This window comes from Ralstonia sp. VS2407, assembly GCF_052950655.1.
Genome location: NZ_JBRFVG010000001.1, coordinates 567,348 through 624,355 on the forward strand (window position 1 = coordinate 567,348; position 57,008 = coordinate 624,355).

50 protein-coding genes and 1 tRNA gene (1 of these 51 only partly in view) are annotated in these 57,008 nt (G+C 63.0%); 42 read left to right on the forward strand and 9 right to left on the reverse strand.

The window, feature by feature from the left end:
• From bamB to ACU8YE_RS02745, 10 genes are all read left to right on the forward strand, one after another.
• Positions 1-630 carry the 3' portion of an outer membrane protein assembly factor BamB gene (bamB, locus tag ACU8YE_RS02700; protein WP_446928042.1) on the forward strand. It extends 549 nt beyond the left edge of the window, so only the last 630 of its 1,179 coding nucleotides appear in the window; the start codon falls outside the window, past its left edge; the stop codon is at positions 628-630.
• A gap of 195 nt (positions 631-825) precedes the next feature.
• The gene (der, locus tag ACU8YE_RS02705) at positions 826-2,169 is read left to right on the forward strand and encodes a ribosome biogenesis GTPase Der (RefSeq protein ID WP_232042513.1); all 1,344 of its coding nucleotides are present in this window, start codon (positions 826-828) and stop codon (positions 2,167-2,169) included.
• A 301-nt stretch (positions 2,170-2,470) separates the two neighbouring features.
• Positions 2,471-2,710 carry an RNA chaperone Hfq gene (gene hfq / locus ACU8YE_RS02710; RefSeq protein ID WP_004626316.1) on the forward strand — a complete coding sequence of 80 codons (240 nt, stop codon included), beginning with the start codon at positions 2,471-2,473 and terminating at the stop codon, positions 2,708-2,710.
• Positions 2,711-2,783: 73 nt separating this feature from the next.
• Positions 2,784-4,037, forward strand: coding sequence for a GTPase HflX (gene hflX / locus ACU8YE_RS02715; protein ID WP_260802645.1), 1,254 nt, complete (start codon positions 2,784-2,786; stop codon positions 4,035-4,037).
• 55 nt (positions 4,038-4,092) lie between these two features.
• Positions 4,093-5,469, forward strand: a complete 1,377-nt coding sequence (gene hflK, locus ACU8YE_RS02720; RefSeq protein WP_260802644.1) for an FtsH protease activity modulator HflK — start codon at positions 4,093-4,095, stop codon at positions 5,467-5,469.
• A gap of 12 nt (positions 5,470-5,481) precedes the next feature.
• Entirely contained in the window at positions 5,482-6,396 is a 915-nt protein-coding gene (hflC, locus tag ACU8YE_RS02725) for a protease modulator HflC (RefSeq protein WP_446928043.1), read from the forward strand.
• Between the two features lie 76 nt (positions 6,397-6,472).
• A complete protein-coding gene (locus ACU8YE_RS02730; protein WP_232042517.1) occupies positions 6,473-6,673 on the forward strand; it encodes a DUF2065 domain-containing protein in 201 nt (66 codons plus the stop codon).
• Positions 6,674-6,731: 58 nt separating this feature from the next.
• On the forward strand, positions 6,732-7,895 hold the full coding sequence (locus tag ACU8YE_RS02735; RefSeq protein WP_260802642.1) for an ATP phosphoribosyltransferase regulatory subunit: 1,164 nt from the start codon (positions 6,732-6,734) through the stop codon (positions 7,893-7,895).
• A 95-nt stretch (positions 7,896-7,990) separates the two neighbouring features.
• A complete protein-coding gene (locus ACU8YE_RS02740; protein WP_446928044.1) occupies positions 7,991-9,331 on the forward strand; it encodes an adenylosuccinate synthase in 1,341 nt (446 codons plus the stop codon).
• A 116-nt stretch (positions 9,332-9,447) separates the two neighbouring features.
• Positions 9,448-10,020 (forward strand): phosphoribosyltransferase, encoded by a 573-nt coding sequence (locus ACU8YE_RS02745; protein WP_045204246.1) that lies wholly within the window; start codon positions 9,448-9,450, stop codon positions 10,018-10,020.
• Between the two features lie 373 nt (positions 10,021-10,393).
• On the opposite strand, the gene ACU8YE_RS02750 is transcribed toward ACU8YE_RS02745, so the two are convergent.
• Positions 10,394-10,478 (reverse strand) — tRNA-Leu (locus ACU8YE_RS02750).
• A 70-nt stretch (positions 10,479-10,548) separates the two neighbouring features.
• On the opposite strand from ACU8YE_RS02750, the gene rnr reads away from it, so the two are divergent.
• Genes rnr through ACU8YE_RS02765 form a run of 3 tightly spaced genes read left to right on the forward strand, consistent with a single transcriptional unit; the run spans position 10,549 to position 14,678 of the window.
• On the forward strand, positions 10,549-13,143 hold the full coding sequence (gene rnr / locus ACU8YE_RS02755; RefSeq protein ID WP_446928045.1) for a ribonuclease R: 2,595 nt from the start codon (positions 10,549-10,551) through the stop codon (positions 13,141-13,143).
• 48 nt (positions 13,144-13,191) lie between these two features.
• On the forward strand, positions 13,192-13,944 hold the full coding sequence (gene rlmB, locus ACU8YE_RS02760; protein ID WP_322016535.1) for a 23S rRNA (guanosine(2251)-2'-O)-methyltransferase RlmB: 753 nt from the start codon (positions 13,192-13,194) through the stop codon (positions 13,942-13,944).
• Positions 13,944-14,678 (forward strand): SIR2 family NAD-dependent protein deacylase, encoded by a 735-nt coding sequence (locus tag ACU8YE_RS02765; RefSeq protein ID WP_446928046.1) that lies wholly within the window; start codon positions 13,944-13,946, stop codon positions 14,676-14,678. The genes rlmB and ACU8YE_RS02765 overlap by 1 nt, the downstream gene beginning before the upstream one ends.
• A gap of 15 nt (positions 14,679-14,693) precedes the next feature.
• Here the strand turns inward: ACU8YE_RS02765 and tal are convergent, their stop codons facing one another.
• Positions 14,694-15,653, reverse strand: a complete 960-nt coding sequence (gene tal, locus ACU8YE_RS02770) for a transaldolase (RefSeq protein ID WP_232042522.1) — start codon at positions 15,651-15,653, stop codon at positions 14,694-14,696.
• A gap of 150 nt (positions 15,654-15,803) precedes the next feature.
• Here tal and rpiA point away from each other — a divergent pair, with 150 nt between their 5' ends.
• On the forward strand, positions 15,804-16,490 hold the full coding sequence (gene rpiA / locus ACU8YE_RS02775) for a ribose-5-phosphate isomerase RpiA (RefSeq protein ID WP_316868821.1): 687 nt from the start codon (positions 15,804-15,806) through the stop codon (positions 16,488-16,490).
• 141 nt (positions 16,491-16,631) lie between these two features.
• Here rpiA and ACU8YE_RS02780 read toward each other — a convergent pair whose 3' ends face one another.
• Positions 16,632-16,907 (reverse strand): oxidative damage protection protein, encoded by a 276-nt coding sequence (locus ACU8YE_RS02780; RefSeq protein WP_004626344.1) that lies wholly within the window; start codon positions 16,905-16,907, stop codon positions 16,632-16,634.
• A 107-nt stretch (positions 16,908-17,014) separates the two neighbouring features.
• Complete coding sequence (gene argA, locus ACU8YE_RS02785) at positions 17,015-18,412, reverse strand: amino-acid N-acetyltransferase (RefSeq protein WP_446928047.1); 1,398 nt, start codon at positions 18,410-18,412, stop codon at positions 17,015-17,017.
• A 71-nt stretch (positions 18,413-18,483) separates the two neighbouring features.
• Here argA and hrpA point away from each other — a divergent pair, with 71 nt between their 5' ends.
• From hrpA to ACU8YE_RS02815, 6 genes are all read left to right on the forward strand, one after another.
• Positions 18,484-22,476 carry an ATP-dependent RNA helicase HrpA gene (gene hrpA, locus ACU8YE_RS02790; protein ID WP_446928048.1) on the forward strand — a complete coding sequence of 1,331 codons (3,993 nt, stop codon included), beginning with the start codon at positions 18,484-18,486 and terminating at the stop codon, positions 22,474-22,476.
• A gap of 115 nt (positions 22,477-22,591) precedes the next feature.
• Positions 22,592-23,587, forward strand: a complete 996-nt coding sequence (locus tag ACU8YE_RS02795) for a YVTN family beta-propeller repeat protein (RefSeq protein WP_446928049.1) — start codon at positions 22,592-22,594, stop codon at positions 23,585-23,587.
• 11 nt (positions 23,588-23,598) lie between these two features.
• On the forward strand, positions 23,599-24,429 hold the full coding sequence (locus tag ACU8YE_RS02800; protein WP_414560537.1) for a polysaccharide deacetylase family protein: 831 nt from the start codon (positions 23,599-23,601) through the stop codon (positions 24,427-24,429).
• Between the two features lies 1 nt (position 24,430).
• On the forward strand, positions 24,431-25,405 hold the full coding sequence (locus ACU8YE_RS02805) for a sterol desaturase family protein (RefSeq protein ID WP_414560538.1): 975 nt from the start codon (positions 24,431-24,433) through the stop codon (positions 25,403-25,405).
• A gap of 77 nt (positions 25,406-25,482) precedes the next feature.
• Positions 25,483-26,340 (forward strand): EI24 domain-containing protein, encoded by an 858-nt coding sequence (locus tag ACU8YE_RS02810; RefSeq protein ID WP_446928050.1) that lies wholly within the window; start codon positions 25,483-25,485, stop codon positions 26,338-26,340.
• A 21-nt stretch (positions 26,341-26,361) separates the two neighbouring features.
• A complete protein-coding gene (locus tag ACU8YE_RS02815) occupies positions 26,362-27,180 on the forward strand; it encodes a competence/damage-inducible protein A (protein ID WP_440475853.1) in 819 nt (272 codons plus the stop codon).
• 16 nt (positions 27,181-27,196) lie between these two features.
• On the opposite strand, the gene ACU8YE_RS02820 is transcribed toward ACU8YE_RS02815, so the two are convergent.
• Positions 27,197-27,673, reverse strand: coding sequence for a rhodanese-like domain-containing protein (locus tag ACU8YE_RS02820; protein WP_232042530.1), 477 nt, complete (start codon positions 27,671-27,673; stop codon positions 27,197-27,199).
• Positions 27,674-28,145: 472 nt separating this feature from the next.
• Between ACU8YE_RS02820 and ACU8YE_RS02825 the strand changes: the two genes are divergently transcribed.
• The 4 genes from ACU8YE_RS02825 (at position 28,146) to ntrC (ending at position 33,032) form a co-directional block, all read left to right on the forward strand.
• Positions 28,146-29,561: a 3-hydroxylaminophenol mutase gene (locus tag ACU8YE_RS02825; RefSeq protein WP_232042531.1), complete on the forward strand. Its 1,416-nt coding sequence runs from the start codon at positions 28,146-28,148 to the stop codon at positions 29,559-29,561.
• A 157-nt stretch (positions 29,562-29,718) separates the two neighbouring features.
• On the forward strand, positions 29,719-30,243 hold the full coding sequence (locus tag ACU8YE_RS02830) for a DUF4124 domain-containing protein (protein WP_260802631.1): 525 nt from the start codon (positions 29,719-29,721) through the stop codon (positions 30,241-30,243).
• A 7-nt stretch (positions 30,244-30,250) separates the two neighbouring features.
• Entirely contained in the window at positions 30,251-31,453 is a 1,203-nt protein-coding gene (glnL, locus tag ACU8YE_RS02835) for a nitrogen regulation protein NR(II) (RefSeq protein WP_446928051.1), read from the forward strand.
• A gap of 70 nt (positions 31,454-31,523) precedes the next feature.
• Positions 31,524-33,032, forward strand: a complete 1,509-nt coding sequence (gene ntrC, locus ACU8YE_RS02840; RefSeq protein WP_322016543.1) for a nitrogen regulation protein NR(I) — start codon at positions 31,524-31,526, stop codon at positions 33,030-33,032.
• 113 nt (positions 33,033-33,145) lie between these two features.
• Here the strand turns inward: ntrC and ACU8YE_RS02845 are convergent, their stop codons facing one another.
• Together ACU8YE_RS02845 and ACU8YE_RS02850 are read right to left on the reverse strand one after the other, a co-directional pair.
• On the reverse strand, positions 33,146-33,475 hold the full coding sequence (locus ACU8YE_RS02845) for a hypothetical protein (RefSeq protein ID WP_024975937.1): 330 nt from the start codon (positions 33,473-33,475) through the stop codon (positions 33,146-33,148).
• 168 nt (positions 33,476-33,643) lie between these two features.
• Complete coding sequence (locus tag ACU8YE_RS02850; RefSeq protein ID WP_232042535.1) at positions 33,644-34,537, reverse strand: HAD family hydrolase; 894 nt, start codon at positions 34,535-34,537, stop codon at positions 33,644-33,646.
• A 197-nt stretch (positions 34,538-34,734) separates the two neighbouring features.
• Between ACU8YE_RS02850 and ugpB the strand changes: the two genes are divergently transcribed.
• From ugpB to zapE, 9 genes are all read left to right on the forward strand, one after another.
• Complete coding sequence (gene ugpB, locus ACU8YE_RS02855; RefSeq protein ID WP_232042536.1) at positions 34,735-36,051, forward strand: sn-glycerol-3-phosphate ABC transporter substrate-binding protein UgpB; 1,317 nt, start codon at positions 34,735-34,737, stop codon at positions 36,049-36,051.
• 76 nt (positions 36,052-36,127) lie between these two features.
• The gene (gene ugpA, locus ACU8YE_RS02860) at positions 36,128-37,009 is read left to right on the forward strand and encodes a sn-glycerol-3-phosphate ABC transporter permease UgpA (RefSeq protein WP_232042537.1); all 882 of its coding nucleotides are present in this window, start codon (positions 36,128-36,130) and stop codon (positions 37,007-37,009) included.
• 18 nt (positions 37,010-37,027) lie between these two features.
• On the forward strand, positions 37,028-37,876 hold the full coding sequence (gene ugpE, locus ACU8YE_RS02865; RefSeq protein ID WP_045204226.1) for a sn-glycerol-3-phosphate ABC transporter permease UgpE: 849 nt from the start codon (positions 37,028-37,030) through the stop codon (positions 37,874-37,876).
• Positions 37,877-37,886: 10 nt separating this feature from the next.
• Positions 37,887-38,984: a sn-glycerol-3-phosphate import ATP-binding protein UgpC gene (locus ACU8YE_RS02870; protein WP_316868831.1), complete on the forward strand. Its 1,098-nt coding sequence runs from the start codon at positions 37,887-37,889 to the stop codon at positions 38,982-38,984.
• Positions 38,981-39,733, forward strand: a complete 753-nt coding sequence (gene ugpQ, locus ACU8YE_RS02875; protein WP_440076988.1) for a glycerophosphodiester phosphodiesterase — start codon at positions 38,981-38,983, stop codon at positions 39,731-39,733. Before ACU8YE_RS02870 ends, ugpQ begins: the two co-directional genes overlap by 4 nt.
• Positions 39,734-40,024: 291 nt before the next feature.
• Complete coding sequence (locus tag ACU8YE_RS02880) at positions 40,025-42,889, forward strand: 2-oxoglutarate dehydrogenase E1 component (protein WP_232042540.1); 2,865 nt, start codon at positions 40,025-40,027, stop codon at positions 42,887-42,889.
• 134 nt (positions 42,890-43,023) lie between these two features.
• On the forward strand, positions 43,024-44,277 hold the full coding sequence (odhB, locus tag ACU8YE_RS02885; protein ID WP_024975929.1) for a 2-oxoglutarate dehydrogenase complex dihydrolipoyllysine-residue succinyltransferase: 1,254 nt from the start codon (positions 43,024-43,026) through the stop codon (positions 44,275-44,277).
• Between the two features lie 175 nt (positions 44,278-44,452).
• Positions 44,453-45,889: a dihydrolipoyl dehydrogenase gene (gene lpdA / locus ACU8YE_RS02890; RefSeq protein WP_092971425.1), complete on the forward strand. Its 1,437-nt coding sequence runs from the start codon at positions 44,453-44,455 to the stop codon at positions 45,887-45,889.
• Between the two features lie 101 nt (positions 45,890-45,990).
• Positions 45,991-47,088 carry a cell division protein ZapE gene (gene zapE, locus ACU8YE_RS02895; protein WP_232042995.1) on the forward strand — a complete coding sequence of 366 codons (1,098 nt, stop codon included), beginning with the start codon at positions 45,991-45,993 and terminating at the stop codon, positions 47,086-47,088.
• 17 nt (positions 47,089-47,105) lie between these two features.
• On the opposite strand, the gene ACU8YE_RS02900 is transcribed toward zapE, so the two are convergent.
• Entirely contained in the window at positions 47,106-47,948 is an 843-nt protein-coding gene (locus ACU8YE_RS02900; RefSeq protein ID WP_232042542.1) for a 2-phosphosulfolactate phosphatase, read from the reverse strand.
• 177 nt (positions 47,949-48,125) lie between these two features.
• Here ACU8YE_RS02900 and ACU8YE_RS02905 point away from each other — a divergent pair, with 177 nt between their 5' ends.
• From ACU8YE_RS02905 to ACU8YE_RS02945, 9 genes are all read left to right on the forward strand, one after another.
• Complete coding sequence (locus ACU8YE_RS02905; RefSeq protein ID WP_446928052.1) at positions 48,126-50,669, forward strand: heavy metal translocating P-type ATPase; 2,544 nt, start codon at positions 48,126-48,128, stop codon at positions 50,667-50,669.
• 9 nt (positions 50,670-50,678) lie between these two features.
• The gene (ccoS, locus tag ACU8YE_RS02910; RefSeq protein WP_232042544.1) at positions 50,679-50,858 is read left to right on the forward strand and encodes a cbb3-type cytochrome oxidase assembly protein CcoS; all 180 of its coding nucleotides are present in this window, start codon (positions 50,679-50,681) and stop codon (positions 50,856-50,858) included.
• Between the two features lie 95 nt (positions 50,859-50,953).
• On the forward strand, positions 50,954-52,411 hold the full coding sequence (ccoN, locus tag ACU8YE_RS02915) for a cytochrome-c oxidase, cbb3-type subunit I (protein WP_232042545.1): 1,458 nt from the start codon (positions 50,954-50,956) through the stop codon (positions 52,409-52,411).
• Positions 52,412-52,421: 10 nt separating this feature from the next.
• Positions 52,422-53,105, forward strand: coding sequence for a cytochrome-c oxidase, cbb3-type subunit II (ccoO, locus tag ACU8YE_RS02920; protein WP_012435344.1), 684 nt, complete (start codon positions 52,422-52,424; stop codon positions 53,103-53,105).
• 3 nt (positions 53,106-53,108) lie between these two features.
• Positions 53,109-53,291 (forward strand): cbb3-type cytochrome oxidase subunit 3, encoded by a 183-nt coding sequence (locus ACU8YE_RS02925; RefSeq protein ID WP_232042546.1) that lies wholly within the window; start codon positions 53,109-53,111, stop codon positions 53,289-53,291.
• Between the two features lie 12 nt (positions 53,292-53,303).
• Positions 53,304-54,227 carry a cytochrome-c oxidase, cbb3-type subunit III gene (gene ccoP, locus ACU8YE_RS02930; protein ID WP_232042547.1) on the forward strand — a complete coding sequence of 308 codons (924 nt, stop codon included), beginning with the start codon at positions 53,304-53,306 and terminating at the stop codon, positions 54,225-54,227.
• Positions 54,224-55,687: a cytochrome c oxidase accessory protein CcoG gene (gene ccoG, locus ACU8YE_RS02935; protein ID WP_446928053.1), complete on the forward strand. Its 1,464-nt coding sequence runs from the start codon at positions 54,224-54,226 to the stop codon at positions 55,685-55,687. Before ccoP ends, ccoG begins: the two co-directional genes overlap by 4 nt.
• Before the next feature lie 26 nt (positions 55,688-55,713).
• Positions 55,714-55,941: a FixH family protein gene (locus tag ACU8YE_RS02940; RefSeq protein ID WP_446928054.1), complete on the forward strand. Its 228-nt coding sequence runs from the start codon at positions 55,714-55,716 to the stop codon at positions 55,939-55,941.
• Complete coding sequence (locus ACU8YE_RS02945) at positions 55,938-56,192, forward strand: hypothetical protein (protein WP_004626404.1); 255 nt, start codon at positions 55,938-55,940, stop codon at positions 56,190-56,192. The genes ACU8YE_RS02940 and ACU8YE_RS02945 overlap by 4 nt, the downstream gene beginning before the upstream one ends.
• Before the next feature lie 21 nt (positions 56,193-56,213).
• Here the strand turns inward: ACU8YE_RS02945 and fnr are convergent, their stop codons facing one another.
• A complete protein-coding gene (fnr, locus tag ACU8YE_RS02950; protein WP_080633364.1) occupies positions 56,214-56,942 on the reverse strand; it encodes a fumarate/nitrate reduction transcriptional regulator Fnr in 729 nt (242 codons plus the stop codon).
• Between the last annotated feature and the right edge of the window lie 66 nt (positions 56,943-57,008).

A 57,008-nucleotide genomic window follows, 5' to 3' on the forward strand; every position in this document is an offset into this window, starting at 1 on the left:
TACCAGCGTTCTCCGTCGGCGCTGAACCTGCGCAGCAGTCTCCCGATGATTTTCTCCGGCGATAACATCATCCTCGGATTTGCAGGCGGCAAGCTCGGCGCACTGTCGGCCAGCAACGGCGCCTTGCGCTGGGAGGCTGCCGTGTCGTATCCGCGTGGGGTATCGGAAATCGAGCGCCTCAACGATGTGACGGGGGCACCGTCGGTCAACGGTTCGCAAGTCTGTGCAGCCAGCTTCCAAGGGCGCGTGGCATGTTTCGATACGAGCACCGGCGCACCGCGCTGGGGTCGTGATTTCTCGTCGCCGACCGGTGTAACGCAAGAGGATGACGGGCTGTTTGCCGCTGACGAGAAGTCGGTGGTCTACGGTTTTAACGCACAAAACGGCGCTGACCTCTGGAAGAACGACGCGCTGCTGTGGCGCGACCTCGGTACGCCGCTGGCGTTTGGCCGTGCGGTCATCGTGGGCGATTCCGAAGGTTGGCTGCACTTCCTGTCCCGTGATGACGGCAAGTTCGTCGCCCGCGTGAAGACCGACAGCAGCGCCATTGGAGCAGCACCCGTGGTAGTTGGCCAGACGCTGGTCGTGCAAACCCGCGGTGGCGGTGTCTACGGCTATTTGCCTAAGTAACATCGGCCGCCTTGGCCCGGATGGGCTGCGGCGGCACACGCATCACATCGGGGCGGTATCGCCGCCTTGAACTTGCGCCCGCGTATTCCGCGGGCGTCTTGCATCTGTGTCGTCAGGCATTCAGCCGTACAGATGCCAACCGCAGTTGCAACAACCAGAATTTGCCGTTGCGCCATTCGCGTGCGGCACACAAGCATGAAACCAGTCATTGCCCTCGTAGGGCGGCCGAATGTCGGCAAATCGACCCTCTTCAACCGTCTGACGCGCTCGCGTGACGCGTTGGTGGCGGACATCCCGGGCTTGACGCGCGATCGCCACTACGGTGAGGGCCGCGTGGGCGATCGTCCGTTCATCGCTATCGATACCGGCGGCTTCGAACCTGTCGCCAAGGACGGCATCGTTGCAGAGATGGCCAAGCAGACGCGTCAGGCCGTGGTCGAAGCCGATGTCGTGATCTTTATCGTCGATGGTCGTCTGGGGCTTGCGCCGCAGGATCGCGTGATCGCCGACTACCTGCGCAAAACCGGGCGCCGCATCCTTTTGGCCGTCAACAAGGCTGAGGGCATGCGCTACACCGCCGTCGCCAGCGACTTCTACGAGCTTGGCCTGGGCGATCCGGCTGCCATCTCGGCCGCGCACGGTGACGGGGTCAATGATTTGGTGGCCGAGGCGCTCGACCTGGCGTTTGCCGAGCGCCCTGAACTTGCCGAGGCAGCCGACGCGCACGACCATGGCACCCGCATTGCCATCGTTGGTCGTCCGAACGTGGGCAAGTCGACGCTGGTGAACGCGTTGATCGGCGAAGAGCGTGTGATCGCGTTCGATATGCCGGGCACCACGCGCGACGCCATCTATGTGGATTTCGAGCGTAACGGCAAGCCTTACACACTCATCGATACGGCCGGCTTGCGCAAGCGTGGCAAGGTGTTCGAGGCAATTGAGAAGTTCTCGGTGGTGAAGACGCTGCAGTCGATTGCCGACGCCAACGTGGTTGTGCTGATCCTCGACGCGCAGCAGGACATTTCCGACCAGGATGCGCATATCGCCGGATTCATCGTAGAGTCCGGGCGGGCGCTGGTGATTGGCGTCAACAAGTGGGATGGTCTGACCGGCCATGCACGTGATCGCATCAAGCACGATATGGAGCGCAAGCTGCAGTTCTTGTCGTTTGCCAACGTGCATTACATCTCGGCCAAGGAGGGCACGGGCATTGGCGCGCTGATGAAGTCCGTGGACGCCGCGTACGCTGCAGCCATGGTCAAGCTGCCGACACCCAAGCTCACGCGCGTGCTGATGGAGGCAGTCGAGTATCAGCAGCCGCGTCGCGCAGGCGTCTCGCGCCCGAAGCTGCGCTACGCGCACCAGGGCGGTTCCAACCCGCCAATCGTGGTGATTCACGGCAATGCGCTGTCGAATATTCCCGAGACCTACCGCCGCTACCTGGAAGGGCGTTTCCGGGAGGCCTTCCAACTGAAGGGCACACCGCTGCGGATCGAATTTCGTACGAACAAAAACCCGTACGCCCAATCGAACGACTGAGCATCGCACGGGCGGTGCTCCACGGCGGGGGCGTGTGACGCGGGGGCATTTGAACGGGGGATCACCAAAAAGGCCGAGCCATTTCATATGGCGGGGTCATCGGTTTTCCGTTTGCTTTCCCTGATTTCTAAGGCTAAATTCTCGAGACATGGCGCTTGGTGTCTGCAAATCCCAGGCGCCATTGGCGTCATTTGGACGCGTCTGGCCGACTCTTTTGACGAACTTTTTTTGCGTCGCCTGCTTGAACCCGGGCTTCCTAGCCCCATAACCCATCACTAAACCTATAAATCTGGAGTGTGCCATGAGCAACAAAGGGCAATTGCTACAAGACCCGTTTCTGAATGCGCTGCGTAAGGAGCATGTGCCGGTGTCGATCTATCTCGTCAACGGTATCAAGCTGCAAGGCAACATCGAGTCGTTCGACCAGTACGTCGTGCTCCTGCGTAATACCGTGACGCAGATGGTGTACAAGCACGCAATCTCCACCGTGGTGCCGGCCCGTGCCGTGAACTTCCGCGTGGACGAAGCGCCTGACGCCTGATTCTGCCTCGCTCCCGCCGCCGTCCGCGCGGCGGGACGCACCCACCCCGTTTCTCCCTTCTCTATTTCCCCGTTTGGCATCCCATCCCACCTCCAGCTCGGAGCCGACGCGCGCCATTTTGGTCGCCGTCGATTTCGGCAAGCATGATTTCCAAGAAAGTCTGAGTGAGCTGGCCCTGTTGGCCTCCACAGCCGGCTCTGAACCGGTGCGCGCGGTTACGGGTAAGCGTTCCCGGCCTGATGCAGCGCTGTTCATCGGCGCAGGCAAGGCGGAGGAAGTAAAGATCGCCGCAGACGAGGAGGACGCGGAAATCGTCATCTTCAACCACGCGCTGAGCCCAGCTCAGCAGCGCAACCTCGAGCGCTTTTTCGGGCGCCACGTGGTGGACCGGACCGGCCTCATTCTCGATATTTTCAGCCAGCGCGCGCAAAGCCACGTCGGCAAGGTGCAGGTTGAGCTCGCTCGCGTGCGATATCAGGCGGCACGTCTGGTGCGTGCGTGGAGCCACTTGGAGCGCCAGAAAGGCGGTGTCGGTCTGCGCGGTGGCCCGGGCGAGCGTCAGCTCGAATTGGACCGGCGGATGTTGGACGAACGCGCCAAGCGGCTATCGTCCGAGTTGGACAAACTACAGCGTCAGCATGATACGCAGCGCCGTTCGCGCAGCCGCAACGACGCGTTTTCCGTCTCCCTGGTCGGCTATACCAACGCCGGCAAATCGACGCTTTTCAATGCGCTGACCAAGGCGCGCGCGTACGCGGCCAACCAGTTGTTCGCCACGCTGGATACGACATCCCGCCGGCTGTACCTCGAAGGGCTGGGCAACGTGGTGCTGTCGGACACGGTCGGGTTCATCCGCGATTTGCCCACGCAACTGGTGGCGGCTTTCCGCGCCACACTGGAAGAGACCGTCCACGCAGACGTGCTGCTGCACGTGGTGGATGCAGCCAGCACCGTCAAGCATGAGCAGATGGAGCAGGTGGATCGCGTGCTGGATGAAATCAATGCCAGCGGCATCCCCCAGATTCTGGTGATGAACAAGATTGACGCGGCGGAGGAGCTGCGTGCGGCTGGCCCGCGCATCGAGCGTGACGAAACCGGCGCCGTGCGGCGGGTGTTCGTTTCTGCCATCGAAGGTACCGGGCTCGATTTATTGCGCGAGGCGCTGGTCGAGACCGCGATCCGCTTGCGTGAGCACCCCGCGCCGCATGGCGGCGATTTCGATCCGCGCTTCGATACCCGCCGTGATTCGCTGCCGGCGCACCGTGACGAACTGTCGCAAAGCTTGCCGAACAGCGGTTCTTCAGCCAAAGGTGACGAAGAGGGCTGATAGAATGCCCCGTCACTCCTTCGCAGTCAGACAATCAGGACAAGCCCGACCGCTCATGCCCGAGATTTCGACCCAGTCTTCCTCCATGGCCTCGCCGCGTCCGGCGCGAGGTTTGTGGCACCGCTTGCGTGTGCTGCTTTCGCTGAACGATCCCCGCTGGGGTCGCGGCGATGACAACAACGCCGAGCGCGAAGGCAAAGACGAGCCAAAGCGTCAAAGCAAGCCGCCTCAGGACGGCCCCCCCGACCTCGACGAGTTGTGGCGCGACTTCAATCGCCGCCTGAATAACCTGTTCGGTCGCAAGGATAGCGGTAACGGTAACGACGGCCCCACGCCGCTGCGTCCGGGTAACGGCCGAAGTGGTTCAGGCCTGGGCGTCGGTGTGCTGCTGGCGGTGCTTGTTGGCCTGTGGCTGGCCAGCGGTTTCTTTATCGTGCAGGAGGGCCAGACGGGCGTGATCCTGCAGTTCGGCCGCTTCAAGTATCTGGCAACGCCAGGTATCAACTGGCGCTTGCCGTATCCGATCGAATCGCACGAGATCGTGAACCTGTCGGGTGTACGCACGCTGGAAATCGGTCGGACTACCCAGATCAAAGATACAAACCTGAAAGACTCGTCGATGCTCACGCAAGACGAGAACATCGTCGACGTGCGGTTCTCAGTTCAGTACAACATTGCCAACCCGGTCGATTACCTCTTTTACAACCGAACGGACCGCGGCGGCGATGAAGAACTGGTGACGCAGGCGGCAGAGACGTCGGTGCGCGAGATCGTCGGCCGCAACAAGATGGACGCGGTGCTGTACGAAGGTCGCGATGCCGTTGGCCGCAACCTGGCCGAGTCGATTCAACGCATCTTGTCGGCGTACAAGACCGGGATCCGAATCCTTAGCGTCAACGTGCAGAGCGTGCAGCCGCCCGAGCAGGTGCAGGCCGCGTTCGATGACGTGACCAAGGCGGGGCAGGACCGCGAGCGTGCGATCTCCGAAGGTCAGGCTTATGCCAACGACGTGGTGCCGCGCGCCAAGGGTACGGCCGCACGTTTGGGTGAAGAGGCGCAAGGCTACAAGGCACGGGTCATTGCACGTGCGGAAGGTGATGCGGCTCGCTTTGCGTCGGTGCAACGCGAATACGCGAAGGCGCCGCAGGTCACGCGCGACCGTATCTATCTGGAAACCATGCAGGACATTTACGCCAACTCGACCAAGGTGCTCGTCGATCAGAGTAGTGGCAGCCTGTTGTATCTGCCGCTGGACAAGCTGATCGCGCAAACGCAGGGCGATACATCGCGTCCGGCTGCCGCGCCTGGTGCGTCGCCCCAGGACAGTGGTTCTGCGCAGGGCGTGCCGACTCCCTCTAATCCGTCGCCGGCCAATGACGCAGATTCGCGCTCGCGCGAAGCACTGCGCAACCGTGACCGCGATTCGCGCTAACAGGAGGGCACTATGAATCGTCTGATTTCTGCCTTCGTGGCGCTGGTCATTGCCCTGGCGGTGTTCTCGTCGGTGGTGTTTGTGGTGGATCAGCGGCAGTACGCCGTGGTGTTCGCCTTTGGTGAGATCAAGCAGGTCATCAAGGAGCCGGGCCTGCACTTCAAGCTTCCGCCGCCGCTGCAGAACGTGGTGTTCATGGACAAACGCCTGCAGACCATCGATGTGGCCGGCGCCGACCGTTTCATTACGGCTGAAAAGAAGAACCTGCTGGTCGACTGGTTTGTGAAGTGGCGCGTGTCTGATCCGCGTCTGTTCTACGTGAGCTTCAAGGGCGATACTCGCCTTGCGCAGGACAGCATGACGCAGAAGATCAACTCCATCGCTCGCGATGAGTTTGCGCGCCGCACCGTGTCTGACGTGGTATCGACGGATCGTGAAGCGGTGATGCAGAGCATCCTCAAGGGCGTGCAGGAGTACGGCAAGTCGGTCGGCGTAGACATCATCGACGTGCGCCTGAAGCGGGTGGACCTGCTGGCCAGCGTGACCGAATCGGTCTATCGTCGCATGGAAGCCGAGCGTAAGCGTGTGGCCAATGAGCTGCGTTCGACGGGGGCTGCCGAGGGCGAAAAGATTCGCGCCGATGCCGATCGTCAGCGCGAAGTCGTCTTGGCCGACGCCTACCGTGATGCCCAGAAGATCAAGGGTGAAGGCGATGCCCGCGCCGCCGACATTTACGCCGATGCGTTTGGCCGCGATCCGCAGTTCGCCGCATTCTGGCGCTCCATGGAGGCGTATCGCGCGTCATTCCGTGACCGGAAGGACGTGATGGTGCTGCAGCCGAACAGCGATTTCTTCAAGTACATGCGCAGCCCGAACGGCGGCGGCTCGGCCGCAGCGCCAGCTGCCCAGGCGGGGCGCCATCGCTAGTACAATGCGTCGCTGATCATTTGAGGCGGACAGACCCCGGCTTGCCGGGGTTTTGTTCGTTCGCCAACCGCACCCCATGGAAGAGTCACTGCCCACCGTTTTGCTGGCAGCGTGCGCGCTGGTGCTCGTAGTCGAGGGCATCCTGCCGTTTGTAGCGCCGCAGGCTTGGCGACGCGCTTTCCAGACGCTGACCGAACTGCCGGACGAAAAGCTTCGCGTGATCGGTCTGGTGTCGATGGCGATTGGCCTCATCCTCCTGCGGTTGCTGCATCGCTAGCCCACTTCCTGCGTTTTTACGAATTTCTGCTGTACCAAGACTCCCGAGCGAGACCGCCATGCCGACCAATTGGCTGCTGCCTGAATCCATTGCTGATGTGCTGCCTTCCGAGGCGCGCAAGATTGAAGAGTTGCGCCGCCGCATGCTCGACCTGTTCCGCACTTACGGCTACGAACTGGTCATGCCCCCGATGCTGGAGTACATCGAGTCGCTGCTTTCGGGCACCGGACACGATCTGGACCTGAAAACGTTCAAGCTGGTCGACCAACTTTCGGGGCGCACCATCGGTCTGCGCGCCGACATCACGCCGCAAGTCGCCCGTATCGATGCACACTTGCTGAACCGTGCTGGCGTGACGCGTCTTTGCTATGCGGGATCGGTATTGCATACGCGCCCAAGTGGATTCCACGTCACGCGTGAGCCGCTGCAGATCGGTGCCGAAATCTATGGTCATGCCGGTCTGGAAGCGGACCTCGAAATTCAAGAGCTGATGCTTGCCGCGCTGTCGGCCGCCGGTCTGGCGGATGTACGCTTGGACCTCTGTCACGTTGGGGTGGTGGCGGCATTGCTAGACCAGTCGCCGGTTGCCGCTCGTATTCAGGACGACCTCTTCACGGCGCTCGCCGCCAAGGACGTCCCCGCTTTGCGTGCTATCACGGCCGACTTGCCGCCGACACAGCGCGACGCCATCAACTTGTTGCCAGCACTGTACGGCGGTGTCGATGTGCTGGACCGTGCGCGTAAGCAGTTGCCCGCGCTGCCCGCCATCGGCCGTGCGCTGGACGACTTGGCTACACTGGCCGAGCGCGCAGGCGGGGCAACCGTCAACATCGACTTGGCCGATCTGCGCGGCTACCACTACCACAGCGGTGTGATGTTCACTGCCTACGTGGCCGGTGTGCCGAATGCCGTGGCGCGTGGCGGTCGGTACGACAAGGTCGGAGAGGCTTTCGGCCGTGCCCGCCCGGCGACCGGCTTTTCGTTGGACTTGCGTGAGGTCGCAGGCATTTCGCCGGTGGAGGCGCGCGCCGCTGCCATCCACGCGCCCTGGTCGGGCGATGCCAAGCTTCGTGAGGCGATCGCTGCGCTGCGCGCGGCGGGCGAGATTGTCATCCAGTCGCTGCCGGGCCACCCGGAAGATCTGGAGGAGTTCGCTTACGATCGGCAACTCGTCGAAGAGGGCGGTCGCTGGATCGTCAAGCCCCGCAACGCTTCGGTCTGAAGTTGTTGCATAACGTTGTGTAAATACCCGGTAATTCCAGGGAAGGCCCTGGCAACAAGGGTAGAATACGTTTTTAACCCATCTGCAAATTCAACATGTCCGCACCAGCAGTGAGCCAAGGACGCAATGTCGTCGTCATCGGCACCCAATGGGGTGACGAAGGTAAAGGGAAAATCGTCGATTGGCTGACCGATCATGCGCAAGGCGTGGTTCGTTTCCAGGGCGGACATAACGCAGGCCATACCCTCATCATCGGCGGCAAGAAGACGATTCTGCGTCTGATTCCGTCGGGCATCATGCGCGATGGTGTCGCGTGCTACATCGGCAACGGTGTTGTGCTCTCGCCTGAAGCGCTGTTCAAAGAAATCGACGAGCTCGAGTCGGCCGGCGTGCAGGTGCAGAACCGCCTGCGCATTTCGGAAGCAACCAACCTGATCCTGCCGTACCACGTGGCCATCGACAAGGCGCGCGAAGCCAAGCGTGGCGCCGCCAAGATCGGTACCACCGGCCGCGGCATCGGCCCGGCATACGAAGACAAGGTGGCCCGCCGCGCGCTGCGTGTGCAGGACCTGTTCGATCCGGCTTACTTTGCCGAGCGTCTGCGTGAGAACCTGGACTTCCACAACTTTGTTCTGACGCAGTACCTGAATCACCCGGCGCTGGATTTCCAGCAGACCCTGGACGAGATGCTGTCGTACGCAGGCCGCCTCGCCCCGATGGTGACGGATGTGTCGGCCGAACTGTTTGCCGCCAACGCCGCCGGCAAGAACCTGATGTTCGAAGGCGCGCAAGGCACGCTGCTCGATATCGACCACGGTACGTATCCGTTCGTTACGTCGAGCAACTGCGTGGCAGGCAATGCCGCGGCGGGTGCAGGCGTTGGTCCGGGCCAGCTGCATTACATCCTTGGCATCACCAAGGCGTATTGCACGCGCGTGGGTTCCGGCCCGTTCCCGAGCGAGCTGTATGACGCGGACAACCCGGCGCGCCAGGATTCGATCGGCGTGCGTCTGGCCAATGTCGGCAAGGAATTCGGCTCGGTCACTGGCCGGCCCCGCCGCACGGGCTGGCTGGATGCTGCCGCCCTGCGTCGGGCGATCCAGATCAACGGCGTGTCGGGTCTCTGCATGACCAAGCTCGATGTGCTGGATGGCCTGGAAACGCTCAAGCTGTGCGTCGGCTACATGCTCGATGGCAAGGAAATTGACATCCTGCCGCGTGGCTCCGATGCTGTGGCGCGTTGCCAGCCGATCTACGAAGAATTCCCGGGCTGGAACACCTCGACCTTCGGCTTGAAGGAGTGGGATGCGCTGCCCGAGACTGCGCAGGCTTACCTGAAGCGCGTCGAAGAAGTGGCTGGCATTCCGATCGCCATGATCTCCACCGGCCCTGACCGCGACGAGACCATCCTGCTGCGTCATCCCTACAAGGACTGACGCGCTGCTCTCAGATTCGCCCGGTGATTCGCCGGGCGAATTTGCATGGAGCGCCGTTTTTCATAGAACACGATAGCGGCAACTCACGCCGCATTCACGATACGAAGAGGTACACCATGAACCAGCCGATCAACGACGACTCGCACCTGTGGGTGTCTTGGGATGACTACCACGGCCTGATCGAGCGCCTGGCACTCGTCGTGCACGAGTCGGGCTGGAAGTTTGACAAGATCCTGTGCCTGGCGCGCGGCGGCTTGCGTGTTGGCGATCAGCTTTCGCGCATTTACGACCTGCCGTTGGCCATCCTGGCGACGAGCAGCTATCGCGAAGCCGCTGGCACGCAGCAGGGCGATCTCGACATCGCGCAATACATCACGATGACCCGTGGCGAGCTGTCGGGCCGCGTGCTGTTGGTGGATGATCTGGTGGATTCGGGCATCACGCTGGAGCGCGTTGGGCGTCACCTCAAGGAGCGCTACCCGGCCGTGACCGACGTGCGTACTGCTGTGTTGTGGCACAAGGCGTGCTCGAAGATCAAGCCTGATTATGCCGTGCAGTTTCTTGCGACCAATCCGTGGATCCATCAGCCGTTCGAGGAGTACGACACGCTGCGCCCGCATAACTTGGCGGCGTGGATCAAGCGCGGCAAGTCACGTTCAGCCGGCAACGGCGAGGCGCCGGCAGTTTGAGGCGTTGGTCGATAGCGTCGAGGAGCGAATGGAGTGGCGTGTGCGGCTTGCGTCGTGCGTGCCACTTCGGTAACCTGCTGTCACGGGCTGCAATATTGGCCCGAAACCCGCGTACGGATTGGCTTTGCAGGAGTTGGCCAATCGGAGGTGCGCGGTTGATCGAGGCGAGGTGTGTCTTTGTGGATGCACTGGGCTTCGAGCCCACCCAGCGTTTGGGGCAGGTGAGGCCGGTGATCCTGGCTCGGCCCTGGCGCGATAGCCAAGACACAATGCACGTCGCACTTCGCGGAATGTCGCATCAGCAACTGAACAACGGCAATCCGGCCGCGGAAAAGAAAAACGGCGCAACTTGCGTTGCGCCGTTCCTAAACTCTGGTGCCCAGGAGAGGACTCGAACCTCCACGGAGTTACCCGCTAGTACCTGAAACTAGTGCGTCTACCAATTCCGCCACCTGGGCAGGTGTGCGTGTACCGAAGCTGTAATTATTACGGGATCCAGCGATCCTGTCAACACTCTAGAAGAAAAAATTGAATCAACCGACTTATCCGATCCCGAGCCGCGAGGAAATCCTCGGTGTGCTACGCACGTCGGGTTCTCCGCTGTCTGCCACCGACATTGCCAAGACGTTGTCTGTCACGCGCAAGGAGCATGACGGCTTTATCAAGCGTCTGACCGCCATGGAGCGGGATGGTCAGATCGAACTCAACCGCAAGGGGCGCTACGAACTGGCGCACCAGCCCAATTTCATCGAGGGCCGCGTGATCGGCCATCGCGACGGCTTCGGCTTCTTCGTGCGCGATGATGGCGAGCCCGATATCTTCTTGCCCGAGCGCGAGATGCAGAAGGCCATGCACGGCGACCGCGCCCTGGTGCGTGCCGTCGGCTACGACCGCCGCGGGCGTTCGGAAGGGCAGATCGTCGAGATCCTGCAGCGGGCCAACAAGCGCGTCATCGGACGGTTGCTGTCGGAGAGCGGCACGCTTGTCGTGGCGCCCGAAGACAAGCGCCTGGGCCGCGACATCCTGATCGCGCCGAAGGGACAGGGCAAGGCCAAGGTCGGCCAAGTGGTGAGCGTCGAGATCCTGGAATATCCGGATCGCTACGTACAACCGATCGGCCGCGTGGTCGAAGTGCTGGGTGAGATTGACGACCCGGGCATGGAGATCGAAATCGCGGTGCGCAAGTACGGCGTGCCGCACGAGTTTTCCGAGCCGACGCAACGCGAGGCGGAAGCGCTGCCCGACGTGGTCCGCGACGCCGACCTGGCTGGCCGCATCGACTTGCGCGATGTGCCGTTGGTCACCATCGATGGTGAAGACGCACGCGATTTCGATGACGCTGTCTACGCAGAGCAGGTCAAGATCGGCCGCACCAAGGGCTGGCGTCTGATCGTGGCGATTGCCGACGTGTCGCATTACGTGCGGCCCGGACATCCGCTGGATGCAGACGCCATTGATCGCGCGACCTCGGTCTATTTCCCGCGCCGCGTGATCCCGATGCTGCCGGAGAAGCTCTCGAACGGCTTGTGTTCATTGAACCCGGAAGTGGACCGTCTGTGCATGGTCTGCGATGCGGTGATCACGGCCAAGGGCGAGATCAAGGCTTATCAGTTCTACCCGGCAGTGATGCACTCGAAGGCGCGCCTGACCTACAACGAGGTCTGGGCGATCCTGTCGAACGTGAAGGGTCCGGAGGCTGCCAAGCGTGCGCCGCTGGTGCCGCATCTGCAGGACCTGTACGAGCTGTATCAGACGCTGCTCAAGGCGCGCCGCGAGCGTGGCGCGATCGACTTCGACACCACCGAGACGTACATCGTGTGCAACGCGCAGGGCAAGATCGAGCAGATCCTGCCGCGCACCCGCAACGACGCGCACAGGCTGATCGAGGAGTGCATGCTGACGGCCAACGTCTGCGCGGCCGAGATGCTGGAGAAGTACAAACATCCGGCGCTGTACCGCGTCCACGCTGGCCCGACGGAAGAAAAGCTGCAGGCGCTGCGGGCCTTCCTGAAAACGAGCGGCTTGACCCTGGGCGGCGGCGACAAGCCGCAGGCGGCCGATTACGCCGAACTGATGGAAAAAGTGGCTGCGCGTCCTGACGCACCGATGCTGCAGACCATGCTGCTGCGCTCGATGCAGCAAGCGGTTTACAGCCCGGACAACATCGGCCACTTTGGCTTGGCGTATCAGGCATATGCGCACTTCACCAGCCCGATTCGCCGCTATCCGGACTTGCTGGTGCATCGTTCCATCAAGTCGATCCTGCATCGCACGCGCTATGTTCCGGCGCTGGCACCGGGCGTGCAATTGAATAGCGCGCTGTCGCCCAAAGCGCGCCGTTTGCAAGCCGAAGCCGAGAAAGGCGTGCCGGCAGCGGTCGTCAACAAGGCCAAGACAGAAGCGATCTGGAATGAACTGGGCGTGCACTGTTCGGCCAACGAGCGTCGCGCCGACGAAGCCTCGCGCGATGTCGAAGCCTGGCTCAAGTGCTATTTCATGCGCGACAAGCTCGGCAACGAGTTCTCGGGCACCGTCAGCGCGGTCACATCGTTCGGCATCTTTGTGCAACTGGATGAGCTGTACGTGGAAGGCTTGGTACACGTGACCGAGCTGGGCAGCGATTACTTCCAATACGACGAAGCCCGCAACGAACTGCGCGGCGAACGCACGGGTATCCGTTATCGCCTGACCGACCGCGTGCGCGTGCAGTTGCTGCGCGTGGATCTGGATGCCCGGAAGATGGATTTCCGCCTGATCCAGGAGCCTTCAACCAAGGCGCTGCGCCCGGCCAAGGTGACCGGCGCCCCAGAAGCCGCGACCGCGCGTCAGCCTGCAGGGCCAACGCCGGCACCGCCGGTTGGCCGCAAGAAGCCGCGCCAGTTGGCCGCATTGCTGGGCGGTACGGCCAAACCGGAGGAGTCTTTTGACGAGACGCTTGATCGCGTCATCGAAGAGCAGCCGGTGTTTGAGCCGGGAGGCCGTGCCGTGCCCCCGGGCCATGCCCACGCCAAGCCAGCGCGTAAGAAGCAGCCGGCGCGAGGCCCGAAGCCCAAGGGCAGCGCCAAGACTGCTGCGCCGCGCAAGACAGCAGGCAAGGCTCCGCGCAAGACCAAGGGACGTTAAACCGGTTAAAGCGGCCGGTGAGCGAGGGCAGACGGGTACAATCGCGCCATGTCTAAGTCCAAGCTCCTCATCGGCTTTCATGCCGTTACCGCCCGACTGCGCCACGGCGCCAAGTCGATCGACGAAATCTACTTCGAGGCCAACCGCCGCGACCGCCGCATGCAGGATTTCCTGAAAGCGGCGGAAGCAGCGGGCGTGCGTCTCATCCCCGCTGATGCCGACCGTCTGCGCGGCATTGCCGGGACCGACCGCCACCAGGGCGTGGTTGCCAAGGCAGAGTCGCTGTCGCTGGCGCTCAATCTTGATGAACTGCTCGACGGCATCGAAGGCACGCCGCTGCTGCTGGTGCTCGACGGTGTGACGGATCCGCATAACCTCGGTGCGTGCCTGCGCGTGGCAGATGCTGCCGGTGCGCATGCCGTGATTGCACCGAAGGACCGCAGCGTTGGGATCAACACGACGGTCGCCAAGGTGGCCAGCGGCGCGGCCGAAACCGTCCCGTACATCACGGTGACCAACCTGGCGCGCACGCTGCGCGAGTTGCAGGAGCGCGGCGTATGGGTGATTGGCACGGCTGACGAGGCCGAACAGGATCTCTACCAGGCGGACTTCAAGGGCCCCATCGCCATCGTGATGGGCGCCGAAGGTGAGGGCATGCGTCGTCTCACGCGCGAGACGTGCGACGCGCTGGTCAGCATTCCGATGGCCGGCAGCGTGGAAAGCCTGAACGTGTCGGTGGCCAGCGGCGTTTGCCTGTTTGAAGCTGTGCGCCAGCGTGCAGCGGCACCTGCCAGGAAGTAATGAGTATCGAACCCTCGGCCGCATTGGCCCAGGCCCGTGCCTGGGTCGAGGCCGCCCAGCGCGTTATGGTGCTGACGGGCGCTGGCGTCTCAGCAGAATCCGGCGTGCCTACCTTCCGTGATGCGCTGACTGGCCTGTGGTCGCGGTTCAACCCCGAAGACATGGCCACCGAGGCCGCGTACCGCAAGCACCCGCGCACGGTGTGGGACTGGTATCAGGAGCGCCGCGAGCGCGTGCTGCAGGCGCAGCCGAATCCCGCCCATCTGGCGATTGCCGCACTGGCCAAGCGCAAGAGGGTGACGCTCGTCACGCAGAACGTCGATGGTTTGCACCAGCGCGCCGGCAGCGAAGGGGTAATCGAACTGCACGGCAACCTGTTTGCCAACAAGTGGTTGGGTGGCTGCGGCAAATGCGATATCGCCACCGCCGAGCCGGGCAGGCCGCCGCGTTGTGCGACGTGCGGCGCGATGTTGCGCCCCGGTGTCGTTTGGTTTGGCGAGCAGTTGCCGCTCGTGGCGAACTACCGCGCTGAAGAGGCAGCCAACGCGTGTGACGTATGCCTGGTGGTTGGCACGTCCGGCATGGTGTATCCGGCGGCCGGGCTGCCGGGGTTGGCAAAGGACCACGGCGCCAAGGTGATCGTCGTGAATCCGGAGCCGAGCGCGCTGGATGCAACGGCCGACCTGGTGATCCACCAGCCGGCGGGCGTCTGCTTGCCCGCCATGCTGGAATAAGGCGCGGCGTTCTTCTTACGCTGCCACGCGCAGCGGCTCAATCAACGCTTCCAACTTGACCGCGTCCGCCGCAAACAGGCGGATGCCTTCGGCCAACTTTTCGGTGGCCATGGCATCGGCGTTCATGTGCCAGCGGAACGATTGCTCGTCAGCCGGCAGCCGCACGATGTTGGCGGCGTTGGCATTGTCCGGAGAGAGCTTGCGTTCGACGGGCGCGTCGGACTGCTGCAGCTGGGCGAGCAAATCGGGGCTGATGGTCAGGAGGTCGCAGCCGGCCAGTTCAACGATCTGCGAGATGTTGCGGAAGCTCGCGCCCATCACTTCGGTCGGGTAGTCGAACTTCTTGTAGTAGTTGTAGATGCGCAGGACGGACTGCACGCCGGGGTCGTTCGCGCCGCCTTGTGCGATCGGATCCCAGTTTGCGCCGGCGTCCTTCTTGTACCAGTCGTAGATACGGCCGACGAACGGCGAGATGAGCTGCACGCCCGCTTCCGCGCACGCCACCGCCTGGGCCAGCGAGAACAGCAGCGTCATGTTGCAGCGGATGCCTTCGGCGCGGAGTTGATCCGCCGCGCGGATGCCTTCCCACGTCGACGCAATCTTGATCAGCACGCGCTCGCGCGCCACGCCTCGCGCTTCGTACAGCGCAATCAAATGCTTGGCCTTGGCGACCGTCGCTTCGGTATCGAACGACAGGCGGGCATCGACCTCGGTCGACACACGGCCCGGGATGATCGACAGGATCTCGCAGCCGAATGCCACGAGCACGGCATCGATGATGTCCTCCACGCTGTCGCTGCGGGCGTCACGCACGGCTTGTTCCAGCAGCGGACGGTACTCGGCCTTCTGCACGGCCTTGAGAATCAGCGACGGATTGGTCGTCGCATCGTGCGGCGCGAAGGCGCGCATGGCCTGGAAATCGCCCGTGTCGGCGACGACGGTGGTGAACTGCTTGAGTTGATCGAGCTGAGTCATGAAGCGAGTCCGAAGTGCGTTCCAGCGTTGCGCTGGAGGTGGAAAGGTGAATCGATTGTACTCCGCAGGTTTGCCTCCGCCAGCCGGTCGAGAGCCATCGAATTGATCCGGTACACTACTGGGTTTTCCGATCCCGACCGAGTTTTTGCGATGACGCAGGATGAACTGAAGGCGCTGGTGGCGCAGGCCGCAGCAGATTACGTATTGGCCAACGTGCCCGAGGGCGCCGTGCTGGGTGTCGGCACCGGCTCGACCGCCAACCTGTTCATCGACGCCATGGCGCCGCACAAGGCGCGCTTTGCCGGCGCGGTGTCCAGTTCCGAAGCTTCGACGCGCCGCCTGCAGGGGCACGGCTTCACGGTGCTCGATCTGAATGAGGTCGATGCCATTCCCGTGTACGTGGACGGCGCTGACGAGATCGACGCCTCGGGCGCCATGATCAAGGGCGGCGGCGGTGCGCTCACACGCGAAAAGATCGTCGCGTCGGTCGCCAGCGTGTTTGTCTGCATCGCCGATGGCAGCAAGCTGGTTGAGACGATGGGTGCGTTCCCGTTGCCGGTGGAAGTGGTGCCGATGGCACGTGCGGCCGTGGCCCGCCAACTTGCTGGGCTGGGCGGTCAGCCGCGTTTGCGCATGACGAAGGAAGGCCAGATCTACAAGACCGATAACGGCAACGTGATCATCGACGTGGTGGGCCTGCGCATTGCCGATCCGAAGGGCCTGGAATCGATCGTCAACGATATTCCGGGCGTGGTGACAGTCGGCCTGTTTGCCAAGCGCGGCGCCAATGTGCTGCTGCTGGGGACCGAAGCGGGTGTGCAGCGTCGCGATTTCTGATCGCTGTTCGCGCATTGTCGAAAGGCTGCCCATGCAAATGGGCGGCTTTTTTTGTGGTCGTTGCGGCGCGTTGAGCCGGCATTGCCCAAACAAAAAGCCGTTCAGTTTTGCGCTGAACGGCTTTTTATTGGTAACGACAGATCAGGCCGAGGGCGGCGGCACGTAGCCGGCGGCCTCGTCTGCACCATCGCCAAAGAAGTACTTCTCGGTCTGCTTGAGCAGGTACTGGCGTGCGCGCGAGTCCGCCATGTTCAGGCGGTTTTCGTTGATCAGCATGGTCTGGTGCTTGAGCCAGCCGGCCCAGGCTTCCTTCGAGACGCTTTGCCAGAGTTTCTTGCCCAGTTCGCCGGGCAGGGGCGGGAAGTCGAGACCTTCGGCTTCCTTGTTGAGCTTGACGCAGTGGACCATGCGGGCCATGGGGATTCCTCTTGTGTGGCGGGAGCGCCGCTCGAGCGCGACGCAGGTGCCGCTATTGTAAAGGCCGCGCGCCGCCGGGCTAGGATTCCACGACGCGCGCCAAGGGTTTAGAGCTTCTTCATCAGCACCATCGATCGCCGCTGCCAGTTGTACAGCTTGCGGCGGTCTTCCGGCAGATCGTCCACGCTCGCGCGCACGAAGCCACGCTTGAGGAACCAGTGTTCCGTCCGAGTCGTGAGGACGAACAACCGCCTGAGGCCCAGCGCACGGGCGCGCACTTCTGTGTGCTTGAGCAGGCGCTCGCCGTCGCCGGTGCCCTGGCTGTCTGGGGAGACGATCAGGCAGGCCATTTCGGCCATGCCGTCCTTCGGGTACGGATACAGCGCGACACAGCCAAAGATGATGCCGTCGTGCTCGATGACCGAGAAGTTGGCGATGTCGCGCTCCAGCAGCCGGCGTTCGCGCGGCACCAGCGTGCCGTCTGCCTCGAGCGGTTCGATGAGCGAGACGATGCCTCCGACGTCGTCCAGCGTGGCCTCGCGCAGGTATTCCAGATCGGTGTGCGACACCATGGTGCCCACGCCGTCGTGCAGGAACAGCTCCAGCAGGATGCTGCCGTCCAGCGCAAACGGAATCACGTGTGCCCGGCGCACGCCGCCGCGCATCGCCTTGACGATGTGCTGCAGGTAATACGCCGTGTCGTGCGACAGGCTGCCGTCGCGCAGGCGTTCGATGGCGGTTTCCATCGACAGGTCTTGCTGCAGCTTGCCCACGCGGTCCATGATGCCGGGCAGCTCTGTGATGAAGATGAGCTTGTCGGCCTTGAGCGCGGTGGCGGTGTTGGCGGCCACGTCTTCCATCGACAGGTTGAACGCCTGGCCCGTGGGCGAAAAGCCTAGCGGCGAGAGCAGCACGATCTTGCGGTTGGACAGCGAGTGCTGGATCGACTCCGCATCGATCTTGCGCACCAGCCCCGTGTGCTGGAAGTCCACGCCGTTGACAATGCCCACCGGCCGCGCCGTCACGAAGTTGCCCGATACGACGGACATGCGTGCGCCAGCCATCGGCGTGTTCGGCAAACCTTGGCTGAAGGCGGCTTCGATATCCAGGCGCAGTTCGCCGGAAGCCTCCTTGGCGGATTCCAGCGCGGCTGCGTCCGTTACGCGTACGCCATCCACGAACTGGGTTTTCACGTTGCGCAGGGCAAGCTGTTCTTCCACCTGCGGGCGCGAGCCGTGCACGAGCACGATGCGCATGCCCATCGCATGCAACAGCGCGACGTCGTTGACGAGTGCGCCCAGCATGCCGGCCTGGACCAGCTCGCCGCCAAAGCCGATCACGAACGTCTTGTCGCGGAAGGAATGAATGTAAGGCGCCACCTCGCGCAGCCAGTCCACAAACTGCTGCTGTTCGGGCGTGGGCGGAATCGGCGCGACGTCGACTGGGGCGGGCGTGTGCGCCGCCAGCGAAACGCCGGAGGCGGGGGCGGAGGAGCGAGCGGTCACGGACGGAGGAGGAAAAGCGGCACGGGGCGCGGGCCGGCGTAGGAAAGATGCGCGGATTATAATCCCGCCCGATGTCAGATTCCCACGCCCAGCCGCCCCGGCCACGCCCGGCGGCGCCTTCCCCGAAATCGCCGAAAGACACGCCGCCGCCCGAGCGCAAGCCCGGCGGCAATGGTCGCTCGCAGCGCCGCCAAAAGCCCACGCCGGAAGAACTGGCCGCGGCGCTGGAGGCTCGCCGCGCACGTGCCAACCGCGTCGCCCCGATTACGTTTCCTGAAGCGCTGCCCGTGTCGGCCCGGCGCGACGAGATCGCCCAGGCCATCGCCGCCAACCAGGTGGTGATCGTCTCGGGCGAGACCGGCTCAGGCAAGACCACGCAGTTGCCGAAGATCTGCCTGTCGATCGGGCGAGGCATTGGCGCGGGCGGTACCGGCCTGATCGGCCATACGCAGCCGCGCCGGATTGCCGCAACGTCTACCGCCAAGCGCATCGCGCAGGAAATCGGCACGCCGGTGGGCGAGCACGTGGGCTTCCAGGTGCGCTTCAACGACACGCTGTCGGCGGGTGCATCGGTCAAGCTGATGACTGACGGCATCTTGCTGGCGGAGACGCAGAACGATCCGCTGCTGCGCGCCTACGACACGATCATCATTGACGAGGCGCATGAACGCAGCCTCAACATCGACTTCTTGATCGGCTATCTCAAGCAGCTTCTGCCGCGCCGCCCTGACCTGAAGGTGATCATCACCTCGGCGACCATCGACGCGCAGCGCTTTGCCGAGCACTTTGCGGGCCCCAAGGGGCCGGCGCCCGTCATTGAAGTCAGCGGCCGGTTGTATCCGGTCGAAGTGCGATACCGGCCGATTCAGCGCGACGAGAAAGACAAGGAGCGCGATCTTTACGAAGCCCTTGTCGATGCGGTGGACGAACTGGCCCGCGAAGGGTCGGGCGATGTGCTGATCTTCCTGCCGGGCGAGCGCGAGATTCGCGAGGCGGCCGAGGCGCTGCGCAAGCACCATCCGGCGCATACCGAGATCCTGCCGCTGTTTGCGCGCTTGTCCGTGCAGGAGCAGGAGCGTGTCTTCAAGCCATCCAATGCGCGCCGCATCGTGCTGGCAACCAACGTGGCCGAGACCTCGCTGACGGTGCCGGGCATTCGCTACGTGGTCGATACGGGGCTGGCGCGCGTCAAGCGCTATTCGTATCGCAACAAGGTCGAGCAACTGCAGATTGAGCCGGTATCGCAGGCTGCGGCCAACCAGCGCGCCGGTCGTTGCGGCCGGGTGGCCGATGGCGTGTGCATCCGCCTGTATGACGAGGCGGATTTCATCGCGCGGCCGCGTTTTACCGATCCGGAAATCCTGCGTTCGTCGCTGGCCGCGGTCATCCTGCGCATGAAAGCTCTGCGGCTGACGGAGGTCGAGCAGTTCCCCTTCATCGAGCCGCCGCTGGGTCGTGCGATTGCCGATGGCTATCAACTCTTGCAGGAACTCGGTGCTGTCGACGAGGAAAACGCGCTGACGCCGCTGGGCAAGCAGGTTGCCCGCCTGCCGCTGGACCCGCGCGTGGCGCGGATGATCCTGGCTGGCCGCGACCACCAGTGCCTGCGCGAGATGCTGATCATCGCGAGCGCCTTGTCTGTGCAAGACCCGCGCGAGCGTCCGCAAGAACTGCAACAGCAGGCTGATCAGGCGCATCGCCAGTTTGCCGATGAGAAATCGGAGTTCCTCGGCTGGGTGAAGCTGTGGAAGTGGTTTGAAGAGGCTGTCGCACACAAGAAGTCGAACAAGCAGCTGCAGGATCAGTGCCGCTCGCACTTCCTGTCGCACGTGCGGTTGCGAGAGTGGCGCGACGTGCATTCGCAGTTGCACACCACGGTGGCGGAGCAGGGCTGGAAACTCAATGACTCTGATCCGACGTATGAGCAGTTGCACCTGGCGCTGCTGACGGGGCTGCTCGGCAATATCGGTGTGCGTATTGAAGAGGCGGATGGGAAAGGCCGCGAATACCTCGGCGCGCGCGGTATCAAGTTCTTCCTCTGGCCGGGGTCGGTCATTGCGCGCAAGGCGGGCAAGTGGGTCGTGGGTGGCGAACTGATCGAGACCAGCCGCCTGTTCGGCCGCACGCTGGCACGCATCGAACCGGAATGGGTGGAGAAGGTCGGCGCGCACCTGTTGAAGGTGTCGTGGAGCGATCCGCACTGGGAAAAGAAGGCCGGGCAGGTGATGGCCTTTGAGCGCGGCACGTTGTACGGCCTGCCGGTCTATCAGCAGCGCCGTGTGCACTTCGGGCCGATGCAGCCGAAGGAAGCGCGCGAGATGTTCATCCGCCGCGCGCTGGTCGATGGCGAGTTCGAAACGCGTCTGCCGTTCTTCACGCACAACCAGCGCCTGGTGCGCGAGATCGAAAACCTCGAACACAAGTCACGCCGACAAGACGTGCTGGTGGACGACGAACTGATCTACGCGTTCTACGACAGCCAGATTCCGGCGGACATCTACAACACCGTATCGTTCGAGCGCTGGTATGCCGAAGCCGCCAGCGCGGGCGGCAAAAGCGGCCAGAAGCTGCTGTACCTGAATCGCGATGACCTGATGCGGCACGAAGCGGCCGGCATCACGACTGACCTGTTCCCGAAGGTGCTGCCCATTGCCGGTATCGACATGGGGCTGACGTACCACTTCGAGCCCGGCAGTCCGCGCGACGGCGTAACGCTTACCGTGCCGCTGTATGCGCTCAACCAGGTGCCCGTGCAGCGCACCGAATGGCTGGTGCCGGGCATGCTCAAGGAGAAGGTGCATCTGCTCCTGAAGAGCCTGCCGCAGAAGCTGCGTCGCCATTGCGTGCCGCTGCCGGACTACGCCGCCGGATTCGTCTCGCGCGTGCGGTTGGGCGATGGCGACCTGCTCGACCGCTTGATCGCCGACGTGCGCGAGCAGACCGGCATCGCGCTCAAGCGTGCCGATTTCAAGCTCGAAACGCTGCCCGCGCATCACTTCATGAATTTCAAGGTGATCGACGAGCACGGCCGCCAGCTCGACATGGGCCGCAATCTGGCCCAGTTGCGCGCGGAGCTGGGCGGACGCGCGCAGCAGACATTCCAGTCGATCGCCGCGCAGGACGCTTCCGTGGCCGGAATTCAGAGCGACAGTGCGAGGCCCGGCAAGGCGGCCAAGTCGGAAGCGCCGTCAAACGCCGCGCTTTACTCGGGCCTGACGACATGGAGCTTTGGCCAGTTGCCGGAACTGCTGGAGGTCCGCAAAGGCAACCAGACGCTGTTCGGGTATCCGGCACTCGTTGATGCCGGTGATCACTGCGATGTAGAAGTCTTCGATGATCCGGCGGAAGCCACGCGCATCCATCGCCTGGGCTTGCGGCGGTTGTTTGCAATTCAGCTGCGCGAGCCGTTGAAGTATCTGGAAAAGAACATCCCGGGCCTGTCGCAGATGGCGATCCAGTTCATGAACCTCGGCACGCAGGACGATTTGCGCGACCAGATCCTGGATGCCACGCTGGAGCGTGCCTGCCTGCAAGACCCGCTGCCCACCGATGACGCCAGCTTCGGTGCCCGCAAGGACGAAAGCCGCGCGCGCCTGACGTTGCTGGCACAGGAGATTGCGCGGCTGGTCGGCGCCATCCTTGCCGAATATGCGCAACTGCCGCGCAAGCTGCAGATCGCCAAGCCGTTTGCCGCCGCCACCGCCGATATCGACGCGCAGCTCAAGACGCTGATGCACAAGCGCTTTATCGAGGCGACGCCGTATGCGCAATTAACGCATTTCCCGCGTTACCTGAAGGGCATCGCCCTGCGCATCGACAAGCTCAAGGCTGACCCCGCCCGCGACACGCAGCGCATGCAGGAGATGGCGCCGCTCATCCAGCAATACCAACGCGCGGAAAAGGCCTTGCGTGTGCAAGGGCAGGGCGGTAACGACCCACGCATGGAGGAATTCCGCTGGATGCTGGAGGAGTTGCGCATCGCCCTGTTTGCACAGGAGCTGCGCACGCCGGTGCCGATGTCGGTCAAGCGGCTGCAGAAGGTGTGGGAATCAATGCAGCGATAGCTGGAATGCGTTGTCGGGAGCGGGGAAAGTTCCCGCTTTCTTTTTTTGATTTGTGTCAGCGATGGCGTAAATGCGAGCGTTAAAATGGCTGGCTAAGTTGCTGAATCTTCTCGATATGTCTGCCTTGCGCGCCTCGTTTGCCTCCCGTTGGTTTTCCACGCTTATCCTTTCGGCCGCTGCTTTGATGGCAGCGCATGCGGCGCGTGCTGAAGTCGTCACCGTGCTCAATTCGGGCGACGCAAGCGTCTCTTTGATCGATAAAGACACCCGCAAGGTGCTGGAGACGTTTCCGATCGGCAAGGAGCCGCACCACCTGATCGCCACGCCGGACGAAAAATCGTTGATCGTCGCCAACGCCGTCGGCAACGAGCTGGTATTCCTCGATCCCGTGACCGGCAAGATTCAGCAGCGTGTTCCGCACATCGACGACCCATACCAGATCGGCTTCTCGCCGGACCAGAAGTGGTTTCTGACGACCGGCAACCGTCTGGATCGCGTTGATATTTACCGTTGGGACGGCCACGCGCTGACCATCGCCAAGCAAATTCCGGCAGCCAAGACGCCCAGCCACATTGCCTTCACTGCCGACAGCAAGATCGCGTTCGTCACCCTGCAGGATTCCAACGAGGTGATGGCCATCGATTTGCCTACGCAGAACGTGATGTGGCGCATGACCATTGGCTCCGCGCCGGCCGGTGTGTGGGTCACGACCGATCAGAAATACCTGCTGGTGGGCATGACCGGCGCGGATTACGTCGAGGTGATCGACTGGCACAACCGCACCAGCGTCAAGCGCATCCCGACCGGCAAGGGCGCGCACAACTTCCGCGCGCTGGGCGACAAGCGTCACCTGTTCCTGTCGAACCGCGTGTCGGGCACGATCAGCATCATTGATCAGCAAACGCTGACCAAGGTGGGCGACATTACCGGCCTGCCGCCTGGCCCCGATGACATGGAATTGACCGCCGACGGCAAACAGCTGTGGGTGACCTGCCGCTGGGCCAAGCGCGTGGCGATCGTCGACGTGGCAAGCCGCAAGGTGGTGGAAGAGATCAAGGTGGGGCGCTCGCCCCATGGCATTTACTTCCGCACACGCGCTCCCCTGATTTGAGTATTGCGACGATGAAATCCGGCCTGTCGATGTTGCGCACGGTCGCTGCTGCGGCGGCGCTGGGTTTGTGCGCGTTGGCCACGGCTGCGCCCGGTGGGGTGAATGCCGGCGCGTGCAAAGGCACCGTCTATTTGACGTTCGACACAGGCAGCATGAGCCAGGCGCAGTTGATTGCCGACACGCTGCGCCGCCATCGCATCCACGCCACGTTCTTCCTTGCCAACGAGAAGACCATCCACGGCGACAGCACGCTGGATGACGGCTGGGCGCCGTATTGGAAATCGCTTGCTGCCGATGGTCACGCCTTCGGTACGCACACCTTCGACCACGTCTACTACAAGGGCGAGGCGGGCGTGGGCAAGGTCCGCTTCCGCCCGCAGTTTGGCGAGCAGGGCGGCCGTAATGTCGTGTGGGGCGAGCCTGAATTCTGTGCGGAACTGAAACACAGCGCCGAGCGCTTCAAGGCCATGACCGGTCAGCCGATGGACCCGCTGTGGCGCGCGCCGGGTGGGCATCTTTCGGCAACGACCGAGGCCTGGGCCAAGCAATGCGGGTTTGCCCACGTGGCATGGGCGTCCGCCGGTTTTCTGGGCGATGAGTTGCCGTCCGAGCGTTACCCGAACGATGCGCTGTTGCAGAAGGCACTGTCCAGTCTGCGCGACGGCGACATCACCATGGCGCATCTGGGCATCTGGTCGCGTAAGGATGCGTGGGCGCCAGCGGATCTGGAGCCGCTGATCACCGGTCTGGAGCGCAAGGGTTTCTGCTTTGCCACGCTGCGCGATCATCCGCAGTACAAAGCCTGGTTTGCTGCTCACTCGGCACACACGGCGGCCCGCTGACATGTTTGACTGGATTGCCGACACCTTCACGCTAGCCCAGGATGTGCTCTTCCAGCACGTCGTGATGCCGATCACCTATGCCATCGGCCTGGGTGGTTACGTTGAAGATGCGTACCCCGGCACCGAATGGCTGCTGATGGGGTTGGTGCAGATTGCTGTGCTGCTGTTGATCTTCCGCCCGCTGGAGCGCTGGCGCCCGGTGGAGCCGATGCACGACCGCAAGGCCGTGCGCGCCGACATCTTCTACACGCTGTTTCACCGCCTGGGATTCTTTCCGCTGCTGTTGTTCTTCACGCTGCAGCCGCTGATCGACCACCTCGACGGCAAGCTGCGCTTCTGGGGCTGGGCGCATTTGAACGTTGAAGACTGGTGGCCAGGCGTCACGTCGGTTTCCATCGTCAGCTTTCTGATCTATCTGGTGATGTTCGACTTGCTCGACTACTGGTACCACCGCCTCTCACACAAATTTCACTGGTGGTGGAACCTGCATTCGCTGCATCACAGCCAGCAACAGATGACGCTGTGGTCTGATGACCGCAACCACATCCTCGACGATGTGCTGCGCGGCGCGGTGTTTGCCGTTGCGGCACTGGTCATTGGGGTAGAGCCCTCGCAGTACGTGCTGCTGGTCGCCATTTCGCAGTTGCTGCAAAGCCTGCAGCACGCCAACGTGCGGTTGCATTTTGGCTGGCTGGGCGACCGGCTGCTGATCTCGCCGCGCTTTCATCGGATGCATCACGCCATCGGGCTGGGGCATGAGGTGCCGGGGAAGCCCGGCGTGCTGGGTGGCTGCAATTTTGGCGTGCTGTTCCCGTGGTGGGACATGCTGTTCGGCACCGCCATCTTCTCGCCGGAGTACCACGCCACCGGTATCCGCGATCAACTTCCCGCACCGCAAGGGCGCTCGCGAGACTACGGACGCGGCGTGCTGCGTCAGCAGTGGCTCGGCCTCAAGCGCTTGCTCGGCCGAGCGTAAAGCGCACGTGCGGCGGCGCCAGCGTCGTTTCTGCGCGCTGTGCTAGGCTGTTCGCTCCCTGAATTCCCGATTTCTGCATGAACGACCTGATTCGCTCATTTGGCCGGGCGCTGCTCTCGCAACTGCATCCGCGCATGCTGTTCCTGACCGTCATGCCGTTCGTCGTGGCTGTCGTTGTCTGGGGCGGGGTGCTGTATTTCGGCTGGGATGCCATGAACGGCATGGCCCGCAACGCCGTGGAAGGCTGGGCCTTCATGGGCTGGATCAAGAGCGGCCTCAACGCCATCGGCATGGCCGGGTTGTGGTCGGCCATCGCGCCGCTGCTGGTGATCACCTTGCTGGTGCCGGTGATTGTCGTGTCGATCCTGGTGCTGGTGAGCGTGGCGTCCGTGCCGGTGGTCATGCGTTTTCTTGATCGCAGCTATCCACAGTTGGAGCGTCGCAAGGGCGGCTCGGTGTTGGGCAGCCTGACGCATGCGCTGCTATGCACGCTTGTGGTCATCCTGGTGGCCGTCGTCACGCTGCCGCTGTGGCTGATTCCCCCGTTTTTTGCACTGATTCCACCCTTGTTGTGGGGGTGGCTCACGTACCGGTTGATGACGTACGACGCGTTGGCTGACCACGCGACGGTCGAAGAGCGTCGTGCGATCATGCAGCGCTACCGGCTGCCGCTTCTGGGTATCGGCGTGGCCGTTGGCATGTTGGGCTCGGCGCCCACGCTGCTGTGGGTATCGTCGGTGGTGACGATTGTGCTGTTCCCGATCATCGCCATCGCCGTCATCTGGCTGTACGTGCTGATCTTCATTTTCTCGGCGCTGTGGTTCGGCCATTTCTGCTTGCGCGCACTCACGCGCCTTCGTGCTGAAGCGCCGCCTGCGCGCATGGTCGAGGCCATCGAGATCGAGGTCACTACGATTGAATTGCCTCGCGAATAATTAGAAACCATCGGAACTGACATGGCTTTCGGCATGATCATCATCGGCGACGAGATTCTCTCCGGCCGCCGCGAAGACAAGCACCTGCGCAAGCTGATCGAAGTGCTCGGCGAGCGTGGCCTGGCGTTGGAGTGGGCCGAGTATGTCGGCGATCAGCCCGCGCGCATCACCAGCGTACTCAAGCGGACCTTCGCCAGCGACGACGTGGTGTTCTGCACTGGCGGCATCGGCGCAACACCCGATGACCATACGCGCCAATGCGCCGCTGCTGCGCTGGGCGTGCCATTGGAGCTGCATCCGGAAGCGCGCGAGCAGATCACGTTGCGCATTTCAGAGTCGGCCAACGGTGACCCGGTCAAGGCCGATGTCTCCACGCCTGAAAACCAGCACCGCTTCAAGATGGGTGAATTTCCGCGGGGCGCGCGCATCATCCCGAACAGCTACAACCGTATCCCCGGATTCTCGGTGGCGCATCACCATTTCATGCCGGGTTTTCCGGTGATGGCGTGGCCGATGATGGAGTGGGTGCTTGACACCTATTACGCCGATCAATTCCACCGCGCGCCGCGTGAGGAGCGCTCGTTCCTGGTGTTCGGCTTGCCGGAGTCGCGGCTCACGCCGCTGATGGAGCGCATCGAAGCTGAGTTCGATGGGGTGAAAGTCTTCAGTCTGCCCAGTGTGGGCGATGCAGCGCGCGGCGAGCGCTATGCCCGCTCGCACATCGACCTGGGCGTTAAGGGCTCACCGGACGCTGTGGCGCGCGCCTATCTGTTGTTGCGAGAGGGCGCGTTGGCGCTGGGTGGCGAGATTTTCGAGGCGGACGCCCCTGCGGCGTCCTGACGCCCAGCAGCGTGCCTCAGGCGCCGTGCCAGGGCAGGCCCCGGAAGCACCAGCCTTCCACGGTCTTGCGATGGCCTTCGGTGTCTTTGGCGCCCTCAAAGCCTTCCAGCACATCCATCGCTGCCGCATAGCCTGCTTGCGCAGCCGCTGCCGCCGCGTGCTTGGAGCGCGCAGCGCTGCGGCACAGGAAGAGCACCGGCGCATCTTTTGGAACGGCAGCTTCCAGCGCGCTCAGAAAGTTGGTGTTGCGTACGCCGCCCGGATACTGATTCCATTCCACATGCACGAACTGGCTTGGCGAGATGTCCGGTGTGCCGACCCAGTCGAGCTCGGCGCGCGTGCGCACGTCCACTAGACGAGCCTGCGGGTCGGCGGCCAATAGGGCGGCAGCCTCTTGCGGCGACAGTGCGCCGAAGTACGGCAGTTGGTCTGCCTCGCGGCGGGCGGCAGCAGCCTCGAGCAGGGACTCGCGGGTCAGCGTGGTGGCAGTCATGGTGGGCAGGAGCGAGTGAAAGGGTAAATGACCATTTTAGCGCCGCCGTCACATGGCGCGGGTGAAAATCCCCGAGATGGTGCGCGCACAGTCTTTGTGCACACAAATAGTGCTGCTTGGGGTGATATGCACTGTTTGTGTGCGTTGACTATGCTGCTTGGACAGCCTTAGCTCCTTCAGCGGGGCAGCGCGAACATGGGGCCGGCCGGATTGGCGGGACGCGCGCACCGTGTCAGGCATGGGCTGGCGCGGCGCTGCACTGTTTGCGGGAGTGCATGCCCGATGTCGGACCGGAATTGGCATAGTTTCTGCTAAGATTCCCGCGGTCTTTTTCGGGGGCGTCCGTTCATGTCGGACGACCTTGCTGGAAAGAAGATGTTTCGGAGTGAGGACGAATTGCGGCCGATGTGCAGCGATCCGTCACACAACCGGCTCACAATACTTTGCGTTATTGCGCTACCAGGAGAATGGCATGTCCCAAAGCATTGCAGACGTGATGAAGCTCGTGAAGGAAAACGACGTCAAGTTCGTCGATTTCCGCTTCACCGATACCAAGGGTAAGGAGCAGCACGTCTCGGTCCCCGTTTCGCACTTCGACGAAGACAAGTTCGAAAGCGGCCACGCTTTCGACGGCTCGTCGATCGCCGGCTGGAAGGGCATCGAAGCGTCGGACATGCTGCTCGTGCCGGATGCAAACACCGCGCACGTCGACCCGTTCTACGAAGAGCCGACCCTGGTCCTGACCTGCGACGTGGTCGAGCCGTCGGACGGCAAGGGCTACGACCGCGACCCGCGCTCGATCGCCAAGCGTGCTGAGGCCTACCTGAAGAGCACCGGCCTGGGTGACACCGCCTACTTTGGCCCGGAACCCGAATTCTTCATCTTCGACGGCGTGACCTGGAACATCGACATGCAGGGTTGCTTCGTGAAGATCGATTCCGAAGAAGCTCCGTGGTCGTCGGGCAAGGAGTTCGAGCACGGCAATTCGGGTCACCGTCCGGGCAAGAAGGGCGGCTACTTCCCGGTTGCTCCGATCGACACGTTCCAAGACATGCGCTCGGAAATGTGCCTGATCCTGGAATCGCTGGGCATTCCGGTTGAAGTGCATCACCACGAAGTGGCAGGCCAAGGCCAGAACGAAATCGGCACGAAGTTCAGCACGCTGGTGCAACGCGCCGACTGGACCCAACTGCAAAAGTACGTGATCCAGAACGTCGCACACACCTACGGCAAGACCGCAACGTTCATGCCGAAGCCGGTCGTGGGCGACAACGGTTCGGGCATGCACGTTCACCAGTCGATCTGGAAGGACGGCCAGAACCTGTTCGCAGGCAACGGCTACGCCGGTCTGTCGGAATTCGCGCTGTACTACATCGGCGGCATCATCAAGCACGCTCGCGCGCTGAACGCCATCACTAACCCGGGTACGAACTCGTACAAGCGTCTGGTGCCGGGCTTCGAAGCTCCGGTCAAGCTGGCTTACTCGGCACGCAACCGCTCGGCTTCGATCCGTATTCCGTACGTTGCGAACCCGAAGGGTCGTCGTATCGAAACGCGCTTCCCGGATCCGCTGATGAACCCGTACCTGGGCTTCTCGGCACTGATGATGGCCGGTCTGGATGGCGTGCAGAACAAGATCCACCCGGGCGAAGCCGCAGACAAGAACCTGTACGACCTGCCGCCGGAAGAAGACGCAAAGATCCCGACCGTGTGCTCGAGCCTGGATCAGGCCCTCGAGTACCTGGACAAGGATCGCGAGTTCCTGACCCGCGGTGGTGTGTTCTCCAACGCCATGCTGGACGCCTACATCGAACTGAAGATGGAAGAAGTCACGCGCTTCCGCATGACGACGCACCCGCTCGAGTTCGAGATGTACTACTCGCTGTAATCTGTGAGCGCCCCGGGCAATGTGTCGGGGCGAAGAGACGGTTGTGAGAGGAAGGGCGGCGCAGGTCGCCCTTCCTTTTTATGAGCGGAGTTTTGTGGCTAGAATGAGCGTCCGCCGGACTCCGGCGCCCGATCGACGTATCCGCCAGGTTCCATTCATGTTCCGTCCTTCCCCACGCATCGCATCCGGACTGTTTGCCGCGGCTGCGGCGGTGTTTGCCACGCTGTCCGTGCAGGCGCCCGCGTACGCCGATGATGTCTATCTGTGCACCGGCCCGAACGGCGTGCCGGAGTACCGCAACAGCGGCAACGTGAAAGGCTGCAAGAAGTTGACGCTGCCCGATGTGGTGACCGTCCCCGGTACACGCAGCCCGCGCAGTGCAGGAGCCGCGCCCGCACCGGCTCAAAACAATGCAGGCGGCGGTTTCCCCCGCGTGGACAACGCCACGCAGAAGGCACGTGATGGCGAACGCCGCCAGGTGCTGGAGGCCGAGCTGGCAGACGAGGAGCGCAAGCTCCAGGCGTTGAAGACCGAATACAACAACGGTCAGCCCGAGCGCCAGGGCAACGAACGTAACTATCAGAAGTATCTGGACCGCACCGCGCAGTTGAAGGGCGACATCGAGCGCAGCCAGGCCAATGTCGATTCCATCCGCCGGGAGCTGGGCAACCTCAAGGACTAGATGAACCATGCGTCGACTGATCCGCAAAGCGGCACGCCGCGATGAACAGGAACAGACGACGCCATCCGCGCCGTCAGCCTCCGCCGCCGGGCTGGAAGTCTCCGTAGGCGAGCCCATCGACGGGCCGCCGCTGATTCCGTTCTCACATGGTGCACCGCCGTCGTTCCCTGGGCTCGATGCGGTGCCCAATCCCATCCTCTTCGTCCGCCATCCGGCGCTGACGGTTTTCTACGCCAATCCTGCCGCTGAAGCCGCACTGGCCGTGTCCCGCCGCCAGTTGGTGGAGATGTCGCTGTACGAGCTGTTTGCCGATCCGTCGGAGCTGGCCGAGATGATCGCCACCGTGGCAGCGCGTCAGTTCGACGCCAAGCGGCGCGACGTGTCGCTCGACCGTGTGGGTCATGAGCCGCTGCACGCGCACGCCGTGGTGGGGGCGCTCGACTTTGCGCCCGGTTCGGTGCTGCTTGAGCTGCTGCCCAACGAGCAGAAGATCCGCAGCGAGCGAGAAGAGCGTCTGCTCGACCTGACCTCCGCCAACAAAGAACTGATCCGCAACCTTGCGCATGAGATCAAGAACCCGTTGGGCGGCATTCGCGGCGCGGCCCAGTTGCTGGAGTTCGAGCTGCCCGAGCGCTCGCTGCGCGAGTACACACAGGTGATCATCAAGGAATCCGACCGGTTGCAGACGCTGGTCGACCGCCTGCTGGAGCCGCACCGGCATCCGCATATCGTGGGCGATGTGAACATCCACGAGGTGCTGGAGCGTGTGCGCTCGGTGGTGCTGGCGGAATTTCCGCAGGGCTTGCGGATCGTGCGCGACTACGACGCGAGCCTGCCGGAATTCCGAGGCGACAAGGAGCAGCTCATCCAGGCCGTGCTCAACATCGTTCACAACGCGGCGCATGCGCTGGGCCCTCGCATTGCGCAGGGCGACGGCGAAATCATTCTGCGCACCCGTGTGGCACGCAAAGTTACGATTGCAAAACGTCTTTACAAGCTGGCATTGGACTTGCATGTAGTGGACAACGGTCCTGGTATCCCGGACGACATCCGCGAGCGAATCTTCTTCCCGCTGGTGTCCGGAAGGGAGGGGGGAAGTGGGCTGGGCCTGACACTCGCGCAGACGTTCGTGCAGCAGCACGATGGTCTGATCGAATGCGAGAGCAGGCCGGGTCAAACGGATTTCCGCATTCTCGTGCCGCTGCACTGAAGCGTCGCAGCTTCAACAACGCAGCACGAGTCGGCCCAGGCGAGACGAAGTCAAGCAGACGAACCAACACATGAAGCCAATCTGGATAGTCGACGACGATCAATCCATCCGCTGGGTCCTTGAGAAGGCGCTGGCGCGTGAGAGCCTGCTCTCGCGCAGCTTTACCAACGTGCGCGATGCGCTCAACGCGCTCGACGAAGAAACGCCGCAAGTCCTGATTTCCGACGTCCGCATGCCGGGCGGCTCGGGGCTGGATCTTCTGCAGGCCATCAAGGCCAAGCACCCTGGGCTGCCGGTCATCATCATGACCGCGTATTCGGATCTGGACAGCGCCGTGGCGGCGTTCCAGGGTGGCGCGTTTGAATACCTCGCCAAGCCGTTCGACGTGGATCGCGCGGTCGAGCTGATCCGCCGCGCGCTGGAAGAGAGCCTGCGCGAAGAGGAAATCGACGATCGCCTGAGCGATGCGCCTGAGATTCTCGGTCAGGCGCCGGCCATGCAGGACGTGTTCCGCGCGATTGGGCGGCTGTCGCAGTCCAACGTGACGGTGCTGATCACCGGCGAATCGGGCACGGGTAAGGAACTGGTGGCGCGGGCGCTCCATAAGCACAGCCCGCGCGCGAGCGGCCCCTTCATCGCGCTGAATACGGCGGCGATTCCGAAAGACCTGCTCGAATCCGAGCTGTTCGGCCATGAGCGTGGCGCCTTCACTGGCGCACAGACCATGCGCCGCGGTCGCTTCGAACAAGCCGAGGGAGGCACGCTGTTCCTCGACGAAATCGGCGACATGCCGTTCGATCTGCAAACGCGGTTGCTGCGCGTGCTGTCGGATGGGCATTTCTATCGTGTGGGGGGTCACAACCCGCTCAAGGCCAACGTTCGCGTCATCGCGGCCACGCACCAGAATCTTGAAACGCGCGTCAAGGACGGTCTGTTCCGTGAGGACTTGTTTCACCGCCTGAACGTGATCCGTCTGCGCTTGCCGGCGCTGCGTGAACGCCCGGAAGACATCACGCTGCTGGCACGCCATTTCCTGCAGAAGAGCGCCAAGGAGCTGGGTGTGGAGCCCAAGCGTATGTCGGATGATGCGCTGGCGCATATCGCTACGCTGCCGTTCCCGGGCAACGTGCGACAACTGGAAAACCTCTGCAACTGGCTGACCGTGATGGCGCCGGCGCAGACCATCGAAGCCAAGGACTTGCCCGCCGACCTGGTGCGGGGCAATGCGCAGATGCTGCCGGCCATGGGCGACGCCCCGGCGCGCCAGGCATTCATTGGCGAGCCGTCGCATGGTGCCGAACCGTACGGTGTTACGCCGTCGGTCGATACGTTGCTCTCAACCGCTTCAGTGGGCGCATCCATCGCCGCAGGGTGGGAGCGTGCGCTCGCGGGTGAGGCCAAGGCCATGCTTGAAGCGGGCCAGCCTGACGTGATGGACGCGCTTACGCGTCGCTTCGAAAAGGCGATTCTGGAGGCTGCGCTTGGTGTCACGCGCGGGCGCCGCGTCGAGGCGGCAACGCGCCTGGGCATCGGCCGCAACACCATCACACGCAAATTGCAGGAGCTTGGCTTCGACTGACGCGCTGTCAGCAGGGCCAGTCCACCGAATATCGTCGAGCTTGGCGATTGGGATTGGGCGGATTTCCGATACGGGAGTCCGCCCTTTTTTTGTGCCGCGAATGCGTGCCGCGCTTAGTGCAGCTTGTGCTTCAGCTGCGACAGTTCTTCATGCGCGCGCATCACGGCGGATTCCACGGAGTGGTCGACCTTGCCGGTGGCGTTTTGGCAGGCCATCTTCGCGCGGTCGGAGCAGGCTTCGAGCTTGTCGATGGCCTCAACGAAGGTCTGCTGATCTTCAGCGCCTTCCAGGCGCGAGTGGCATTGGCGAGCTTGGTCGTCCAGTTGCTGGATCGATTGCTTCAACGAGTCGGGCACGTCCTTGTGCGAGGCACAGGTCCGGGCCAGTTCGGCGATGGTGCTTTCCGCATGTTCAAAACGCTGGCGCAGTTTCTCTGTTTGCATGGAGGGCTCCTGTCGATTGCGTGAAAAGGGCGTTGCCGCCGTATGCACCGTTATGAGGCCGTCACATGGTGCAAAGCGGTGCAACGCCCAATTTCGGCGCAAGCGGCGTGCCGTGTGCGGCAAGCGACGCCGCACCTCCGGATTGTGTTGCGGTGCAAGGATGCTGTGTCAGTCGCGTGGCGCGGGCAGGGCCAGAGAACGCGCCTCCAGGATGCGCTCGGCAACTTCGGCAAAGCCGCCGCCGCCCTCCGCCTCGGTGAGGTAAGTAGGCGGCACGGGCAGCGTATCGATCACGTCCAGCACATTGGCCACACCCACCGAGAGCGGGAAGAACTCGAACATTGCAGCATCGTTGGCAGAGTCGCCCACGAACACCCAGCGGTCGCGCTCGGCATGTAAGTCCAGGCCGAATGCGCGGCGCGCGAGTGACACGCTGGCGCTCAGCTTGTCGTGCTTGCCGAACCAGCCGTTGACGTGAATCGAACTGACCGTGGCATGCATGCCGTGCGTGCGCATGATGTCGACGATATGTTGCACGGCGTGTTGCGGCAGCGGCGGGACTTGCTCCGCATGATCGACAGCGAGATCCGCCGCGTGCCAAGCCTGGTCCGTTGCCAGCGCAGAACCCGGCACGGCGCGCCTGATCTCCGCACCGACTTCACGGATGCGCTCCAGATTGCGCGCGCGCGTTTGCGCGTCGTCAACAAAGTCAGTGGCGAGATGCCCGCGCGAATCGACGCGCATCGCAAACGCGCCGTTCTCGCCGATCACGGCATCCACGGGCCACAGTCGCGCGATGACTTCGCACCAGGCAATCGAGCGGCCCGTGACCGGCACAACCTTGATGCCGGCGCGATGCAGGCGCTCGAGCGCCGAGTACGTCTGCGCGGGAAGCTTCCCCCTCGTGGTGAGGGTGCCGTCCACATCGGTGAAGACGCCAGTGATATTGCGCAGCGCATCATCCGAGAGCTGGTGCAAGGCCAGAGGAACACGTCGCTCGGCGATGAGGGGCGTGGCTTCAGGCGAGTCCGGAGCGGCAGGAGTGGTGGGGGAGGCGAGCATGCTGCGGGTGCAAAAGAGAGTGTCTTGAACCCATTCTAACGGCCGTTGCAAGCCTAACCTTGGAGGGATTTCCCGATTTCTTTGTGACAGAAAGCCAAGTAACATCCCGCTGTCATAAAAATGACCGACCGTGCATATACAGTCGGCGCGCCGTGGGCGGAGCGAGGGAGCCCGCCGGGTCGAAACCAGGAGAAATCATGTCGATCAAGAAGATTGCGGGGGCCGCAGCAGTGCTGGCCGCGTGTACGTTTGCGCAAGGCGCGTACGCGGTGACGGAAATCCAATGGTGGCATTCGATGGAAGGCGCCTTGAACGACAAGGTGAACGAGATCGCCACCAAGTTCAACGCGAGCCAGTCCGACTACAAGATCGTGCCGGTCTACAAGGGCCAGTACGATGAATCGCTGGCTGCGGGCATCGCGGCATTCCGCGCCGGCAACGCACCGGCCATCCTGCAGGTGTTCGAAGTGGGTACCGCGACGATGATGAACGCCAAGGGCGCCATCGTGCCGGTGGCCAAGGTCATGAAGGACGCCGGCGAGAAATTTGATCCGAAGGCCTACGTGCCTGCTGTGGCTGGCTACTACACGTCGAACAAGGGCGAGATGCTGTCGTTCCCGTTCAACAGCTCGACGACGATCATGTATTACAACAAGGACGCCTTCAAGAAGGCCGGCCTTGACCCGAACAAGCCGCCCGCAACGTGGCAGGAAGTGGCCATCGATGCAGCCAAGCTCAAAGCCGCAGGCGTGCCCTGCGGCTACACGACCGACTGGCAGTCGTGGGTGCATCTGGAGAGCTTCTCGGCCTGGCACAACGTTTCGTTTGCGACCGAGAACAATGGTTTTGGTGGCGCAAAGGCTCGCCTGAACTTCAATGGCCCGGTGCAGATCAAGCACATCCAGAACCTGCTCGACATGGAGAAGAAGGGCTACTTCACCTACGCCGGCCGCAAGGACGAGCCGAAGGCGAAGTTCATTGCGGGTGAGTGCGCCATGCACACGGGTTCGTCGGCAGCGCTGGCGAACATCCGCAAGAACGCCAAGTTCAACTTCAGCCCGGCGCCCCTGCCGTACGAAGCCGGCGTGCCCGGAGCCCCGCAGAACACGATCATCGGCGGCGCTTCGCTGTGGGTGATGGGCGGCCACAAGGCTGAAGAGTACAAGGGCGTCGCGAAGTTCTTCTCGTTCCTGTCGCGTCCGGAAGTGCAGGCCGACTGGCACCAGTCGACCGGCTATCTGCCTGTGACCCTGGAAGCGTATGAGCTGACCAAGAAGTCCGGCTACTACGACAAGAACCCCGGCGCTGACGTGGCTGTCAAGCAGATGATCGTCAAGACGACCGACAAGTCGCGCGGCATTCGTCTGGGCAACTTCCCGCAGATCCGGCAGGTGATCGACGAAGAGCTGGAAGCCGTCTGGGCCGGCAAGAAGACGCCGAAGGAAGCGCTGGACACGGCTGTGGCACGCGGCAACGAGCTGCTCGCCCGTTTCGAGAAGACCGTCAAGGAATAAGCGCCGATTCGGTGCTCGTCTAAACCGCCGGCCTCGTGCGTTCGCACCGGCCGGCGGTGCGTTTTTGGAATGTCGCATGGAAAAACGCGTCGTTTTTCGGTCGCGCTGGCTGCCGTATGTGCTGGTGGCCCCGCAGATCGTCATTACTCTGGTGTTCTTCTTCTGGCCCGCGGGGCAGGCGCTGTATCAGTCGCTGCTGCGCCAGGATGCCTTCGGCATCAACCTCGAATTCGTGGGGCTGGAGAACTTTCGTGATCTCTTCAACGATCCGACCTACCTCGGGTCGTTCCAGACCACGGCGGTGTTCGCCATTGGCGTTGCGCTGGTGGGTCTGGGCACCTCGCTGGCGCTGGCGTACTTTGCTGACCGCGCGCTGCGTGGCGCCACGTTCTACAAGACCCTGCTGATCTGGCCGTACGCCGTTGCGCCGGCCGTGGCTGGCGTGCTGTGGAGCTTCCTCTTCAACCCGACGCTGGGCATCGTGTCGTTCGTGATCCGCAAGATGGGCGTGGACTGGAACTTCGTGCTCAACGGCGGGCAGGCGCTGACGCTGGTGGTCATCATCGCGGCATGGAAGCAGATCAGCTACAACTTCCTCTTCTTCCTGGCGGGGCTGCAGAGCATTCCGAAGTCGCTGATCGAAGCGGCGGCCATTGACGGTGCGGGGCCGTGGAAGCGCTTCTGGTCGATCGTTTTTCCGCTGCTGTCGCCCACCACGTTCTTCCTGATGGTGGTGAACGTCGTGTACGCGTTTTTCGACACCTTCGCCATCATCGATTCGGTCACGCAGGGCGGGCCGTTCAAAGCGACGGAGACGCTGGTGTTCAAGGTCTATCAAGACGGCGTGCGCGGTCTCGATATCGGTGGATCGGCGGCCCAGTCGGTGATCCTCATGGCCTTGGTGATCGTGCTGACGATCGTCCAGTTCCGCTACGTCGAACGCAAAGTCCAATACTGAAAGGAGGGCAACCGCACCATGATTGAACGCCGTCCGTTCCTGGACTTCCTCACCCACGTCGTGCTGATCCTTGGCGTGATCGTCGTGGCGTTTCCGGTGTACGTCGTATTCGTCGCATCGTCATTGACGGCCGAAGACGTGCTGCAAGCACCGATGACGCTGATTCCTGGTCCGCACCTCATCGAGAACTACCGCACGGTGCTCACGTCGGGCATGGGCAACTCGGCCACGCCGGTCGGCACCATGCTGATGAACAGCCTGATCATGGCGTTGGGCATCTCGCTCGGGAAGATCGCGATCTCCATCATCTCGGCCTTCGCGATCGTCTATTTCAAGTTCCCGCTGCGCAAGACGTTCTTCTGGCTCATCTTCGTTACGCTGATGCTGCCGGTGGAAGTTCGCATCCTGCCCACGTACAAGGTGGTGTCGGATCTCGGCATGCTGAACACCTACGCTGGCATGACGATTCCGATCATCGCGTCGGCCACGGCCACGTTCCTGTTCCGGCAGTTCTTCCTGACCATTCCCGATGAACTGGCGGAAGCTGCGCGCATCGATGGCGCCGGCCCGCTCAAGTTCTTCTGGGATGTGGTGCTGCCGCTGTCGCGCACCAGCATCGCGGCGCTGTTCGTGATCCAGTTCATCTACGGCTGGAACCAGTACCTCTGGCCGCTCCTGATCACGACCGAAAAGAGCATGACGCCGATCGTGCTGGGCGTGACGCAGATGATCTCCCGCTCCGGCGATTCCGCCACCGACTGGAACCTGCTGATGGCCACCGTGATGCTGGCCATGTTGCCGCCCGCGGCAATCGTGATCGGCATGCAGCGGTGGTTTGTGAAGGGCCTCGTCGAAACCGAAAAGTAAAAGAAGCAAGATGGCAAAACTTTCGCTACGCAACGTGCAGAAGCATTACGCCAACCTCCAGGTCGTGCACGGCATCGACATGGAAATCGGCGACGGGGAGTTCATCGTCATCGTCGGCCCGTCGGGCTGCGGCAAGTCCACGCTGCTGCGCATGGTGGCGGGGCTGGAGCCCATCACCGGTGGTGAAGTGTGGATTGGCGACCGCGTCGTCAACGAACTGGAGCCGGCCGAGCGCGATATCGCGATGGTGTTCCAGAACTACGCGCTGTATCCGCACATGAGCGTGTTCGACAACATGGCCTACGGCCTGAAGATCCGCGGCTTGCCCAAGAGCGATATTCAGGCCCGTGTGGAACAGGCCGCAGGCATTCTCGAACTCGGCAAGCTGCTCGATCGCAAGCCGCGCCAGCTCTCGGGCGGCCAACGCCAGCGTGTGGCCATGGGCCGCGCGATCGTGCGTGAGCCGGCCGTGTTCCTGTTCGACGAGCCGCTCTCCAACCTGGATGCCAAGCTGCGCGTGCAGATGCGCCTGGAGCTGAAGGATCTACATCGCCGTCTGCGCACGACGAGTCTTTACGTCACGCACGATCAAGTTGAAGCGATGACGTTGGCCGATCGCATGATGGTGCTCAACGGCGGGCGGGTCGAGCAGATCGGCACGCCGCTTGAGGTGTACTCGCGTCCGGCCAGCACGTTCGTGGCGGGTTTCATCGGTTCGCCGCCGATGAACCTCGTGCCCGTGTCGCGCCATGCCGGCGGCGGTACGCAGATCCGGGTGGATGGTGCGAAGGAGGGTGAGGCTGCCGCCACGCTGGGCCACCTGCCGATGGGCCTTCACCTGCCCGAGCGCGCGCTGATGGGTTTGCGCCCCGAGCACATCGAGCCGTGCTCTGCTGATGAGGCCATCGCCCTGATCGACGTGCGCGTGGTCGAAGCCCTCGGTGCAGATGCGTTCGCGTACGGCACGCTGGCGGGTCACCCTGTCGTGGTCCGCCTGGAACCGCACGCCAGCGTAAAGGCCGGTGACAAGCTGCCGATCACCGCCTCGGCCGAGCATCTGCACTGGTTCGACCCGCAAACCACGCGCCGCATCGAGGCCCTGGCATGACCGGTGCACGCGTCTTGCCGGCCTGGCCGTATCCGCGTGCCATTGCACACCGTGGCGCGGGCAAGCTGGCGCCCGAGAACACGCTCGCGGCCTTCCGCCATGGCGCATCGTTCGGCTACCGCATGTTCGAGTTTGATGTGAAGCTCTCCGGCGACGGCGTGTCAGTCCTGTTGCACGATGCCACGCTGGATCGCACCACGAACGGCGCAGGCCGCCTCGATGCGCTCACGCGCGGTCAGATTGCGCAACTCGACGCAGGCAGTTGGCACAGCCCCGCCTATGCCGGCGAGCCGGTGCCGACGCTGGCAGCCATCACGCGCTACCTGCGCGCCAACAACTTCCTCGCCAATATCGAGATCAAGCCGGTGCCGGGCGCCGAGTGGCGCACGGGCGCTGCTGTCGCGCTCGACGCCCGCACGTTGTGGGCCGGCGCCGACGTGCCGCCGCTGCTGTCGTCGTTCTCCGAAGAAGCGCTGGCCGCCGCGCGCGAAGCTGCGCCGGAGTTGCCTCGCGCTTTGCTGCTCGACAAACTGCCCGCTGATTGGCTCGATCGCCTGCGTGCATTGGATTGTGTTGCGCTCGACGCCAACCATCGCGAACTGACGCCCGAAATCATTGACGAGGCACACGCCGCAGGGTTTCGCGTCTGCTGCTACACGGTCAATGACCTGGACCGTGCGCAGTTGCTCTGGGGCGCTGGGCTGGATGGGTTGATCACCGATTGGGTCGACCGTATTTCTCCCGCCTGAATGTGATCAAGGCATGGCTTTGACGTGGCATAACAACGGTCCTTTGTCACGTCAAAGAATCAGAATATTGCTTATAAACATGCTATGCTTCCCCTCCGTGAAGACTTAGGTCCTTCCCGCACAACTTGTCTGTAAAAGCTGTCTCGGTACCTCCTTTCTGCATTGCGCGATCCGGTCCGACCAGGTGATTTCAGGCGATTTAGTTTGCGATCCGCTAACCGGTCAAGCCGTGTCGCGGAAGGTTGATGAACCCGCTGAACTCCGGCAGACCCGGAGAAAAGTGAGCGCCCCATGACAGAGCTGTATAAGCAGTACCAGGACACTTCGTACCTGTCCGGCGGTAACGCCGCCTACGTTGAAGATCAGTACGAAGCGTATCTTCAAGATCCCACGTCCGTTAGCGAGGCCCTGCGCGCGTACTTCGATGCGCTGCAGAACGTCCCCGCCGTCGACGGTTCCAACGCCCGGGATATCCCCCACGCCCCCATCGTCACGTCGTTTGCTGAGCGCGCCAAGTCCGGCCCGATCAAGACGATTGTCGCGTCTGCTGATTCCGATATGGGTCGCAAGCGCGTGTCGGCCACGCAGCTGATCGCTGCGTACCGCAATGTGGGCCTGCGTTGGGCCGATCTTGATCCGCTCAAGCGTCAGGAGCGCCCGCCGGTGCCGGATCTCGACCCGGCTTTCTACGGTTTCACCGAAGCCGATCAGGACATCATCTTCAATGCCAGCAACACGTATTTCGGCAAGGAGTCGATGAGCCTGCGCGAGCTGGTCAACAACCTGCGCGAAACGTACTGCGGCTCGATCGGTGCCGAATTCATGTACATCAGCGACCAGGCCCAAAAGCGCTGGTGGCAGGAGCGTCTGGAAACCATTCGCTCTAAGCCGACGTTCTCGGCTGAAAAGAAGAAGCACATCCTGGAACGCCTGACGGCCGCTGAGGGCCTCGAGCGCTTCCTGCATACCAAGTACGTCGGTCAGAAGCGCTTCTCGCTGGAAGGCGGCGAGAGCTTCATCGCGGCGATGGACGAACTGATCCAGCACGCCGGCGCCAAGGGCGTGCAGGAAATCGTGATCGGCATGGCCCACCGCGGCCGCCTGAACGTGCTGGTCAACACGCTGGGCAAGATGCCCGCCGACCTGTTTGCCGAATTCGAAGGCAAGCACGTGGACGACCTGCCGGCCGGCGACGTGAAGTACCACAAGGGTTTCTCGAGCGACGTCACCACCCCGGGCGGCCCCGTCCACCTGTCGCTGGCGTTCAACCCGTCGCACCTGGAAATCGTCAACCCGGTCGTGGAAGGCTCGGTCAAGGCACGTCAGGAACGCCGCGGTGACAAGCACGGCGCGCAAGTGCTGGCAGTGCAGGTGCACGGCGACGCGGCCTTCGCTGGCCAGGGCGTCGTGATGGAAACGCTGAACCTCGCACAAACGCGTGGTTACGGCACGGGCGGCACGATCCACATCGTCATCAACAACCAGATCGGTTTCACGACGTCGGACCCGCGCGACTCGCGCTCGACGCTGTACTGTACCGACGTGGTCAAGATGATCGAAGCGCCGGTCCTCCACGTGAACGGCGACGATCCGGAAGCCGTCGTGCTGGCCATGCAACTGGCCGTGGATTACCGTACCGAGTTCCAGAAGGACATCGCCGTCGACATCATCTGCTTCCGCAAGCTCGGCCACAACGAGCAAGATACGCCGGCGATGACGCAGCCGCTGATGTACAAGAAGATCGGCACGCATCCCGGTACGCGCAAGCTCTACGCAGACAAGCTCGTCACGCAGAACACGCTGAAGACCGAAGAGCCGGACGGCCTCGTGCAGGAATTCCGCGCCGCCATGGACGCGGGCAAGCACACGGTCGACCCGGTGCTGTCGAACTTCAAGAACAAGTTCGCTGTGGACTGGATGCCGTTCCTGAACCGCAAGTGGACGGATGCTGCCGATACTGCTGTGCCGATGGCCGAACTCAAGCGTCTGGCCGAACGCATCACCGCCATCCCCGATCACTTCAAGCTGCACCCGCTGGTTGAGAACGTCGTCAACAACCGCGCCAAGATGGGCAAGGGCGAGCTGTCGCTGGACTGGGGCATGGGCGAGCACCTGGCCTTCGCATCGCTGGTGGCGTCGGGCTACCCGGTGCGTATCACCGGTCAGGACGCTGGTCGCGGTACGTTCACGCACCGCCACGCCGTGCTGCACGATCAGAACCGCGAGCGTTGGGACGCCGGCAGCTACATCCCGCTGCAGAACGTGTCGGAGAGCCAAGCTCCCTTTACGGTGATCGACTCGGTGTTGTCGGAAGAAGCCGTGATGGGCTTCGAATACGGCTATTCGTCGGCTGAGCCGAACACCCTGGTGATCTGGGAAGCCCAGTTCGGCGACTTCGCCAACGGCGCACAGGTGGTGATTGACCAGTTCATCTCGTCGGGCGAAGTGAAGTGGGGCCGCGCCTCAGGCTTGACGCTGATGCTGCCGCACGGCTACGAAGGCCAAGGTCCGGAGCACAGCTCGGCACGCCTGGAGCGCTACCTGCAGCTCTGCGCAGACCACAACATGCAAGTGGTGCAGCCGACCACGCCGGCACAGATCTTCCACCTGCTGCGTCGCCAGATGATCCGGATGTTCCGCAAGCCGCTGATCATCCTGACGCCGAAGTCGCTGCTGCGCAGCAAGGATGCGGTGTCGCCGCTGTCGGATCTGGCCAAGGGCCATTTCGAAACGGTGATCGCCGATACGGCCGAAGATCTGAACGCCGCCAAGGTCAAGCGCGTCGTGGCCTGCTCGGGCAAGGTCTACTACGACCTGGTCAACGCCCGTAAGGAACGTGGCCTGACCGACACGGCCATCATCCGCGTGGAACAGCTCTACCCGTTCCCGCACAAGGCGTTCGCAGCCGAGCTGAAGAAGTATCCGAACCTCGCTGAAGTGGTGTGGTGCCAGGACGAGCCGCAGAACCAGGGTGCCTGGTTCTTCGTGCAGCACTACATCCTCGAGAACATGACCGAGGGTCAGAAGCTGGGCTACGCAGGCCGCCCGGCATCGGCATCGCCGGCCGTGGGCTACTACGCGAAGCACAACGAGCAGCAGAAGGCGCTGATCGATGCCGCGTTCGGCAAGCTCAAGGGCTTCGTGCTGAACAAGTAAGCGACCTCTGCACCAGGGCGGCAGCTTCGGCTGTCGCCTTGGTGCATCTTCGCTCCCGAATTCCACCGTATATCGAATTAGCGCGGCTCCCGCACAAGAGGAGTACGTGCACATGAATCCAAGGAAGCACCGAAATGGCTATCGTTGAAGTCAAGGTCCCGCAGTTTTCCGAGTCCGTTGAAGAGGGCACGCTGATCTCCTGGAAGAAGAAGCCGGGCGAAGCCGTGGCCCAGGACGAAATCCTGATCGAAGTCGAGACCGACAAGGTCGTGCTGGAAGTGCCGGCCCCGTCGGCTGGCGTGCTGGCTGAAGTGCTGGTGGCGGACGGCGCAACCGTGACGTCGGAACAACTGCTGGCCAAGATCGACACCGAAGGCAAGGCAGGCGCTGCCGCCCCGGCTGCTGCTGCACCGGCTCCCGCAGCCGCTGCACCGGCTCCGGCTGCCGCCGCTCCGGCCGCTGCTGCTGCGGGTGGCGTGGCCATGCCGTCGGCTGCCAAGCTGATGGCTGAGAACAACCTGTCGGCTGGCCAAGTGGCCGGCACGGGCCGCGATGGTCGCATCACCAAGGGCGACGTGCTGGGTGCCGTGGCCGGTGGCGCCAAGCCGGCTGCCGCTGCCGCTCCGCAAGCCGCTCGTCCGGCGCTGCAGCAAGTGGCTGCACCGGTAGATTTCGCCGCCCTGGGCGACCGTCCGGAAGAGCGCGTGCCGATGAGCCGCCTGCGTGCCCGTATCGCCGAGCGCCTGGTGCAATCGCAATCGACCAACGCCATCCTCACCACCTTCAACGAAGTCAACATGAAGCCGGTGATGGACTTGCGCGCCAAGTTCAAGGACCAGTTCGAGAAGACCCATGGCGTGAAGCTGGGCTTCATGTCGTTCTTCGTGAAGGCGGCTGTCCACGCGCTGAAGAAGTACCCGGTCATCAACGCCTCGGTTGACGGCAACGACATCGTGTACCACGGCTACTTCGACATCGGTATCGCTGTCGGCTCGCCGCGCGGCCTGGTGGTGCCCATCCTGCGCAATGCCGACCAGATGAGCCTGGCCGATATCGAGAAGAAGATTGCCGAATTCGGCCAGAAGGCCAAGGACGGCAAGCTGACGCTCGACGACCTGACCGGCGGTACGTTCTCGATCTCGAACGGCGGCACGTTCGGCTCGATGCTGTCGACCCCGATCATCAACCCGCCCCAATCGGCCATCCTGGGTGTGCACGCCACCAAGGACCGTGCTGTGGTGGAGAACGGTCAAGTCGTCGTTCGCCCGATGAACTATCTGGCCATGTCCTACGACCACCGCATCATCGACGGCCGCGAAGCCGTGCTGGGCCTGGTGGCGATGAAGGAAGCGCTGGAAGACCCGGCCCGCCTGCTGCTGGATCTGTAAACCTGCCCACGGTCCTACTGCGCGACCCGATCTTGAACCTGCGATGCTCGCCGTACCCGTGTACGGCTGCGCTTCTCGCTCCAACCTCGGGCCGCTCGCTACAGACCGTGAACAGGTTTAAACCGATTGTTGACGTTCCCGCTTAAGCGGGAACGACAGACCAAAGGATTTCTCCATGAGCAAAGAATTTGACGTGCTGGTGATCGGCGCCGGCCCCGGCGGTTACATCGCCGCCATCCGCGCTGGTCAGCTCGGCCTGAACGTGGCCTGCTGCGAAGACAACGCCTACGACGATCCGAAGGGCGAGCCGCGCCTGGGCGGCACCTGCCTGAACGTCGGCTGCATTCCCTCGAAGGCGCTGCTGGCCTCGTCGGAAGAGTTCGAGAACGTGAACCACCACCTGGCCGACCACGGCATCACGGTGGACGGCGTCAAGGTCGACGTGGCCAAGATGCTCAAGCGTAAGGACGACATCGTCGGCAAGATGACGAAGGGCATCGAGTTCCTGTTCCGCAAGAACAAGGTGACGCTGCTCAAGGGCCACGGCAAGTTCGTCGGCAAGACCGACGCCGGCTATCAGGTCGAGATCGCGGGCAAGGCCGGCACGGAAGTCGTGACCGCCAAGCACGTGATCATCGCCACGGGCTCGAAGGCTCGCCACCTGCCGGGCGTGAAGGTCGACAACGTGACCATTGCCGACAACGAAGGCGCACTGAAATTTGGCGAAGTGCCGAAGAAGCTGGGTGTGATCGGCGCTGGCGTGATCGGCCTGGAGCTGGGTTCGGTGTGGCGCCGTCTGGGTGCCGAAGTGACGATTCTCGAAGCGCTGCCGAGCTTCCTCGGTGCGGCTGACGAATCGGTTGCCAAGGAAGCCAACAAGCTGCTGACCAAGCAGGGCCTGAAGATCAACGTCGGCGTGAAGGTCGGCGAGATCGAATCGTCGGGCAAGGGCGTGAAGGTGAACTACACCGATGCTGCCGGCGCTGCGCAAGTGCTGGAGTGCGACAAGCTGATCGTGTCGATCGGTCGCGTGCCGAATACCGACAACCTGGGCCTGGAAGCGATCGGCTTGGCGGCGGATCAGCGTGGCTTTATCGAGGTGGATGAGCACTGCGCGACCAAGCTGCCGAACCTGTGGGCGATCGGCGACGTGGTGCGCGGCCCGATGCTCGCGCACAAGGCTGAAGACGAAGGCGTGGCCGTGGCCGAGCGCATCGTCGGTCAGAAGCCGCACATCGACTACAACTGTATTCCGTGGGTCATCTACACCTACCCGGAAATTGCGTGGGTCGGCAAGACCGAGCAGCAGCTCAAGGCCGAAGGCCGCGAGACCAAGGCCGGCCAGTTCCCGTTCATGGCGAACGGCCGTGCTCTGGGCATGGGCGCATCCGACGGTTTCGTCAAGGTCATCGCCGACGCGAAGACCGATGAAATCCTGGGCGTGCACATCGTGGCAGCCAACGCCTCGGACCTGGTTGCCGAAGCCGTGGTGGCGATGGAGTTCAAGGCTGCAGCCGAAGACATCGGCCGCATCTGCCATCCGCACCCGTCGATGTCGGAAGTGATGCGCGAAGCTGCGCTGGCCGTCGACAAGCGTCAGCTCAACATGTAAATCGCAGGCCGCAAGGCAAGCACGATGCCCGGTGAATCCACAAGATTGCCGGGCATCGGTCCATTTGGGCCCGCAAACGGTGCCTCATGCAGAACAAGCAGATGAACGTCCAGGAAACCTACCTGCAGGAACTGAAGGCGCGCGGCTATCAGCCCGACGAAGCGCAACAACGCGCCGTCGATCGTCTGCAGCGGTGCTACGACGAATGGGTCGCCTACAAGGCCCGTCGATCGAATGCGCTGCGCAAGATGCTCGTGCGCCCCGATTTGCCGCGTGGCGTCTACATGTGGGGCGGGGTCGGGCGCGGCAAGTCGTTCCTGATGGATGCGTTTTATAGCTGCGTGCCGTTGGTGCGTAAGACGCGCCTGCACTTTCACGAGTTCATGCGCGAAGTGCATCGCCAACTGGAAGAACTGCGCGGCCGCGCGGATCCGCTGGACGAGCTGGCCCGGCGCATCGCCAAGCGCTACCGCTTGATCTGTTTTGACGAATTCCACGTCAGCGACGTTGCCGACGCGATGATCCTGCACCGCTTGCTCGATCAGTTGTTTGCCAACGGCGTGCAGTTCGTGATGACATCCAACTATCGGCCCGACTTGCTGTATCCGGACGGCTTGCACCGCGACCGTGTGCTGCCGGCCATTGCGCTGCTGCAGGAGAAGCTCGACGTCCTCAACGTCGATGCGGGCGTCGACTACCGCAAGCGGGCGATGGAGCAGGTGCAGGCGTACTACACGCCGCTAGGCGCCAAGGCCAACTCGGCGCTGCGCGATGCGTTCGCTGCGGTGGCCGGAGTGCCGGACGAGTCCCCGGTGCTACGCATTGAGCACCGGGAGATTCGCGCGGCGCGCAAGGCGGGCGGGGCGGTGTGGTTCGATTTCGCCACGCTGTGCGGGGGGCCGCGCTCACAGAACGATTACCTGGAAATCGCCTCACGCTTTCACACCGTCATCCTGGCCGATGTGCCGAAGATGACGCCGCGCATGGCGTCTGAAGCGCGCCGCTTCACGTGGCTGGTCGACGTGTTCTACGACCACAAGGTCAAGCTGCTGATGTCGGCGGAGGTGCCGGCGGACGAGCTGTACACCGAAGGCCAGATGGCCAACGAATTCCAGCGCACCGTATCGCGCATCGTCGAGATGCAGTCGCGCGAATACCTCGAGGCACCTCGCCGCGAAGTGGACACGTCACTGACCTGAGCGTGCTGAGCCTTGCCTTAGTGTGACGTCGGCGGCGAATTGCGGTGCGACGGCGGGGCCTGCGAGGGCCGCAGGCTTGCGCCAAAGAAGTCCTGTGGCAGGCGCTCGGTCTTGCGGTTGACGTTGCGGAACGCGCCTTCGACCAGCATGGGGGCGACGTTGCTCACATCGGTTTGCGAAGCCATGGTCACGTCTTCGGTAAAGCCGCGTTCGCACAGTTCGCGGCCGGACACTGAATCAAGCAACCACGCTTTCATCATGCCGGTCCGCGACGCCTCGCGATAGATCGCACGAGCGGCGAGCGCTTCGGGCGACAGCGCTTGGGGCAAGAATCCCGCCACCGTTTCCGACAGGTGATGCACGATCGCCCCGGCGGCCAACCAGTCTTCCAGGGCCGGGCGCAGGCTGCCATCAGCCCAGCGCTCTCCTGACGCCACCACGGCCACGCGACGGCCCAGCCGCGATGCGGCTTCCGCCACCGCGCGCGCGTTGCGCAGGCAACCAGCAAACGTCGGCGTCGACCCGGTGGCGAGTGCGAGCGTTGCCCCATTGGGCGAGGGCAGGACCAAGCTGCTGCCGATGGGCAATTCACGCAGCGACGCTGGCGAGAGCGTATACCCCGCCTGGCTGCGGTTGTAGCCCGCCAGCATGGCGCCGGCGCGGCGCGCGAAAGTTTCAGCGCTGGCGTCGCGCCATGGGTACGGATAGATGCGTGCCCCGCGCGCCACGGCCACATCCACACAGGTGCAAAAAGACAGCACGTCCACCACGATGACGGCGTCGCAATGTGGCGCCAGCGCGGATGCTCCGTGCTCACCCCATTCACAGTGGATGTTGTACAGGCTGAATTCGGTTGCCATGTCGCGCCCTCCTGTTTGCCTGGTGCAGCTATTCACTATAGGCGGCCTATTTTTTTTATGGGAGGGTAGGCGTGGTTGATGTGCGCTGAGAATCGCCTGACCGGTGGATTCTTATTGCGCCGTGCTTGATGCGCATCAAGGGCGCGCCCGGGGTTGCTGGCTAGCATCGTCCCCATAATGACGACGATATTCGCCCCCAACCATCCAACCGCGCCGGTTGACGGCATAAGCTCGCCTATCGGCCCGAGCGGGGCAGGCGCGTCGCACGTCACCTGCTATCACTGCGCGTCGCCACTGGACGGCGCCACGGCCGTCCATGCCGACATTGGCGGCAAGTCCCGGGAATTTTGCTGCGCTGGCTGTCAGGCTGTCGCGCAAACGCTGCACGCCTCCGGAATGGGCCACGTCTATGACGGCCCAATCGCCTTCGCCAAGCCGATCGAAGGCGACCGTCGCACCGAAGCCGAAGCCGTTTGGGCGACCTACGATCTGCCCGTCATGCGTGAGCGCTTCGTACGCACACGGGCTGACGGCGCGGAAGAACTTTCTCTTGCCATCAGCGGAATGCGTTGCGCCGCGTGTGTATGGCTGATCGAGCGCGCGCTCTCGCGAGTGCCAGGCGTGCGCGAAGCCACCGTCAATTACGCCACGGAACGCGCGCGCATCGTTGGAGATGCCGGGGCGATGCGGCTGTCCGCGGTATTTGCCGCCATTGCCGACGTCGGATACGAAGCGTGGCCCGACCAGCCATCCGCCCGCCGCACTGCTGAAGCACGTGAGCGTCGCAGCCTGCTGATCCGCTTGGGGCTGGCGATGCTCGGGATGATGCAAGTGATGATGTACGCGTGGCCGGTTTACCTGCACGGCAGCGACATCCCCGTGAGCCAGACGCGCCTGATGCAGTGGGCCAGCTTGATGCTGACCGTGCCGGTGGTGTTGATTTCTGCGCGGCCCATTTTCGTCAATGCTTGGCGGCAAGTGCGGCATGCGCACGTCGGTATGGATGTGCCCGTGGCGCTGGGAGTCGGCGCGGCGTTCATTGCCAGTGTGCTGGCGACCTTGCGCGGTCATGGCGAGACGTATTTCGATTCCGTGACGATGTTCGTCGCTTTCCTGCTGGCGGCGCGCTATCTCGAACTGCGTGCGCGACAGAGTGCTGCTTCTGGCGCTGAAGCGTTGGTGCACCAGTTGCCAGCCACCTGCCGTCGCTTCCATGCCGAAAGCGGCGCGCTGGAAACCATCCCCGTTGCAGCCTTGCAGCAAGGCGATTGCGTGGAAGTGCGCGCCGGCGAAGTTCTGCCCGCCGACGGCACCATTGAACGCGGCACCACTGAGATCGACGAATCGCTTCTCTCCGGTGAAAGCGTGCCGCGTCCGCGTGACGTGGGCGCGACCGTGCTGGCGGGCAGCTACAACGTCGTGAGCGCCATTCGCGTGCGTGTGAACCGCGTGGGCGCCCAGACGCGCCTTGCCGCCATCGTCGATCTGCTGGAACGCGCCCTGTCGGACAAGCCACGTATGGCTGAACTCGCCGATCGTGTGGCCGGGCGCTTTGTGGCAGTGCTGCTCGGTTGGGCGCTGCTGACGGCGATCGCGTGGTGGTGGATCGATCCGACTCGCATGTTTGCCGTCACCGTGGCGGTGCTGGTGGTGAGCTGCCCATGTGCGTTGTCGCTGGCCACGCCGTCTGCATTGGCCGCAGCCAGTGGCGCGCTGGCACGGCGCGGTGTGCTGGTCACGCGCGGTCACGCGATCGAGAGCCTGGCAGCCGTGACGGACGTGCTGCTCGACAAGACCGGTACGCTCACCGAAGGGCGTCTGCGCTTGCTGAGCATCGAGACGTTCGCCGATGTGGATGCCGAGCACTGCCTCGCATTGGCGTGCGCGATGGAGCAATCCGAGAATCATCCGATCGCCCGGTCGTTGCGCGCCGCCACCTCCGCTGAAATGCTTTTGCCAACGTTGGGGCGCGTGACGAATGTGCCGGGGCAGGGCGTGTATGCCGCGGCTGATAACCAGTTGGTGCGTCTTGGTACGCAGTCGTTCGCAGCAGCGCGCTACGCAGATCAGCCGGTTGCTTCCATTCGTTACGGCACGCAAGCGCCGATGGAGGAAGTGCCACCGGCGGCCGCATGCACGTCGATCTGGCTCGGCCGCGATGGCCAACCGCTCGCGCGCTTCACGCTGGCCGATACGCCACGTGCCGATGCGCCCGCATGCTTGAGCGCGTTGCGTGCACAAGGATTGCGCCTGCATCTCGTTTCCGGCGATGCGCCAGAGACCGTGCACTGGTGGGCCAACCGCCTTGGCATCGACCGCGCCGTGGGCGGCGCCAGCCCCGAAGACAAACGTGCCTATGTGCGCCAGCTGCAGGCAGACGGCGCTCGCGTGCTGGCCGTCGGCGACGGCATCAACGACGCGCCGTTGCTCGCGCAGGCGCAGGTCTCCATCGCCATCGGGTCGGGTGCGCCGCTGGCCCAGGCCGGCGCGGATGCCATTCTCACCGAGCCTCGCCTGTTTGCCATCAGCGAGGCCGTGTCGATTGGCCGTCGCACGTTGCGCGTGGTGCACCAGAACCTTGGCTGGGCCTTCGCTTACAACGCGATCAGCATTCCGCTCGCCACGCTTGGGTGGCTGTCGCCGCTGGTAGCGGGCATCGGCATGTCGGTGTCGTCGTTGCTGGTGGCGCTCAATGCGTGGCGTTTGTCACGTGCCGCTTAAGGAGCCGAAATGGAAACGCTGTTCCTGCTGATTCCGCTGTCGCTGATGTTGGTGGTGGCGATTGTCGGAGTGCTGTGGTGGGCCGTCGGCTCGGGCCAGTACGACGATCTCAAGGCGCCTGCTGAATCGATTCTGCTGGACCCTGATACCCCGGCGCGTGACGCAGTGTCGCGGGACGGAACTACTTGACCACGTTGGCTGGGGTGCCTTGACGCACGTCAAGACTCGAATATCGCCCCATTCTTAACATGACCCTATCAAACCAACACTCTCGGGGAGCAAGCATGCAATCGTCCAGCGCGTTGCAGCCCACCCAGACCTTCAATTACCGCGTTGTTCGCCAGTTCTCGATCATGACGATCGTCTGGGGCATCGTCGGTATGGCGGTCGGTGCGCTGATCGCGGCCCAGTTGATCTGGCCGCAACTGAATTTCGGGGTGCCTTGGCTGACCTACGGCCGGCTACGCCCTCTGCACACGAATGCCGTCATCTTTGCGTTTGGCGGCAGCGCGCTGTTTGCGACGTCTTACTACATCGTGCAGCGTACCTGCCAGGTGCGTCTGCTTTCCGACAAGCTTGCTGCCTTCACGTTCTGGGGCTGGCAGGCAGTGATCGTGGCGGCTGCCATCACGCTGCCGCTGGGCTACACAAGCTCGAAGGAATACGCCGAACTCGAATGGCCGATCGACATCCTGATCACCGTGGTGTGGGTGGCTTACGCGATCGTGTTCTTCGGCACAATCGCCAAGCGCAAGACCCGGCACATCTACGTGGCCAACTGGTTCTTCGGCGCCTACATCATCACGATTGCTCTGTTGCATATCGTCAACAACGCTGAATTGCCGGTGTCGATGTGGAAGTCGTACTCGGCCTATGCCGGCGTGCAGGATGCGATGGTGCAATGGTGGTATGGCCACAACGCAGTGGGCTTCTTCCTGACCACCAGCTTCCTGGGCATGATGTATTACTTCGTGCCCAAGCAGGCCGAACGCCCGATCTATTCGTATCGCCTCTCGATCGTCCACTTCTGGGCGCTGAACTTCACCTACATGTGGGCGGGTCCGCACCACCTCCAATACACGTCGCTGCCCGACTGGGCGCAGTCGCTGGGCATGGTGTTCTCGCTCATTCTTCTGGCACCGTCGTGGGGCGGCATGATCAACGGGATCATGACCCTGTCGGGTGCCTGGCACAAACTGCGCACCGATCCGATCCTGAAGTTCCTCGTGGTGGCGCTGTCGTTCTACGGCATGGCGACGTTCGAGGGCTCGATGATGTCCATCAAGACCGTGAATGCGCTGTCGCACTACACCGACTGGACGATCGGCCACGTGCACTCCGGCGCCCTGGGCTGGGTGGCGATGATCACCATCGGCTCGATGTACTACATGATCCCGCGCCTGTTCGGCCAGCAAAAGATGTACAGCACGCGTTTGATCGAGGTCCACTTCTGGGTGGCGACCATCGGCGTGGTGCTCTACATCGCCGCCATGTGGGTTGCCGGCGTGATGCAAGGCCTGATGTGGCGCGCCACCGAGGCTGACGGCACGCTGACCTACAGCTTTGTCGAAGCGGTGAAGGCAACGTACCCGTTCTACCTGATTCGCTTGGCTGGCGGTCTGTGCTTCCTGGGCGGCATGCTGCTGATGGCATTCAATGTGTTCAAGACCATCCAGGGCAGCAAGGCCATCGATGCACCGATTCCTCAATCGGCCCAGACCCCGATGGTCGCGGCTCAGTGAGGAGGGGAACATGAGCAACCAATCCAACAAGTTTTTCTCGCACGAGACGCTGGAAAAGAACATCGGTCTGCTGATTGTGATGACGCTCGTCGTCGTCAGCATTGCGGGCCTGGTGCAGATCTTGCCGCTCTTCTTCCAGCATTCGACCACTGAACCGGTCAAGGGCATCGCCCCGTATTCGCCGCTGCGGCTGGCGGGGCGCGACATCTACATCCGCGAAGGCTGCGTTGGCTGCCACTCGCAGCAAGTGCGTACGCTTCGCGCCGAGACCGAGCGCTATGGCCACTACTCGCTGGCTGGCGAGTCGGTGTTCGATCACCCGTTCCTGTGGGGCTCCAAGCGTACGGGCCCGGATCTGGCGCGCGTTGGGCAGCGCTACTCCGACGACTGGCATCGCATCCATCTGCGCGATCCGCGTGAAGTGGTGCCCGAGTCGAACATGCCGTCGTATGCGTGGCTCTCGAAGACGCCGCTGGACAACAGCGACATCGAGAAGAAGATGCATGTCTTGCGTCAGCTGGGTGTGCCTTATACGGATGCCCAGATCGCCGGGGCGCGCGAGCAACTGGCAGGCAAGACCGAAGAAGATGCCGTGGTCGCCTATCTGCAAGGCCTTGGCGTAGAGCTGCGTAACGTCCGGGACGTGGCTGTTGCTCCGGCGGCGGCGCCTGCCACCGTTGCAGCGAAGGAGTAAGCCATGGCCACGCTGAGTGCAATTGCCACTGCCGTCTTCCTCGTGCTGTTCGTCTGCATCACCTGGTGGGCATTCTCCGCGCATCGCCGCGCTGCGAATGCGGAATCGGCCATGCTGCCGTTCCTGCTGCCCGATGAGACCGAGGTCGCCGGTGCGCACGCAGACGCGTCGCGCCCGCATCAATAAGGACACAGAATCATGAGCGACTTCATTTCGGAGTTCTGGGGGTATTACATCGCAGCGATCGCCCTGGTCGGCATCGTGTGGTGTGTCTGGTTGCTGTTTTCGCAGCGGCGCATTCAAGTGGCACCCGGGCACAGCGCCGGGGAAGATACGGGCCACGTATGGGATGGCGATTTGCGGGAATTGAATAACCCGCTGCCGCGCTGGTGGATGTGGATGTTCCTGCTGTCGTGCATCTTTGCGTTGGGGTACCTGATCCTCTACCCGGGGTTGGGTTCATACGGCGGCGCGCTCGGTTTCTCGACACGGGGCGAATTGGCCGCGCAGCGTGCTGCAGCCGATGCGCAGGTCCGTCCGGTCTATGCGCGTTATGCCAGCATGGATATCAAGCAGATCGCCGCCGATCCCCAGGCCCACGAGATCGGCCAGCGCCTGTTCCTGAACAACTGCGCGCAGTGCCACGGCTCCGACGCCGGCGGCTCGAAGGGCTTCCCGAACCTGACCGACAGCGACTGGCTGTACGGCGGCGATCCCGAGACGATCCTGACCACCATCACCAAGGGGCGCCACGGTGTCATGCCATCGCTGGCTGCGGTGGTGGATGGCAACCAGGCGGTCAACGTGGCCAACTACGTGCGCTCGCTGTCGGGCCTGTCTTACGACCCGATCAAGGCAGCGCGTGGTGAACCGACGTTCAAGTCGGTCTGCGCGGCCTGCCACACGGCAAGCGGCAAGGGCAATCAGACACTTGGCGCACCTAACCTGACCGACCGCGTCTGGCTGTACGGCAGTTCGGAAGCAACCATCGTCGAGACCATCCTCAAGGGTCGTGACAACACGATGCCGGCACACGAGAACCTGCTCTCACCAGAGAAGATCCGCATGCTGGCGGCCTATGTCTGGGGTCTGTCGAACAGCAACACGAGTCACGCGCAATGAGCGACAAAGAACCAGCCTGGCGTCCGATGACGCCCGCCACCGCGGCGGCGGGCGCCGAAGACGCACCCACCGAGCAGATGCTCTATGAGGTCCGGCGCAAGATTTATCCGCGCGCCGTGACCGGCGCCTTTGCGCGTTGGCGAGTCTGGCTGGTTCTGGCCACACAAGCCATCTTTTATGGCCTGCCGTGGTTCCAGTGGAACGGTCGCCAAGCGGTGCTGTTCGACCTAGGCGCACGCAAGTTTTACCTTTTTGGGCTCGTGTTGTGGCCGCAGGATGTCATCTATCTGACGTTGCTGCTGGTGCTGTCGGCGCTGGCGCTGTTTCTATTTACGGCGGTGGCGGGGCGCCTCTTTTGCGGCTATGCCTGTCCGCAGACGGTCTACACCGAGATTTTCATGTGGATCGAGCGGCATATCGAAGGAGATCGCTTCGCGCGCATCCGCCTCGACGGTGAGCGTTGGAGCCTGCGCAAATTCCGCCTGAAGGCCGCAAAGCATTCGGCCTGGATCCTCATTGCGCTCTGGACGGGCTTCACCTTCGTCGGTTTCTTCACGCCGATCCGCGATCTGGGCATGGAGACCTGGACGCTGTCTCTCGGCCCCTGGCAGACATTCTGGATGCTGTTCTACGCATTTGCGACGTGGGGCAACGCTGGTTTCATGCGCGAGCAAGTCTGCCGCTACATGTGTCCCTACGCTCGTTTCCAGAGCGTGATGGTCGATCCTGATACCTACGTCGTGACGTATGACACGCAGCGCGGCGAGCCGCGCGGCAGCCGCTCGCGCAACGCCGATTTCGAAGCTCAGGGTCTGGGTGCTTGCGTCGACTGCAGCATCTGCGTGCAGGTGTGCCCCACCGGCATCGATATCCGCCAAGGGCTGCAATACGAATGCATCGGTTGCGGTGCTTGCATTGACGCCTGTGACCAGGTCATGGACAAGATGCGCTACCCGCGGGGTCTGATCCGGTACACGTCGGAACGCGCGATGCTTGATCGGCTCAGCCCGAAGGAAGCCCGGCGACATCTGCTGCGCCCGCGCGTGCTGATCTATACGGGGATCATGCTGGTGCTCGTCACGGGGTTCATCGTGGCGTTGGCCATGCGGCAGCCGCTCAAGGTTGACGTCATACGTGATCGTGGCGCACTGGCGCGTGAAGTGGACGGCGGCAAGATCGAGAACGTTTATCGCCTGCAACTGATGAACGCGTCCGAGCACCCCATGCGCGTGACCATCGCCGCAGAGGGCATGCCGGAACTGGACGTGCAGGGCGGTCAGGGCGAGTCCACCACACTGGAGCTCCCGCCGGCGGCTAACCGGCTGCTGCCAGTGCGCGTGCGCCGGCCGGCTGACGATGCCGCCCCCGGCTCGCACAAGATCCGTTTCGTCATCCATGCAGACAGCGGTAGCGACAGCCTTGTACTGCGCGAACCGTCGAGCTTCATCGTGCCGCGCTGATGCGGCATCCCCAACAGGAGGCAACGATGCACGCAACGCAATCTTCCGCACAGGCCCGTCCGTGGTGGCGCGAGCCTTGGCCGTGGCTGCTGATGGCAGGGCCTTTCGTCGCCATGGTCGGCTGTGGCGTGACCATCTGGCTGGCAATGTCGCATCCCGATGCTGTCATTCACGACAACGTCGTACGGCGCGGTTTGGTCGTCGAAAAGATGGCTGGCGCACCGGTGCATGCCATTCACACGGAGGCCCGATGAAGCGTCGACTGCTGATGTGGATTCTGTGGCCGGCATTTCTGTCGGCCGCCCTGGCTGAGCTGGTGGTCTTCGCGGTGGTAGACCCCGCCGACCTGCGCTTTTTCGGCGAACAGATCACGGTGTCGGCCCAGGCGGTCTACACCGTGTCGTTCTTTGTGTTCTGGTTGTTGTGCGGATTGTCGAGCGCGCTGACGCTCTATGTGTCGCCTGGCATTGGCAAGCTGGAAGCGCATGAGCACCCGCTGGTCTGAGCGGGCGCCATGGACGGCAGCTTAGGCCGCCTGACCGCTCATGACCTGGCGCAGGCCGGCCAGGTCGATCAGCTTGACGTGGCGTTGGCGGATCTGGATGAGACCTGCTTCGGCAAAGCGCGAGAACAGGCGGCTGACCGTTTCGAGTTTCAGGCCAAGATAGCTGCCGAGTTCTTCGCGGCTCATGCGCAGGACAAACTCGGTCGACGAATATCCGCGCTGGGCCGAACGCTTCGACAGGTTGAGCAGGAAGGCTGCGAGACGCTCCTCCGCACGCATGGAGCCCAGCGTGAGCAGCATCAGATGATCCTGCGAAATCTCCTTGCTCATGATGCGCAGGAACTGATGCTGCAGCGAAGGCAGCCGGCGCGAAAGGTGCTGCAACTCGTCGTAGCGCACCACGCAGACTTCGGTATCTTCAAGCGCGGTGGCGTCCGACACGTGGCGCATATCGCCAATACCATCAAGCCCGACGATCTCACCCGGCAGGTGGAAACCCGTGATCTGATGCCGGCCGTCTTCAAGCGTCAGATGGGTTTTGAGCGTGCCGAAACGAATGCCGTACACCGCCTCCAGCGGCTCACCCAAAGAATAGAGCGATTGCCCCTTCTTAATGCGGATGCGCTCGCCGACCAAATCGTCCATCTTGCGCACGTCGTCCGAGTTCATTCCCACCGGCAGGCAGATTTGCCCGAGTACACAGGTGGAGCAACGCGAGGCTTGGTCGGTAAGTGCGATTCGAGTGAGCACGGGCGGGGGCGAATTTCGGGAAAGTGAAATGAGTAATTCTTGTTGTACAGCGCCAGCTTATTATAA

What these genes read in the sequence shown, in the direction of transcription:
- ccoS (WP_232042544.1), top strand. Translation starts at nt 50,679, where the DNA reads ATGGAAACGCTGTTCCTGCTGATTCCGCTGTCGCTGATGTTGGTGGTG.
- ACU8YE_RS02825 (WP_232042531.1), top strand. Translation starts at nt 28,146, where the DNA reads ATGTCCCAAAGCATTGCAGACGTGATGAAGCTCGTGAAGGAAAACGAC.
- ACU8YE_RS02925 (WP_232042546.1), top strand. Translation starts at nt 53,109, where the DNA reads ATGGCCACGCTGAGTGCAATTGCCACTGCCGTCTTCCTCGTGCTGTTC.
- ACU8YE_RS02805 (WP_414560538.1), top strand. Translation starts at nt 24,431, where the DNA reads ATGTTTGACTGGATTGCCGACACCTTCACGCTAGCCCAGGATGTGCTC.
- glnL (WP_446928051.1), top strand. Translation starts at nt 30,251, where the DNA reads ATGCGTCGACTGATCCGCAAAGCGGCACGCCGCGATGAACAGGAACAG.
- ACU8YE_RS02730 (WP_232042517.1), top strand. Translation starts at nt 6,473, where the DNA reads ATGGAAGAGTCACTGCCCACCGTTTTGCTGGCAGCGTGCGCGCTGGTG.
- ugpE (WP_045204226.1), top strand. Translation starts at nt 37,028, where the DNA reads ATGATTGAACGCCGTCCGTTCCTGGACTTCCTCACCCACGTCGTGCTG.
- ugpQ (WP_440076988.1), top strand. Translation starts at nt 38,981, where the DNA reads ATGACCGGTGCACGCGTCTTGCCGGCCTGGCCGTATCCGCGTGCCATT.
- ACU8YE_RS02795 (WP_446928049.1), top strand. Translation starts at nt 22,592, where the DNA reads ATGTCTGCCTTGCGCGCCTCGTTTGCCTCCCGTTGGTTTTCCACGCTT.
- der (WP_232042513.1), top strand. Translation starts at nt 826, where the DNA reads ATGAAACCAGTCATTGCCCTCGTAGGGCGGCCGAATGTCGGCAAATCG.
- tal (WP_232042522.1), bottom strand. Translation starts at nt 15,653, where the DNA reads ATGACTCAGCTCGATCAACTCAAGCAGTTCACCACCGTCGTCGCCGAC.
- ACU8YE_RS02745 (WP_045204246.1), top strand. Translation starts at nt 9,448, where the DNA reads ATGAACCAGCCGATCAACGACGACTCGCACCTGTGGGTGTCTTGGGAT.
- ACU8YE_RS02940 (WP_446928054.1), top strand. Translation starts at nt 55,714, where the DNA reads ATGCACGCAACGCAATCTTCCGCACAGGCCCGTCCGTGGTGGCGCGAG.
- hflC (WP_446928043.1), top strand. Translation starts at nt 5,482, where the DNA reads ATGAATCGTCTGATTTCTGCCTTCGTGGCGCTGGTCATTGCCCTGGCG.
- ACU8YE_RS02815 (WP_440475853.1), top strand. Translation starts at nt 26,362, where the DNA reads ATGGCTTTCGGCATGATCATCATCGGCGACGAGATTCTCTCCGGCCGC.
- ACU8YE_RS02905 (WP_446928052.1), top strand. Translation starts at nt 48,126, where the DNA reads ATGACGACGATATTCGCCCCCAACCATCCAACCGCGCCGGTTGACGGC.
- ACU8YE_RS02810 (WP_446928050.1), top strand. Translation starts at nt 25,483, where the DNA reads ATGAACGACCTGATTCGCTCATTTGGCCGGGCGCTGCTCTCGCAACTG.
- lpdA (WP_092971425.1), top strand. Translation starts at nt 44,453, where the DNA reads ATGAGCAAAGAATTTGACGTGCTGGTGATCGGCGCCGGCCCCGGCGGT.
- hflK (WP_260802644.1), top strand. Translation starts at nt 4,093, where the DNA reads ATGCCCGAGATTTCGACCCAGTCTTCCTCCATGGCCTCGCCGCGTCCG.
- rlmB (WP_322016535.1), top strand. Translation starts at nt 13,192, where the DNA reads ATGTCTAAGTCCAAGCTCCTCATCGGCTTTCATGCCGTTACCGCCCGA.
- ugpB (WP_232042536.1), top strand. Translation starts at nt 34,735, where the DNA reads ATGTCGATCAAGAAGATTGCGGGGGCCGCAGCAGTGCTGGCCGCGTGT.
- ACU8YE_RS02880 (WP_232042540.1), top strand. Translation starts at nt 40,025, where the DNA reads ATGACAGAGCTGTATAAGCAGTACCAGGACACTTCGTACCTGTCCGGC.
- ntrC (WP_322016543.1), top strand. Translation starts at nt 31,524, where the DNA reads ATGAAGCCAATCTGGATAGTCGACGACGATCAATCCATCCGCTGGGTC.
- ACU8YE_RS02740 (WP_446928044.1), top strand. Translation starts at nt 7,991, where the DNA reads ATGTCCGCACCAGCAGTGAGCCAAGGACGCAATGTCGTCGTCATCGGC.
- ACU8YE_RS02945 (WP_004626404.1), top strand. Translation starts at nt 55,938, where the DNA reads ATGAAGCGTCGACTGCTGATGTGGATTCTGTGGCCGGCATTTCTGTCG.
- rpiA (WP_316868821.1), top strand. Translation starts at nt 15,804, where the DNA reads ATGACGCAGGATGAACTGAAGGCGCTGGTGGCGCAGGCCGCAGCAGAT.
- ccoP (WP_232042547.1), top strand. Translation starts at nt 53,304, where the DNA reads ATGAGCGACTTCATTTCGGAGTTCTGGGGGTATTACATCGCAGCGATC.
- zapE (WP_232042995.1), top strand. Translation starts at nt 45,991, where the DNA reads ATGAACGTCCAGGAAACCTACCTGCAGGAACTGAAGGCGCGCGGCTAT.
- ccoG (WP_446928053.1), top strand. Translation starts at nt 54,224, where the DNA reads ATGAGCGACAAAGAACCAGCCTGGCGTCCGATGACGCCCGCCACCGCG.
- hrpA (WP_446928048.1), top strand. Translation starts at nt 18,484, where the DNA reads ATGTCAGATTCCCACGCCCAGCCGCCCCGGCCACGCCCGGCGGCGCCT.
- ACU8YE_RS02780 (WP_004626344.1), bottom strand. Translation starts at nt 16,907, where the DNA reads ATGGCCCGCATGGTCCACTGCGTCAAGCTCAACAAGGAAGCCGAAGGT.
- ACU8YE_RS02900 (WP_232042542.1), bottom strand. Translation starts at nt 47,948, where the DNA reads ATGGCAACCGAATTCAGCCTGTACAACATCCACTGTGAATGGGGTGAG.
- ACU8YE_RS02820 (WP_232042530.1), bottom strand. Translation starts at nt 27,673, where the DNA reads ATGACTGCCACCACGCTGACCCGCGAGTCCCTGCTCGAGGCTGCTGCC.
- odhB (WP_024975929.1), top strand. Translation starts at nt 43,024, where the DNA reads ATGGCTATCGTTGAAGTCAAGGTCCCGCAGTTTTCCGAGTCCGTTGAA.
- ccoN (WP_232042545.1), top strand. Translation starts at nt 50,954, where the DNA reads ATGCAATCGTCCAGCGCGTTGCAGCCCACCCAGACCTTCAATTACCGC.
- ugpA (WP_232042537.1), top strand. Translation starts at nt 36,128, where the DNA reads ATGGAAAAACGCGTCGTTTTTCGGTCGCGCTGGCTGCCGTATGTGCTG.
- ACU8YE_RS02870 (WP_316868831.1), top strand. Translation starts at nt 37,887, where the DNA reads ATGGCAAAACTTTCGCTACGCAACGTGCAGAAGCATTACGCCAACCTC.
- ACU8YE_RS02765 (WP_446928046.1), top strand. Translation starts at nt 13,944, where the DNA reads ATGAGTATCGAACCCTCGGCCGCATTGGCCCAGGCCCGTGCCTGGGTC.
- ACU8YE_RS02830 (WP_260802631.1), top strand. Translation starts at nt 29,719, where the DNA reads ATGTTCCGTCCTTCCCCACGCATCGCATCCGGACTGTTTGCCGCGGCT.
- ACU8YE_RS02800 (WP_414560537.1), top strand. Translation starts at nt 23,599, where the DNA reads ATGAAATCCGGCCTGTCGATGTTGCGCACGGTCGCTGCTGCGGCGGCG.
- ACU8YE_RS02850 (WP_232042535.1), bottom strand. Translation starts at nt 34,537, where the DNA reads ATGCTCGCCTCCCCCACCACTCCTGCCGCTCCGGACTCGCCTGAAGCC.
- ccoO (WP_012435344.1), top strand. Translation starts at nt 52,422, where the DNA reads ATGAGCAACCAATCCAACAAGTTTTTCTCGCACGAGACGCTGGAAAAG.
- ACU8YE_RS02735 (WP_260802642.1), top strand. Translation starts at nt 6,732, where the DNA reads ATGCCGACCAATTGGCTGCTGCCTGAATCCATTGCTGATGTGCTGCCT.
- hfq (WP_004626316.1), top strand. Translation starts at nt 2,471, where the DNA reads ATGAGCAACAAAGGGCAATTGCTACAAGACCCGTTTCTGAATGCGCTG.
- ACU8YE_RS02845 (WP_024975937.1), bottom strand. Translation starts at nt 33,475, where the DNA reads ATGCAAACAGAGAAACTGCGCCAGCGTTTTGAACATGCGGAAAGCACC.